The following is a 56,228-nucleotide window of genomic DNA, read 5'->3' on the forward strand; positions in this document are numbered from 1 at the left end:
ACACCAGAACAGCGCCTCGGCGGGGTTGCAGGCGCCCGCGAACAGGTCGGTGAGCGACTTGTCCAGCGTGGCGCGGCGGCGCGCGTCGAGCGACATGTTGAAGCCATTGATCTCCGCCAGGCCACCGACGCGGATGCGGTCCCCCAGCCGGGTGATCGCGACCTTGTAGGTCTCGTCCATCACCGTGGAGACCGGGGCGCGGTCGTAATCGGTGATCGGCACAGTCAGCGAATAGCCCTTCAGCGGGTAGATCGGCAGTTTCAGTCCGAGCGGGCGCACCAGCATCGGGGAGTAGCTGCCGAAGCAGACGACGAAGGCATCGGCGGTGATGCGTTCGGCGCCGCTGCGCGCTGCGGTGATCCGGCCACCCTCGGTTTCGAGCGCGTCGATCGAGGTGTTCCAGCGGAAGGTCACCCTTTTCGCCGCGGCCATTTCGCTCAGCCGGTTGGTGAATTTGAAGCAATCGCCGGTTTCGTCGCCGGGCAGGCGCAGGCCCCCCGCGATCTGGTCACGGAAATTCTTCAGCCCGGGCTCATGGGCGAGGCAGCCATCGGCGTCCAGCACCTCGAAGGGCACGCCGTCGGCCTTCAGCACGGCAATGTCCTTCGCCGCCGATTCCACCTGTTTCGAGTCGCGGAACACCTGCAGTGTGCCCAGCGTGCGCTCGTCATAGGTGATGCCGGTCTCGGCGCGCAGCGCCTTCAGGCAGTCACGCGAATATTCGGCGACGCGCACCATGCGGCTCTTGTTCACCGCATAGGCGGCCGAGGTGCAGTTCATCAGCATCTGGCCGAGCCAGCCCAGCTTGTGGGCATCGGGGCGCAGGTTGATCACCAGCGGCGCATGGCGCATAAACATCCATTTCATCGCCTTCATCGGGATGCCGGGCGCAGCCCAGGGCGCGGAATAGCCGGGGCTGATCTCGCCCGCATTCCCGAACGAGGTCTCCAGCGCAGGGCCGGCCTCCCGGTCGATCACGTTGACTTCATGCCCGGCCTCAGCCAGATACCAGGCCGAGGTCACGCCCACGACGCCTGCGCCCAGAATGACGACTTTCATGCCCGGCCTCCTTGCCCGAATGAACATTCCGGCAAGATACAGGATTCGATTGGTGACTTTTGGCGAAGTCGTAGCGCGGAGCCGGGTTTGGGCGAATAAACGCGCGGATATGGCGTCAATGCCGGTGAAATATTGCCTGTGGGCAGAAATTAATCGAATGTTGTCCCGCAGCGCTGCCCGCACGGATCCCACTCGGCCGTGCCGGATGCCCCCAAGCCTGCGCCCCGCGGGCCGATGCGTCAACGCCGCCATAAGATAAGCGCCGCATCGGGCCTCTCGGTGCCTATTGGGTGCGCGGGATCATGTCGGCGCAGCCCTGTATCCCGCCTTGGGCGCTATGTCCGGTGAGATGGCGCTGCAGCCGTTGCGGTATCGAGCAGCGGTTCGCGGGCGTTTCGGGCGGCAGGGAGGCATTCCCGCCCGTAGTCAGCCACAGGCGCGTATCAGGGCTGCACCGTCCTGCGCCAGCGGGCGGGGCCTTCGCGGTGCACGGACTGCCCGCGGCCGTCCACGGCCACCGTCACCGGCATGTCGACCACGTCGAATTCGCGCACGGCCTCCATGCCGAGATCCTCGAAGGCCACCGGCCGCGCGCCGCGGATCGCCTGCGCGACCAGCACCGCGGCCCCGCCGACCGCGATCAGGTAGCAGGCCCCGGCGGCCGCAATCCGCGCGACCGTATCGGCGCCGCGCTCGGCCTTGCCGATCATCGCGAGCAGGCCCTGATCCAGCACCATCTGCGTATAGCCGTCCATGCGGGTTGCGGTGGTGGGCCCGGCAGGCCCCACCACTTCAGCGCCCACCGGATCGACCGGCCCGACGTAATACACCACCCGGTCCCGGAGCGAAAACGGCAGCGCCTCGCCCCGGGCGAGGATCTCCGCCATGCGCCGATGCGCGGCATCGCGCGCCGTCAGCATCCGGCCAGAGAGGAGCAGCCGCTCGCCCGCGCGCCAGCCGGCCATCTCCGCCCGGCTCAGCGTGTCGAGGTTCACCCGGCGCAGCCCTTCGGCGGCAATGCCGCGCGGGGTCAGCAGGCTCAGATCCGGCGGCGCCAGATAGGCCGGACCGTCGCCGCGCAGCGTGATTTTGGCATGGCGGTTGGCCGCGCATTGCGGCATCAGCGCGACGGGCAGCGAGGCCGCATGCGTCGGGTAAGTCGCGAGCTTCACATCGACCACGGTGGTGAGCCCGCCCAGCCCCTGCGCCCCGATGCCGAGCGCATTGATGCGAGTATAAAGGTCGATGCGGAATTCCTCCGCGCGGCTGGCGGGGCCACGGGCCAGAAGGTCGGTCATGTCGATCTCCTCCATCAGCGCGCGCTTCGCGAGCAGCATCGCCTTTTCGGCGCTGCCGCCCACCCCGATGGCGATGACCCCGGGCGGGCACCAGCCGGCGCCGAGCCCCTCCACCGTCTGCAGCACCCAATCGGCGACGGAGGCCGCGGGGTTCAGCATCGTGTAGCGCGCCTTGTTCTCAGATCCGCCGCCCTTCGCCGCGATCAGGAGCTCGAGCCTATGGCCCGGCGTCGTCTCGATATGGGTGATGGCGGGGGTATTGTCGCGCGTGTTGCGCCGCGCGAACAGCGGATCGGCGACTATGGAGGCGCGCAGCGGATTGCCCGCATCGAGATAGGCGCGCCGCACGCCCTCATCCACCAGCGCGGCGAGGCTCAGGTCGCTGTCGATCAGCACCGACTGGCCGAGCCGCGCGAAAACCGTGATCATGCCTGTGTCCTGACAGATCGGCCGGGTGCCGAGGGCCGCCAGCCGCGCGCTTTCGAGGATCTGCCCGATCGCATCGCGCGCGGCCGGGCTTTCCTCGCGCGCATGCGCCGCGATCAGGTGCCGCAGGTAATCGGGCGCATGATACACCGCGATATATTGCAGCGCGGCGCGGACGGTCTCGATGATATCCGCGCCGGAAATGACCGTTGGGGTCACAGCAACCTCCTCAGCCGTTATCGAAGATCACCACCTGCCGGATCGCCTCGCCGCGGTCGAGCAGGTCGAAGCCCTCGTTGATGTCTTCGAGCTTCAGGGTCCGGCTCAGCAGCTTGTCCACCGGCAGCTTGCCCGCGCGGTACATGGCGATGAAGCGCGGAATATCGCGCTGCGGCACGCATGATCCCATATAGCTGCCCTTCACGCTGCGCTCTTCGGCGACGATGTTCACCGCCGGCACGCGGAATTCGGAGGTGGGGGAGGCGAGGCCCGCCGTCACCGTCTGCCCGCCGCGTTTCGTCACCTGATAGGCCAGCTGGAAGGCCGGGATCGCGCCCGCAAGCTCCACCGCATGATCGACGCCGCCGCGGGTATCGGCCTTGATCTTCGCCACCACGTCCGGATCGGCCGCGTTGTAGGTATGCGTGGCGCCCAGCTCGCGCGCGATGGCGAGCTTCTCGTCGGAGAGATCGACCGCGACGATTTCCGTAGCCCCCGCAGCCACGGCACCGAGGAGTGCCGCGAGGCCCACCCCGCCCAGGCCCACCACGGCCACGCTCTGGCCGGGCTGCACCTTGCAGGTGTTCAGCACCGCGCCCACGCCCGTCTGCACCGCGCAGCCAAACAGCGCAAGCTCCGCGAAGGGGATGTCGTCGGCCTCGACCTTCACCACAGAATGGCGCGAGATCACCGCATATTCGGCATAGCCCGAAACCCCGCAATGGTGGTGGATCGCGTGATGGTCGTGGCAGTCGTGCAGCCGGATCTCCCCCGACATCAGCACGCCCTTCCCATTCGCCTCCGCGCCCGGGATGCAGAGCGCCGGGCGGCCCTCGGCGCAGGGCAGGCAGGAGCCGCAGGTCGGCTGGAAGGTCATCACCACCCGGTCGCCGGGCTTCAGATCGCGGATCGCGGAGCCCGCCTCCACCACCGTGCCCGCCGCCTCATGGCCCAGAACCATCGGCACGGGGCGTGGACGGTTGCCATTGATCACCGAGAGATCCGAATGGCACAGGCCCGCAGCGCCGATCCGGATCAGGAGCTCTTCCGGCCCCGGCGGGTCCAGCTCGACCTCCTCGATCACCAGGGGGCGGCTGTCGGCATAGGGCGCGGTGGCGGGCGACAATTTCAGGATTGCGGCGCGGGTCTTCATGGTTCCTCCCAGGGGTCAGGCCCGCCCGGGCGGGCGGGCCGATGCATCAGATCGTGCGTCCGCCATCGACCGGGAGCAAGACCCCGGTGATGAATTCCGCATCGTCGGAGGCAAGATAAAGCGTCGCGCGCGCAATATCCGCCGGGCGCGACATCCGCCCGAGCGGAATGGTCGCGACGAACCGGGCCCGGTTCTCCGGCGTGTCGGGCACGCCCATGAAGGATTCGAGCAGGCCGGTTTCGCCCATCACCGGGCAGATCGCGTTGACGCGGATATTGTCGGGGGCGAGCTCCACCGCCATGGACTGCGACAGGATGTTCACCGCGCCCTTGGTCGAATTGTACCAGGTGAGGCCCGGCCGCGGCCGGATCCCGGCAACGGAGCCGATATTGACGATGGCGCCGCCGCCCTGCTGCCGCATCAGCGGCACGATGATATTGCTGATATGGTAGATCGACTTCACGTTGATCGCATAGACGCGGTCGAACTCCTCCTCCGTCACCTCCAGCATCGGCTTGTTGCGGTGGGTCCAGCCGGCGTTGTTGACGAAGATGCCGGGCGCGCCGAAGTGCTCCACCAGCTTTTGCACCGCCGCCTCCATCTGCGCGCGCGAGGTCACGTCGGCCGCGAGCGCGAGCGCCCCCTCGCCGATTTCGGCGGCCACCCGTTCGGCCGCATCCGCGCGCAGATCGAGCACACCCACCTTCGCGCCCTCTTCGGCGAAAAGCTTCGCGATGCCCTCGCCGAAGCCGCCCCCCGCGCCGGTGATGATGGCGACCTTGCCGTCCAGGCGGCCCTTGCCCTGAGACATGTTTCCCTCCTCAGTCATGCTTGATCACGAGCGTCTTCAGCGCCGAAAATTCATACAGCGCCTCGAAGCCCTTCTCCCGGCCGTGGCCGGATTTCTTCACCCCGCCAAAGGGCAGCTCGATGCCGCCGCCCGCGCCATAGGCGTTGACGTAAACCTGCCCCGCCCGCACCCGCCGCGCCACGCGCAGCGCGCGCGAGGTGTCCCGCGTCCAGACCCCGGCCACCAGCCCGTATTCGGTGGCATTGGCCAGTGCGACGGCATCCTCCTCGTCCTCGAAGACCATGGCGGCGAGCACCGGCCCGAAGACCTCCTGCTGCGCCAGGCCATTCTCGCGCGGTACCGGACCGAAGATCACCGGGGGCACATAGAACCCGGCCTCCGGGGCGCTCTCGGCGCGAGCGCCCCGCGCGATGACGGGCACGCCCTCGGCCTCGGCGCGTGTGATGAAGGCCTCCACGGAGGCTTTCTGCTTCGCGCTGATGATCGGGCCGAGATCGGGGTTTTCCGTGGGCAGCCCCGCGCGCAGCGCCGCAAACCGCTCCGCGAGCCGGGGCATCAGCCGGTCCCAGAGGCTGCGCTGCACCAGGAGCCGCGCGCCCGCCGAGCAGGTCTGCCCCGCATTCTGCACGATGGCGCCAACGATCACCGGCAGCGCAGCCTCCAGATCCGCATCCTCGAACAGGATCTGCGGGGATTTGCCGCCGAGCTCCAGCACACAGCCGATATGGTTCTGCGCCGCTGCGGTCTGGATCATCACGCCCACCCGCGGCGAGCCGGTGAAGGCGATGAAATCGATGCCCGGATGCTCCGAAAGCGCCGCGCCCGCCTCATGGCCATAACCCGGCACCACATTGATCGCCCCGGGCGGGAAGCCCGCCTCGACCGAGAGCTCCACGATCCGCAGCGGTGTCAGGCAGGCGTCCTCGGCGGGCTTCAGCACCGTGGCATTGCCCATCGCCAGAGCGGGCGCCAGCGCGCGGCCGATCATCTGCGCGGGATAGTTCCAGGGGATGATATGGCCGGTCACGCCCAGGGCCTCGCGCTCGCCGGTGACGTAATAGCCGCGCTGGAACGGGATCTGCTCGCCATGGACCTTGTCGGCCGCGCCGCCGTAGAATTCGAAATAGCGCGCGGCGGCCTCGATATCGGCGCGGGCGGTCCTCATCGGCTTGCCGCAGTCGCGGGCCTCGAGCGCGGCCAGCTCCTCGGCATTCTCGAGGATCAGCTGCCCGAGCCGCGACAGCAGGCGCCCGCGTTCGGTGGCCGAAAGCCGCGACCAGGCCCCGCCCTCATAGGCCGCACGGGCCGCGGCCACCGCGGCGGCCACTTCGGCCGCGCCACCCGCGGCGATTTCCGCAAAGACCACGCCTTCCGCCGGGGCGACGACCGGGATCGTGCGGCCCGAGGCCAGCGGCTGCCATGCGTTATCGATGAACACGCCCTTCGCGGGGGCGACGGTCTCTGCGCGGGGGAAATCGAGGGTCATGCGGGGAGCCTTTCGGAGGGGATGTCGCTGTCGATCTGCCCGCGCTCCACCGTGATGGTGCGGGAGGCGAAGCTGCGCAGCAGCTCGGGGTTGGATTCGGTGATGATGATGGCCAGCGCCGGGTCGATCTCGCGCAGCTTGCCCAGGGCCTCGGCGTAGCGGTTGGCCAGAACCGGGGCGAGGCCCTGGAACGGCTCGTCGAGCATCAGGAGCCGGGTCGAGAGCATCAGCGCCCGGCCGAGCGCGACCATCTTGCCCTGCCCGCCGGAGACCGACCCGGCCGGGCGCGGCCCGAGCGTCTCCAGCTCCGGCATGACCAGATAGATCCGCGCGAGCCGCCGTTTCGTCTCGTCATGGTCCAGCCCCGCGACGCGGGCGGGCAGCAGGATGTTCTCGGTGATGGTGAAGCGCGAGAACAGGCGCCGGTCCTCTGGCGCATAGCCGATGCCGAGGCCGGGGCGCAGATGCGGCGCCACCGCGCGCAGATCGGCGCCGCCGAACTGCATCGCGCCGCGGCTCTGGGTGAAGCCCATGATCGTGCGCAGCAGCGTCGTCTTGCCCGCGCTGTTGCGCCCGACGAGCGCCACGGTTTCCGCAGGCGCCACCGCGAAGGTGATGCCGCGCAGGATCGGGATCGTACCGATCGCGGCATCCACGGATTTCAGCTCCAGCATCTCAGCCTCCGATCACGTTGCGGATCACCTCGGGGTGGCTCAGCACCTCCTCCGGCTCTCCGGTCATCTGGATCACGCCCTGCGCCCAGACCGCGACGCGGGTGGCATAGAGGCGGACCATCTCCATATCGTGCTCGACGAAGACGGAGCTCACGCGGGCGGCGCGCAGCGCGTTCATCAGCACTTCCATCACCCCGAACTTGTCCGCCGAGGCCACGCCCGAGGTGGGCTCGTCCATCAGCAGCACCTTCGGCCGCAGCGCGAGCGCGAGCGCGATATCCACCAGCTTGCGCTTGCCCTCGGGAAGCTCCGACGCCATCCGGTCGCGCACATCGGCGCAGCCCACGAGATCGAGCATTTCCTCCATCGCGCGCCGTTCGGGAATGGCATGCAGGTCGCGCAAAGGGTTCCAGCGCCGGGCATGGACGGCGCCTGCAAGCAGCATGTTCTCCATCACCGTCTGTTCGGTGAACAGCTGCGGGATCTGGAAGGCCCGGGCGACGCCCAATCGGGTGATCCGGCGCGGCGGCTGGCCAGTGATCTCGCGCCCGCCAAGCGTCACCCGCCCGCCCTGCGGCGTCAGATAGCCGGTGCAGATGTTCAGGAAGGTGGTCTTGCCGGCGCCGTTCGGGCCGATGATGGCCAGATGCTCGCCCTCGTGCAGCGACAGGTCGATCCCGTCCGCCGCGATGATCCCGCCGAAGCGGAGCTTCAGCCCCTCGGCCTTCAGAAGCAGATCGCCCTTGCTCATTTCCGTGCCTCCGCGGTCTGGCTGCGCGTCGCGGGGGCGGCGGGGGGGCTGCGCCGCGCGCTCCGTGCGCGGTGCCACAGCTCCACCAGCCCGCCGGGCGCCCAGAGGATGATGCCGATGAGCACGACGCCCAGGATCAGCTGCCAGCTGTCGTGGAGGATCGCGGCGGCGAAGGTGCGCACCGTCTCGAAGATCACCGTGCCCGCAAAGGCGCCCGCCACATGACCCTGCCCACCCAGCACCGCGATGAACACGAGCTCGGCCGAGCGCGACCAGAAAGCATGCTCCGGCGTGGCCAGGCCCTGCACCGTACCCATGAACACGCCGCCGAGGCCACACAGCACCGCCGAGACCAGGTAGCCCACCAGCAGCACCCGGCGCGCCGAAAGGCCCAGATATTCGAGCCGGGTCTCGTTGGTCTTGACCGCGCGCAGGGCCTGGCCCAGCGGCGAGCGCAGGTAGCGCCACACCAGCACGAAGCACAGCGCTGCAACGGCGAGGACGACATAGAACATCAGCAGATCGAATTCGCCGCGCTTGAACTCCATGCCCATGAAGGTGGGGCGGCGGATGCGCATGCCATCCGAGCCGCCGGTGAGATGGAAGGCCTTCTCCAGCACCGAATAGAGCACCATCGAGAAGGCCAGGTTGATCATGCCGAAGAAGATGCCGCGATAGCGGGTGACGAAGAGCCCCACGACGAGCCCGGCGAGCAGCGAGGCCGCCACCGCCGCCAGCACCAGGAAGGTGAGGTCGATGTCGCGGTAGGCGGTGGAGAGGAACGCCGCCGCATAGGCGCCGATGGCGAAATACATGGCATGCCCGAAGGAGACCTGATCCGCGCGCACCAGCACGAGGATGCCAAGCACGGCGAGGCTCTTGGCGATGCACATGGTGGCGAAGACGGTGATGTTGCCCGCGTAGAACGGCACGCCCGCCAGCAGGAGCAGCGCCAGCAGAAAGGCGATCAGACCCGTGCGCATCAGATTTTCCTCACGGTTTCATGGCCGAACAGGCCGCTCGGGCGGACGAGGAGCACCAGCACCATGATCAGGTAGGGGGTGATCACCTCGAGCTCCGGGCTGAGATAGACGGCAAAGGCGCGCGCGATACCGATCATCAGCGCCGAGATCGCGGCGCCTTCGATCTGCCCGAGGCCCGCGGTGGCGGCGACGGCGAAGGACAGCACGATCATGTTCGCGCCCATGCCCGTCACGAGCGAGGTGGTGGGCGTGGCCAGCGCCCCGCCGAGGGCCGCAAAGCAGGCGCCGAGCACGAAGGTGAGCAGATAGACCCGCGTTGCGTTGATGCCGATGGCGGTGGCGGCTTCGCGGTCCTCGGTCACGGCGAGGATCTGCGCGCCCATGCTGGTGTGGCGCAGGAACCAGCGCAGCGCCACCAGCACCGCCACCGCCGCCAGCGGCAAAAACAGCACCTGATAGGCGGTATAATTGATGCCGAGCAGCGAGACATTGCCCAGAAGCGTGAGCGGCGTGGACATGTAATAGGGCTGCACGCCCCAGATCATCCGCTGCAGGTTCTCGAGGATCATGAACACCGCGAAGGTCACCAGCAGCTGCAGGATCGGCTCCTTGGCATAGATGCGCTGCAGCAGCAGCCGCTCGATCGCGCCGCCGAGCAGCACACCCACCAGCACCGCCGCGGCGATCAGCGCCGGGAAGGTGAGCCAAGGGTTGTAGCCCTGCGCGACCAGCCACTGGCCGAGCGTCGCGGTGACATAGGCGCCGATCGCATAGAGGCTGCCATGCGCGATGTTCAGGATGCCCAGCACCCCGAAGATCAGCGTCAGCCCCACCGCCACTAGGAACAGCAGCGCCGCATAGGCCACCCCGTCCATCAGCGCCAGCACAACAAAATTCATGGTCATGGCATGATCCATCTGGTCGGCGGGCGGGCACGCGCGACGGTCGGAAAGGGGCCGCCCGGATGGGCCGGGCGGCGCGCGGGTCAGTTGGTGCCGAAGCGGTCGCCGGGGATGTCCAGCTGGCCGGGCTTGAAGCCCGCGATCCAGTCGAGCGACTTGGTGCCGGCGGGCGGCATCAGCTGCGCACCGTCATAGATCGCGATGTCGGAGATCACCCGGAACGGGTAGTCGGTGCTTTTCGCCGTGGTGCCGATCAGCTGAGCCTCGACCGACTGGCCATCCTCGCGCACGGTCAGCGGGCGGCCGAAGCCCTGGAAGGTCAGCCCCTTCATCGCCTCGGCGACCTGCTCGGTATCGGGCCAGTCGCCGCCGTTCTCGGCCGCGGCCTTGGCATAGACCGCCTCCAGCGCCGAGAAGGCCTGCACCATGTGATAGACCGAATAGATCGGCCAGCTGCCGGTCCTGGCGCGGAAATCGTCGTTGAATGTCTTGAAGGCGGCGTTGTTCGCCATTTCCGGATGCAGGAAGTAATGGTCGCCCCGGGCGCCGACGATCACGCCTTCGGGGAGGGTATCGCCCAGCCGCTCCAGCGAGGATTCCGCCAGCGGCAGCACGAAGGTGGATTGCTCGAACAGCCCGCGCTGCGCCGCCTGCCGCACGAAAGTATCCAGATCGCCGCCCCAGGAGGTCGACAGGATCACATCCGGCTTCAGCGCCTGCAGCCGCGACACTTCGGCCGAAAAATCCGCCGCGCCGAAGGCCGGGAACAGCTCCGCCACGATCTGTACATCGGGGCGCTCCTTCTTCAGCGCCTCGGAGAACAGCTGCCAGCTGTCGCGGCCCCAGGCATAGTCCTGGTTCACCACGGCGATGGTCTTGAAATCCGGCTTGGCCTTCAGCAGATAGGCCAGCGGCGCCAGAACCTCGGGCGTGGCATTGGCCTGGGTGCGGAAGACATAGTCGTAATCGTCATCCTCCAGGATCCGTTGGGTGCCGCAATCCCACATGAAGTTCAGCACTTCCAGGTCTTCGGCCAGCGGCGCGATCTTGTTGCAGATGCCCGAGGAGATCGAGGCGAACATCACATCCGCGCCCACATCCTCCACCACCCGCCGGTATTCCGTCATCAGCGTTTCGAGCCCGGCGCCCTCGTCGATGAAGGTCAGGTGCACCGGCACGCCATTGATGCCGCCGCGCGCATTCAGCTGCTCTGCGAGCAGCTCGGCCGCGTTGCGCGCCGGCACCCCGAAGACCGAGGCCGATCCGGAGCTGAAGGTGGTGATCCCGATCTCGATCTGGGCCGGCTTGTCGGCCGCGAATGCGGCGCCGCCGGTCAGGCAGGATGTGAAAAGCAGTGCGGCGGCGGCCTGACGAAGGCCGCGCCCGCGGCGCGAGTTGACTGGCATTGGCTCCTCCCTTGGCTCCCCGGACGGGTCCTCTTCCCTGGGGAGCAGCTGGAGAATGGCAGCCGCGGCGGTGTCGTTTCAAATTCAGATTTATGCTGGCCCCTATAACTTTGCTGTCTGGATAGCGGCCGAGCCCCAAGCATCACTTATGGCGCGCATGGCGCCGAAATCCCCGGCAACTGCAGGATAATATTGACAATACAGAAGGTTACAGCTAAGCCTTGGCCGGCGGCGTTGCGCCTGCCCAGGCGCCCGCCGTCAGCAGATCGCGCAGCACGTCCTGGATCAGGGCATGAATTGCGGAGACGGCATTGGTCATCGGGCGCTCTTCGGAATGGGCCAGATAGACGGCGCGCTGCACGCTCGGCGCCTCGATCGACCAGCTCCGCATCTCGCCCGCCTCGACCTCGCGCTTGATCGCATTCAGCGGCAGGATCGAGCAGCCGAAGCCCGCCTTCACCAGCTCCTTGATGTTGGAGTAGGAATCGACCTCGATCGCCACGCTCAGGCGGCTCTGCCGCGCCTGGGCCGCCTCCTCCAGCAGCATGCGCAGCCCATGCGCCTGCCCGGGCACGATCAGCGGTATTTCGGCCAGCCGCGCGAAGGGTATCGGAGCGCCCTCCCCGGGCAGGGCGCCGCTGGCGGCATCGCCGCTGCGGCAGAAGAACACCAGCTCCTCGCTCAGCATCTCCAGCAGGGCCATGTCGTGCCCCTCGGCCTGACGGTAGAGCAGCGCCAGATCGATGCGCGCATCCTGCAACCATTCGGCGACGAAGCCGCTCATCGCCTCGGCGAGGCGCAGCTGGATATTGGGAAACCGGCGGTGCGCCGCCACGATCAGCGGCACGGCGAGGATCTCGCTGATCGTGCCCGGAAGGCCCACGCGCACCACGCCCATCGGGTCGCTCTCATGGCCGCGGATTTCCTCCTCGGCGATGGTCACCTGGTTCAGGATGATGCGGGCGTTGCGCAGCAGGATCTCGCCCGCTTCGGTGGGCGCCACGCCCTTCGGGCTGCGATAGAGCAGCGCGGTGCCGAGATCGGCCTCCATGTTGCGCACATGCAGCGACAGCGCGGGCTGCGCGATATTGAGGAACGCGGCCGCCTGTGAGAACGAGCCCTGCTCGACGATGGCGATGAAGTAGCGCAGCTGTCTCAGATCCATGGCGCGACCCTAATCGGCGCTCCCGGGGCGCACAAGGCTGGGGTGCTCAGGCAGCAGGGCGCAGGACCCAGCAGATGATCGGCTGTACCAGCACCGCGCGGCCATCGCGCAGCTCGATATTCTCGCGCCAGGCGCGACGCAGGGCAGCCCGGTTGCGCTCGGCGCGCGCGGCGCGTGCCGGGTCCACCTTCACCAGATAGGCGACGAAGCCCTCCAGCCCGTCGAAGCTGCTCTCCCTGTCCCAGCGTTTGAGCTCCATCAGCTCCGCCATCCGGTCCGCAAGCAGCGCGTTGACGGCGCTGATCGCTGCCTGACGGACGTCGGTCTCGTCCTCCACCGGCTGCATGACGCGAAAGAAGCTGCCCGCCGCGGCAGGCTCGCACAGGATCAGCCGCCCGCCGGGCTCCAGCACCGAAAGCGCGTTCTGCAGGGCCGCGCGCATATGCTCGGCAGGTATGTGGTGCAGCGCGTTCACCAGGATCGCCGCATCGAAGCGGCCGATGCCGGGCGGCAGTGCCTCGGCGCCGGTCTGGTGAATGGTGGCGCCGGGCAGCAGCGCGCGGGCACGGGCCACCTGATCGGCGCTCGGGTCCAGCCCGGTGACGGCAAAGCCGCGTGCCGCGAGCCGCGCGGCGATGGCCCCGCCGCCGCAGCCGATATCCAGAACGCTCCGCGCGCCGATCTGCGCCAGCTCCTCCGCCAGCGCATCGGCCACATCGGATTTCAGCGTGCGCCCGCGCCGCAGGGGCTCGGAATTCAGGATACCCATCTTTGCCTCCTAGCCGCCGAATTCGCGCAGCACTGCCGCCGTATGCGCGCCGCAGGCGGGCACCGGGCCGAACTCCGGGCTGGCGCCATCGACCAGCGCCCCCGGCGCCAGCATCCGCACCGGCCCCGTCGGCGTCTCCACCTCCACATAGCGGTTCTGCGGATGCTGCGAGAGATCCTCCAGATCGGAGACCCGGCCATAGGCGATGGCCGCCTGTTCGAGCCGCGCCACCAAGGCATCGCGCGGCTCCCGGGCGAAGATTTCGGCCACCAGCCCGTCCAGCTCCGCCCGATGCGCGACGCGGGCCGAATTGTCCGCGAAACGCGGGTCTGAGGCGATCTCGGGCTGGCCGAGGACGCGGGCGCAGAAGGCCGCCCATTCGCGCTCGTTCTGGACCGAGAGCAGCACGAGCTTGCCATCGCTGCCCGCGAAGGTGCCATAGGGGGCGATGGTCGGATGGCTGAGGCCGCTGCGCAGCGGAGCCTTGCCGCCATAGACATATTGCAGATAGGGCACGTTCATCCAGTCGGTCAGCGCGTGGAACAGCGAGACCGCGATATGGCGCCCCTCGCCGCTGCGCGCGCGCGCATAGAGCGCCTGCAGCACCGCCTGATGCGCCGTCATCCCCGCCGCGATATCGCACACCGAGACCCCCACGCGGGCCATACCTTCCTCCGTGCCGGTAATGGAGGAGAGCCCGCTCTCGGCCTGTACTAGCAGGTCGTAGGCCTTCAGCCTGCGGTAAGGGCCCGCGTCGCCATAGCCCGAGATCGACACGGTGATCAGCCGCGGGTGGCGCGCGCGCAGCTCCTCCGGGGCGAAGCCCAGCCGGGCGATGGCCCCGGGCGCGAGGTTCTGGATGAACACATCCGCTTCGGCGATCATCCGGCCGAGCGTGGCGCGCGCCGCCTCCGTGCGCAGATCCAGGCAGACGGATTCCTTGCCCCGGTTCAGCCAGACGAAATAGGCGCTCTCGCCATGGACGAGACGGTCGTATCCGCGCGCGAAATCGCCTTCCGGCCGTTCGATCTTCAGCACCCGCGCGCCGGCTTCGGCCAGGCGCGAGGAGCAATAGGGCGCCGCAACCGCCTGTTCGACGGAAACGACGAGGATACCGGAGAGATCGCGCGAGTGCATGGGCGGCAGGCCTCGTTGATGGCTTGGCCGCCCGATGACGGCCCTGCCCGCAGCTTCCCCGATTGGCGCGATCACTTCAAATAACAGCTTTCTACGCCCTCCATAACGCGAATGTATGGCCCAGCGGCGCCGGGGGCAGAACGAAACGCTATGGCGGCTAGAGCAATCCGCTCTTTGGCGGCGGGTGGGGGCGGGGCTTACGCTGATGCGCGGCCCCGTGGAGGCGGGGCCTGAGGGAGGACGACATGACACATCTGAAAACGCCGGCGCTCAGCCGCCGGCATCTGCTGGTCGCTGCGGGTGCGGCGGCCGGTCTTGCGGCCAGCGGTTTCACCGCGCCGGCACAGGCGCGCGCGCCACAGCTCGGCACGGCGGTGCCCGGCTGGTACCGGTTCCGCATCGGCGATATCGAAGCCACGATCATCTCCGACGGGCTGCTGAACCTCGGCGCAGCCGATGCCCAGTTCCCGGCCGCGCCCAAGGACGACATCGCCCGGATCATGGCGGAGGAGTTCCTGCCGCTCAGCCCGATGATGCTGGAGCAGAATGCGCTCGTGCTGAACATCGGCGAGCGGCTGGTGCTGTTCGACAGCGGCATGGGCTCGGATCAGATGTTCGGCGATAAATCCGGCCGGCTGCTGCGCAACCTGGCGGCGGCCGGGATCCAGCCCGATCAGATCGACGACATCGTGCTCACCCATGCGCATTGCGACCATTGCTGGGGCATGGTGGGCGATGGCGGCGCGCTGAACTTCCCGAATGCGCAGGTCCATATGTCGCAGGCGGATTTCGATTTCTGGACCGATGAGGCGAAGCTTTCCGGCGCGGGCTTCCTGCCGGCCTTCGTGAAGGGGGCGCGCAAGAACCTGCTGCCCTACCGCGACCGGATGCATTTCGTTGCCGATCAGAAGGAGGTGCTGCCCGGGATCACCGCGCTCAGCACGCCGGGCCATACCGTGGGCCATACCTCGTTCCTGATCAGCTCAGGCAACGAGAGCTTCCTGAACGTGGGCGATGTGGTGCACCATTATGCGCTGCTGTTCGAGAACCCGACCTGGGAATTCGCCTTCGATTCGAGCCCGTCGCAGGCCGCCCAAACGCGGGTGAAGCTGTTCGACATGGCGGCGGCGGATCAGATGCGGATGATCGGCTATCACTTCCCGTTCCCGGGGCTTGGCCATATCCGGCGCGAGGGGAGTGCCTTCGAATATGTGGCGATCCCGATGATGCACGGCTGACATCCGCCCGGCGCCGCAATCCGGCGCCGGGTATATATTTCCGCGATACTGCATAAGCAAAAACTGTATTCGTAATTATGGCTCGCGGCGGGGAAAGTGGCCAAAAGCCAGCCTGGGTGCCCCGTATGACAGACCTTTCCCGCATCGTTTTGCCGCTGTTCGTTCCGGCCGACAGGCCCGAACGCTTCGCCCGCGCGGCCGCCTCCGGCGCCGATGCGGTGGTCATCGACCTGGAGGATGCGGTGGCGCCCGCGGCGAAGGCTGCGGCGCGCGCGGGGCTCGGCGCGCTGCCCGGGCAGGCGCTGCTGCGGATCAATGCAGTGGGCACGCCCTGGCATGCGGAGGATCTGCGCGCCGCGGTGCGGCTGCGGCTCGCGGGCGTGGTGCTGCCGAAGGCGGAGAGTGCCGCGCAGGTGGCGCTGGTGCGCGCGGCAACAGGCCATCCGGTGATCGCGCTGATCGAGACCGCGCGGGGCCTCGCACAGGCGCGCGAGATCGCGGCCGAGGCGTCGCGGCTGGCCTTTGGCTCCATTGATTATGCGGCGGATCTGGGCATCGGGCATACGCGGGTGGCTTTGGCGCAGGCGCGGGCGGAGCTGGTGCTGGCGTCGCGGCTGACCGGGATCGCGGCGCCGATAGATGGTGTGACCACGGCCTTTCAGGACGCGGCCCTGATCGAGGACGACTGCCGCCATGCGGTGGAAATGGGCTTCGGCGGCAAGCTGCTGATCCATCCGGCGCAGGTCTCTCCGGCGCGGCGCGGCTTTGCGCCCCCGGCGGCGGAGATCGACTGGGCGCAGCGGGTGCTGGCGCTGCCCGAAGGCGCGGCGGTGGCGTTGGACGGGGCGATGGTGGATGCGCCGGTGCTGGCGCGGGCGCGGGCAATCCTGGCGCGCGCGGAGGCTGGCGCATGACGGCCACGGTGACACTGGCGGCCTTCGCGGCCGATTTCCCGGCGCAGGCGATCCCGGAGCCGGTGACGGAGCGGGCTCTTGCGCTGATGGTGGATCTGATCGGCTCGGGCATCCGCGCGGCCCATGCGGCGGAATCGACGCCCGCGGTCCTTGCGATGATCGCGCGGCTGGGCCTTGCGGGCGGGGCGGAGTGCACCGTCTTCGGGCTCAATCGGCGCTATGGCGCGGGGGCGGCAGCGCTGCTCAACGGGATGTTCGGCCATTCGCTGGATTTCGACGATACCCATGCCGACAGCTCGCTGCATCCGAGCGCCCCGGTGGTGCCGGCGGCGCTGGCGGCGGCGGAGCTGACGGGGGCGTCCGGGGCGGAGCTGCTCGCGGCGATCGTGGTGGGTTTCGAGACCTGCTGCCGCCTTGGCATGGCGCTGGACCCGACGGCGCATTACGCCCGCGGCTTTCACCCGACGGCCACCGCGGGCACCTTCGGCGCGGCTGCGGCGGCGGGGCGGCTCTTTGGCCTCGATGCCGCGCGCATGGCGGATGCGTTCGGGGTCGCCGCAAGCCAGGCTTCGGGCTCGCTGCAATTCCTGGTGAACGGCGCCTGGAATAAGCGCTACCAGGTCGGCGAGGCGGCGATGAAGGGGCTGATGGCGGCAAGCCTCGCGGCCGAGGGTTTCATCGGCGCGGCCGATGCGCTGGAGGGCATCCACGGCTTCCTCAAAGGATATTCCGACAGCGCAGACCCGGCCCGGGCCACGGCGGAGCTGGGCCGCAGATGGGAAACGCTGCGGATCGGGGTGAAGCCCTATCCGGCCTGCCGCTACACCCATGCCGCGGTGGATGGCATCCTCGCCCTGCGCGCACGCAACGGCTGGCAGGCGGCGGATATCGCTCGGATCACCGTCGGGCTGCACCGCAACGGCATCACCCTGGTGGGCGCGCCGCTGGCGGCGAAACGGCGCGCGCGCAGCATCGTGGAGGGCCAATTCTCCATGCCTTTTGCGGCGGCGGTGGCCCTGCTGCGCGGTGGCTTCGGCTGGGACGATTACGACCTGCTCGGCGCGCCCGCGGCGGAGGCGCTGGCCGAGCGTGTCGAGGTCGTCCGCGACGAGAGCCTCGAGGGCCTGCGCCACCCGTTCGGGGCGACGCTGGAGATCCGTGCGTGCGGCGAGACCCACCGGTTGCGAATCCCCGATCCTTCCGGCGAGCCCGAGACCTTCCCGGACGCGGCCGCGGCGGGCGCGAAATTCGCGGCGCTGGCCGGGCCGGTGCTGAACCGCGGCGCAGAGGATGTGCTGCGCCGCCTGCGCGGGCTTGCCTCCGCGCCCGATATCCGTGTTGCATTGCAGGAACTGGCCCCATGAAAGACATCAACAGCCACGGCGCGCGATATGCCGAGATCCGCGAAGGGATCCGCGCGCTTTGCGCCGGATTCCCGGCCGAATACCACCGGAAGATCGATGAGGACCGCGCCTATCCGGAGGCCTTCGTCGATGCGCTCACCCGCGAGGGCTGGATGGCGGCGCTGATCCCCGAAGCCTATGGCGGCGCCGGGCTCGGCCTCGCGGAGGCCAGCGTGATCATGGAGGAGATCAACCGTGCCGGGGGCAATTCCGGCGCCTGCCATGGCCAGATGTACAACATGACCACCCTGATCCGGCATGGCTCCGAAGAGCAGCGCCGGACCTACCTGCCGCAGATCGCCAGCGGCGCGCTGCGCCTGCAGAGCATGGGCGTGACCGAGCCCACCACCGGCACCGACACCACCCGGCTGAAGACCACCGCCGTGCGCCGGGGCGACCGCTATGTGATCAATGGCCAGAAGGTCTGGATCAGCCGGGTGCAGCATTCGGACCTGATGATCCTGCTCGCGCGCACGACCCCGCGCGACCAGGTGGCGAAGAAATCGGATGGGCTGTCGATCTTCCTCGTCGATGTGAAGGCGGCGATGGCGAAGGGAATGCAGGTGCGCCCGATCCTCAACATGGTCAATCACGAGACCAACGAGCTGTTCTTCGACGACCTCGAGATCCCGGCGGAGAACCTGATCGGCACCGAGGGGGAGGGGTTTCGCTATATCCTGACCGGGCTCAACGCCGAGCGCACGCTGATTGCGGCGGAATGCATCGGCGATGGCTACTGGTTCACCGACAAGGTGACCGGCTATGTGCGCGAGCGGCAGGTGTTCGGCCGCCCGATCGGGCAGAACCAGGGCGTGCAGTTCCCGATCGCGGAGGCCTATATCGAGGTCGAGGCGGCGAACCTGATGCGCTATGAGGCCTGCCGCAAGTTCGATGCCGGCCTGCCCTGCGGGGCGGAGGCCAACATGGCGAAATACCTCGCGGCGAAGGCCAGCTGGGAGGCGGCGAATGCCTGCCTGCAGTTCCATGGCGGCTTCGGCTTCGCCTGCGAATACGATGTGGAGCGCAAGTTCCGCGAAACCCGGCTGTATCAGGTGGCGCCGATCTCCACCAACCTGATCCTCAGCTATGTGGCCGAGCATGTCCTTGGCCTGCCAAGGAGCTTCTGATGGATATCGCGCATCTGCAGCAATGGATCGGCGCGCAGCATACCGCGACCGACCTGATCACACCGCGGCTCGCGAACGGGCTGGCGGCGGTGCTGGACGAAGGGTGCGAGCTTGCGCAGGGCGCGCCCGCGCCCGCGGGCATCCACTGGTGCCTCGCGCCCGATATTGCGCCGATGTCGGGGCTCGGGCCCGACGGGCATCCGGCGCGGGGAGGTTTTCTGCCGCCGGTGCCGCTGCCGCGGCGGATGTGGGCGGGCGGAGAGCTGGCTTTCACCGGCGAATTCCGCGTGGGCGACCGGGTGACGCGCAGCTCCCGGATCCAGGATGTGCGGGTGAAGACAGGCCGGACCGGCACGCTGTGCTTCGTGGCGGTGCGCCATGAGTATGCGACCCCGCGCGGCCCGGCGCTGAGCGAGCGCCACGATATCGTCTATCGGGCGCTGGAGGCCCCGGCGGGCGGAACGCCGCCGGAGCCCGCGCTGCCCGCCGAGACCGAGAGCCACAGCGTGGAGGCCAGCGCCACGCTCCTCGTGCGCTATTCGGAGGCGACGCTGAACGGCCACCGCATCCATTACGACCGCGACTATTGCCGCGATGTGGAGCTTTATCCGGGGCTGGTGGTGCACGGGCCGCTGCAGGCCACCTTCCTGCTGCGGCTCGCGCTGCGGATGGGTGGGCGGCTGCCTGCGCGCTTCACCTATCGCGGCACGGCGCCGCTCTTCGATGGCGGCGCCTTCCGGGTGTGCGGGGCCGCCGAAGCCGGGGGCCACGCGCTCTGGATTCGCAATGCCGCGGGCGCGGTGACGATGCTCGCGCGCGCGGATCAGCGGTAGATCGCGGCCAGCACGGCCTCGGTCTCCGTCAGCAGCCGGTCGGTATCGGCGGCGGAGAATACCAGCGGCGGGCGGATCTTCAGCACGTTCGCCGCAGGCCCGGTGGCCGAGATCAGCACCCGGCGCGCGCGCAGGTCGTTGACGATGCGCGCGGCCGCTGCGGCATCCGGGCTGCCGTCCGGGAGGATCATCTCCACCCCGAGATAGAGCCCCGCGCCGCGCACATCGCCGATGGCCGGGAACCGGGCGGCAAGCGCGCGCAGGCCTTCCGTCATCAGCGCGCCGATGCGCACAACATTCTCCTGCAGGCCCTCGTCGCGGATCGTGTCCAGCGTCGCCTGGGCCGCGGCCATGGCCACGCCATTGCCGCCGAAGGTGTTGAAGTAGCGCGTGTCGCGGCCGAATTCGGCGATCACTTCGGGGCGGATCGCGATGCCTGCGACCGGGTAGCCATTGCCCATCGGCTTGCCCATGCTGACGATATCCGGGTCCACCCCATGCCGCTGGAAGCCCCAGAAGCGCGCGCCGGTGCGGGCAAAGCCCGATTGCACCTCATCGGCCACGAACAGCCCGCCCGCCGCGCGCACCGCCTCGGCCACCGGGCCGAGGACCTCGGGCGTGCCGAAGATCCCGTCGGAGGAGAACAGGCTGTCGGCGATGAAGGCCGCAAGCCCGTCGCCGTGGCGCTTCAGCTCCCAGGCGTGCTCGGCCACGGCTTCGGCCATGCGCTGGCCGAGCGTGGCCGGATCGCCGCGGTAGCTGTCGGGCGCGGGCACGCGCCGCACCCAGGCCCCGAGCGGGGACTGATCGCCGAGCGAGGGCGAGAAGCTCGCCGTCAGGTCCGAATTGCCATGATAGGCTTCGGCGGTACAGATGATGCCGCGCCGCCCGGTGACATGGCGCGCGATCCGCATCGCGAGGTCGTTGGCCTCGGAGCCGGTGCAGGTGAACATCATGTGCCCGCTCGCGCCGATCTGGCCGCCGAAGCCCGGCAGCAGGCTTTCGGCATAATAGAGGATCCCGTCCTGGATGTAGCGGGTGTGGGTGCACAGGGTCTGCATCTGCCGCGTGACGGCCTCGACCACGCGCGGGTGGCAATGGCCGAGCGGCACCACATTGTTGTAGGCATCGAGGTATTCGTGCCCCGCGCGGTCATAGAGCTTCGTGCCCTGGCCGCGGCTGACCTGAACCGGATCCTTGTAGAACAGCCGGTAGGCCGGCCCGAGCAGCCGCTGCCGGCGGCGGATGGCCTCGGCGGTCTCGGCGGACAGCCCGCTCAGGCTGGCCGGGTCGAATGCATTCACCATCTTGCCGCGCGGCGTCGACATCGGGATCCCTTTCAAGGCAACAGGGTGGAAATCTGCTCGGGTGTGCGCGCCAGGAACCATGCGAGCTGCGCCCAGCCCTGGTCCGTGTTGCGCAGGATATAACGACTGTTATCGGGAAATTCGCGGGCCCGCCACAGCGACAGCAGCGCCCGCGTGATGATCCGCCCCATCACCAGATGCGGCAGCAGGGCGCGCTCCTCCGTGCTCAGCGCGGCCACCTCCAGATAGCCCGCAAGCAGCTGTTTCGCCTCCGCGAGCAGGTCCTCGACCGGGGTCTCGGCGGCGTCGCGCGGCAGCTGATTGAGGAGCGCGGTGGAGACGTCGATGGCGATGGCAGTCTCCACCACATCGCCGAAATCGATGATGCCGCACACCCCACCCGGCCGGGCAACGAGCAGGTTCGAGCGGCTGAAATCATTGTGCACCACCTGCCGGGGCAGAGCATGGATCCGCGGCAGCAGGGCGCGGTAGCGGATCAGCCCGGCTTCCAGCATCGCCCTGTGCCCGGCGTCATCGACCTGCGCCAGCAGCGGCGAGAGCGCATCGAGGTGACGCACATCCCAGGCCAGCATTCGCCGCGCGCCGGGATGGCGGAAATCCGCCAGCGCGAGGCGCAGCCGCCCGAGAAGCCGCCCGATCTCGTGCCGCTCGGCCGGGGTGGGCGTGACGGTATCGAGCACGGTGCCGGGCAGATAGCTCATCAGCCGCACCCGGCGCAGGCCGCTGGCATCGGTCAGCTCCGGCACCAATGCACCATTGCGCGCAGGCAGGATCCGCGGCACCGGCAGATCCGGCGCGCGCCGCTCCAGATGCCGTAGTACTTCGGCCTGAAGATCCAGCTCTGCGGCGCTCTCGCCGGGGTTGGCGATCTTCAGGATGTAGCTTTGCGCGCCCGCATCGAGGCGGAACGTATCGTCCTTCTCCGTATCCAGCCGGCGCAGATCGCCGCTGAGCCCATAGAGCGCCTGCGCCGCGTCACGCGCGGCCTCGGGCGTGATCCGCACGAACCGCGTGGACAGCGCGCCGAGGTCGATCTGGCCGGCTGCGCTCATGCTGCCTCAGCTTCCCAGCGTACAGAACAGCCCCGCCAGCAGGCGCGTCCGCGGCACCAGGCTGGAGGCGAGGATATGTTCATTGAGCGTATGCAGCCCGGCGCCCGTCACCCCGAGCGAGCACAGCGAGGGTACGCGCAATGCGCCCGAGAAATTCGCGTCCGAGCCGCCGCCCGAAGAGGCATAGGGCAGCTCCATCCCGATTTCCGCGGCAAGGCCCTTCGCCACCTCATAGAGCGCCATCGTCTCGGGCTGGCCATTCTCCCAGACCGGACGGGTGACCGTCTGGCGCACGGAGAAAGTCACGCCGTTGCGCAAACCCGCCATGGCCAGGATTCGGGCGACGCCGGCATCGAGATCGGCCTGCTCCTTGGCCATGGAGAGCACCTGCGCGCGGGCAAAGCTCGGCACGCAGTTCACCCATTGCCCGGAGGTGACGTCATTGACCGAGAAGGTGCAGTCGGCTGTGGTCATCTCCTCGATCTCGAGGATCCGCCGCGCCAGCTCGCGCACCGCAGAGGTGCCCGCCTCCAGATGTGCGCCGGCGTGGCTCGGCACGCCCTCGCAGCTGATCTCGAACCGCGCGATGGCATAGCGCCCTGTGGTGACGCCGTTCTGGGGCAGCGCGGGCTCCGGGCAGAGGAAATAGCGGTTCGCCAGCGCCTCCGCCTCGATCAGCCCGCGGGTCGCGGGGCTGCCGATCTCCTCATCCGGGGTGAACAGGAAGGTCACCGGCAAGGGCGTGACGATGCCTGCCCGCAGGATCCGCCGCATCGCCTCCAGCGCAATGTAATTGCCGGATTTCATGTCCTGGATGCCGGGGCCATAGACCTTGTCGCCCTCGATCCGGAACGGGTTCTTCGCCAGCGTGCCCACAGGGTGCACCGTATCGAAATGCCCCGAGACCAAGATCCCCGGCGTGCCCTGATCCGGATGCGGCAGCCGCGCGCGCACCGAAGGCCCGCAGCCCATCCGGCCCGGAATGATCTCCACCGTGGCGCCGATCGCGGCGCAGTCGAAGGCGACGATATCCATCATCCGCGCCAGCGCCGCCGGGTCGTAGGTCGGGCTTTCGCATTCGATCCAGGGGCGCAGGCCCTCGATCATGTCGTCCGTGTCAAACGGGAGGTCCGGCAGGGTCATTGCGCGGCCCCCCGGCGTTCCACGAGCCGCGCATAGAGGCTCGCGCCCAGCGGCAGGATCTCGTCATCGAGGACGAACCCCGGGTTGTGCAGCGGCACGGTGCCGCGATGGCCTATCGTGCAATAGGCGCCGGGTACGATCCTGAGCATATCGGCAAAATCCTCTGATCCCATCTGAACTTCGGTCTTTTCCACGCTGAGCGTCTCGCCCGCGATCTCGGTGGCGCAGGCGAGCATGTCGGCCGCGCGCGCAGGGTCGTTCACCAGCACGTCGAACACGTTCCAGATCTTCACCCCGATCTCCACCCCATGCGCCAGCGCATGGCCCGCGCAGATCTCGCGCAGCCGCTCGGCCATCAGCGCGCCGGTGGCGGCATCGAACCAGCGCAGCGTGCCCGAGAGCAGGGCGCCATCGGGAATGACGTTATAGGCCGAGCCCGCGTTGAATTTCGTCACCGACAGCACGGCCGGTTCGGTCGGCGGCACATTGCGCGCGACGATCGCCTGCAGCGCCTGCACCAGCGCCGCGCCGATCAGAACCGGGTCCCGGCTCGCTTGCGGCATCGCGCCATGGCTGCCGCGGCCCTTGATCTCGATGTCGAAGAAATCCGCGCCCGCCATGGCCGCGCCGGGCTTCACCCCGATCTGGCCCGGGGTCTGGCCGGGCCAGTTGTGCATGCCGTAGATTTCGTCGCAGGGGAAGCGCGCGAACAGCCCGTCGCGGATCATGGCGCGGGCGCCGCCGAGGCCCTCTTCGGCAGGCTGGAAGATGAACACCGCGCGCCCGGCGAAATCGCGCGTTTCGGCCAGGTAGCGCGCCGCGCCCAGCAACATGGTGGTATGTCCGTCATGGCCGCAGCCGTGGAACACGCCCGGCGTGCGCGAGGCGAAGGGGAGGTTCGTGGCCTCCTCCATCGGCAGCGCGTCCATATCGGCGCGCAGGCCGATGCTGCGGCCCGGGCGGCTGCCGTCCAGCAGGCCTACGACGCCGGTCCCGCCGAGGCCGCGGTGGACGCTGATGCCCCAGCCCGCGAGCAGGGCCGCAACTTTGTCCGCGGTGCGGTGCTCCTGAAAGCCGATTTCGGGATGGGCGTGCAGATCGTGGCGGATCGCCGTCAGATCGGGGGCGAAGGCGGCGATGCGGTCGAGGATGGGCATGGGGGCCTCCGGGCGGTGCGATTCCTGTCGCGGGTTCAGTCAATGATGATTGCCGATTGTCGTCAATATGAAATCTGTTCGTGGCGCTGGCTAATTTATTTCATGAATACAATATGTTGATGCGCATCCGCCTCCCGCAGGCGGGGCAGGTGTTTTGGCTTTCGCCCCGCATTTGCCGCGGAAGGCGGCTCAGCCTGCGGCGGCTTCCTGTTGCCGGAGCCAGGCCGTCAGCCGCTGGCCTTCGGTTTCGTCATGGTGCCAGGCAGCCTGTGCGGCGGCATCCGCATCGCCCGCGGTCAGCGCAGCAATCAGGGGTTCGTGCTGCGCGATGATATCGGCCGGGCCGGTGGCGACATGGGTGTTCGAGGTGGCGATGAACAGGCGCACCTGCTGCTCCACCAGCCGGTACTGCGCCGCGAGGCGCCGGTGGCCGCTGGCGTCGATGATGGCGCGGTGCAGCGCGAAATCGGCGTCGATCATCGCCCTCAGGTCGCCCTCAGCGCAGGCCAGAAGCAGCGCCTGCCCCGCGCCTGCCAGCCCGGCGCGGATCTCGGGCTCCTGCCGCGCCGCCGCGAGCCGCGAGGCGAGGCTTTCCAGGCTGCCGCGCAGGGTCCAGATCTCCCACACATCCTGCGCGCTCAGCGAGGCCACCTGCCAGCCGGTATAGGGGATCTGCACCACGATCCCCTCGGAATGCAGCCGCTGCAACGCCGCGCGCAGCGTCGCACGCGCGACGCCCAGCCGCTCCGACAGCGCGATCTCCGTCAGCCGACCGCCCGGGGCGATCTCTCCGGAGAGGATGAAATCGCGCAGGGCATCGGTGACGAGGGCTTCGGTCGTCTGTCGGGTCACGGGGCGCAGCTTGTCGATCGACATGGGGTCTCCGGCTCAGGCGGCTCAGGGGGTGGCGATGGTCACGGGCGGCTGGCGTGCCTCGATCGCCTCGGCCGCGGCCAGCGCGACGTCCTCGCGGTATTTCCCGGCGACGATCTGGATGCCGAGCGGCGTGCCATCCGCCATCAGCCCGGTGTTGAGCGTGAGGCTGGGAAGGCCCGTGACCGGCAGGCCGATCATCGTCATCTGGGCGCGCCAGACGCGGGTATAATCCTCCGGGCTGCGCAGGTCCAGATCGTCGGCGAAGGGCAGCTCGGCGCAGGGCGGCAGCAGCACCACCGGATAGCGCTCCATGAACAGCGACCATTCCCGCGCGATCCCGAGACGGCGCGACAGCGCGGCGGAGAATTCGGCCATGCCGAGGCTGCGCGCGAATGCGCGCTGCCCGGCGAGCGCCGCCAGGGCGCCCGGGTCTCCCTCCCGTTCCGCCGCGGCGACGAGGCCCGGATAATCATCCCCGAACCACAGCGTGAGCTGGATCCCCACCGCTTCCTCGATCGGCGGCAGCGCGTCGATCTCGTCGACCTGCCAGCCCGCATCGCGCAGCCGCTCGGCCGCGGCGATCAGCGCCTGTTCCAGCTCCGGCGCGGTCTGCATCCCGTCCGGGCGCAGGCACAGCGCCGCGCGCCGCGCGACGGGCGCGCCGGTGAGCGGCACCGGCATCCACCACGGGTCGCGCGGATCGGGCCGGGCCATGGCCGCGAGGCCGAGGCGCAGGTCGTCCACCGTCCGCGCGAGCGGGCCCGAGACGGCCATGATCTGCCCGCCAATGGTGCGGTCCTTGCCGGTGGCATTATAGGCCGCGACCCGCCCGAGCGAGGGGCGCAGGCCATGGATGCCGCAGGCATAGGCCGGATAGCGGATCGAGCCGGCGATATCGGTGCCATGGCCGATCGCGCCGATCCCGGCCGCCGTGGCGGAGCCCGCCCCGCCGGAGGAGCCGCCGGGTGTCAGGTCGCGGCGCCGCGGGTTGTAGGTGTGGCCATGCAGCAGGTTGTTGCAAAACCAGCGGTAGCTGAAAGCGGGCGTGTTGGTGCGCCCGACACAGACCGCCCCGGCAGACAGCAGGCTTTCCACCACCGGGTTGTGCGCCTGCGCGATCAGATCCTTCTGCGCAGTGATGCCGTTGGTGGTGGCATAGCCCGCCTGATCGACATTGACCTTGATCGTCACCGGCACGCCCGCAAGCGGCCCCGGATCGCGCCCGGCGGCCAGCGCCGCATCCACCGCCGCCGCGGCGGCCAGCGTTTCTTCGGGGCGCGCCTCCACCACCGCGTTGATCGCGGGGTTCACCGCCTCCATCCGCGCGAGCGACGCCTGCGCGACCTCCACGGCGGAGACCTGGCGCGCGCGCACCATGGCGGCGATCGCGGTTGCAGGCAGGGACCAGAGCTCGGTCATCTCATTCTCCTTCGCCGGGCATCAGCGCCGCGCCCTCCTGGACCGCATCGGCCCAGGCGTGCCAAGGCTCGGCCATGCCCTCATTGATACCGTCGCGCCGGCGCACGGCGCCCAGCGTGGTGAAATTGTTCGGATGCTCCAGCCGCTCCGTCAGCACCACCGGAAACACTGTCGCCAGCAGATCGACCGCCTCCTGCCCGAGCCGCGCATCGGCCACCAGCACGGGCGGCGCCGAGAGGTCGTAGCGCGGCGCCGCAATCGCCTGCTCCAGCTCCATCCCCTCATCGGCCAGGTGGATCAGCGCCTGATAGACCGCGGGCAGGATCTTGCGCCCGCCGGAGCCGCCGATGGTGATCACGTCCTCATCCGGGCCGGTCATCATCATCGGCGCATAATTCGCCAGCGCCTTTTTCGCCGGACCGATGGCATTCACCCGCCCGGGGCGCGGGTCGAACCAGTTCACCCCGTTGTTGAGCAAGATGCCCGTCTGCGGCGAGACCACACCCGAGCCGAACAACGACAGCAGCGTCTGCGTCAGCGACACCGCCATGCCGTTGCGGTCGATCACCGACAGATGCGTGGTGCAGCTGGGCAGGGTGCGTTCGGCGCCATCGCCCAGATGGGCGAAGCGGTGCTCCCAGGCGCGGGCCATGGCTTCGGCGCTGCGCAGCGTGCCCTGCGCGCCGGGGGCGGGGGCCTCCGCGTTCAGGTGGCGCAGCGCGAGCGCGACGGTCACGCCGCCGTTCAGCGCGGGCACCAGATGCACGGTGCGGTCGCGGAAGGGCTCGGAGGCGGCTTCGCTCGCCACGGCGCGGAAGCCCGCGAGGTCCGCCACATCCAGATAGCCGCCCTGCGCCTGTATATCGGCGCAGAGCGCGGCCGCGATCTCGCCGGTATACAGCGCCGCGGCGCCTTCGGCCGAAATCCGGGCCAGCGTGGCGGAGAGGGCCGCATTCGGCAGCCGCAGCACCTTGCCCGAGACCGCCGCAGGCGCTGAAGGCGGCAGCCCGCCCGGCAGGAACCAGGCGGCGCAGGCCGCGTTGCGGCGCAGCCGGCCCATGTCCTGCGCGATCCAGAGCGTCATCTGCGCATCGACCAGCGGCCCTTCGGCGGCCAGCGCCACGGCGGGCGCCACCAGCTCCGCCCAGGGCATCCGCCCGAAGCGCGCATGCGCCGCCTCGAGCCCGCGCAGAAGGCCCGGAATACAGATCGACTTCGCCCCGATGACATTGCGGTCCTCGAGGACATTGGGCCAGCCGAACAGGTCGCCGTCCTTGCCCTCCACCAGCGGGAAGTCGGCCGGGTCCAGCCGCGCGGGGGCGCGGGCGCCGGCGTCTATTGCGGTGACGGCGCCGCCCTCCGGGCGCACCAGCATGGCGCCGACGCCGCCGATGCCGCTCATCCAGGGCTCCAGCACCCCGAGCGCGAAGGAGGTGGCGATGGCCGCATCCACCGCCGTGCCGCCCGCGCGCAGCACTTCGGCGCCGATATGCGCGGCCTGCCGGTTCTGCGCGGTGACGATGCCGCCGGGGCCGCGGGTGGCGGGCTTCGTGATGCGCAGCCCGCGCGAGAGATTGGGGGAACGGATATCGGTGATGGTCATGTCAGGCTCGGGGGTCGATCGGGGAAGGGGGGGTGCCGCGGGCTTCGATCGCTTCGCCCGCGGCAAAGCAGAACTCCTCCCGGCCGCGCCCGGCCAGGATCTGTACGCCCACCGGCGCTGTGCCCACCATGCCGGTGGAGACGGTGAGCGCGGGCATCCCGATCGCGGGCGGCCCGGCCATGAAATACTGCCGCTCCGTCAGCCAGCGGAAGCCATTCCGGAGGTCTGCATCCACAGGGAAGGGCAGCTCCGAGGAGACCGGCATCAGCAAAACGGGGTAGCGCTCGAAGAGCTCCGCCCAGGCGCGTACCAGCGCCGCGCGCCGGGTCAGCGTATCGCCGAATTCGGTGATGCTGACGGGGCCGACCCAGTCCATCGCGCCGCGCATGGCGAAAAGCGCGCCCGGGTCGCCCTCGGCCTCGGCCGCGGCAAGGATCCGCTCCGGCGCATCGGCGATCCAGAGCTTGTGCATGATCAGGCTGGCTTCCTTCAGGGGCGGCAGGCCGTCGAGCTCGATCACCGTCCAGCCCGCATCCTGCAGCCGCCGGGCGGCGTCGCGCAGCGCGGCCTCCACTTCGGGCGCGGTCTCGATGCCTTCGGGATGGGCGCAGAAGGCCGCCAGCCGCGGGGGCTGCGGGCAGGGCGGAGCCTCGAAGCACCAGGGGTCGCGGATGTCGCGCCCGGCCATCGCCTGAAAGCCCAGCCGCACATCATGCACCGTGCGCGCGAGCGGCCCCTGCACCGACATCAGCTGAAAGCCGATGCTGCGGTCCGGGCCGGTGGCGTTATACGTGGGCACCCGGCCGAGCCCGGGGCGCAGCCCATGGATGCCGCAGGCATAGGCCGGATAGCGCACGGAGCCGCCGATGTCGTTGCCATGGCCGATGCAGCCGATGCCCGCGGCCGTGGCCGCCGCCGCGCCGCCCGAGGAGCCGCCGGGCGTGAGGGCCGGGTCGCGCGGGTTTTTCGTGGCTCCATGGAGCAGGTTGTCGGTGAAATAGCGCGCGCTGAAGGCGGGTGTGTTGGTGCGCCCCAGCAGCACCGCGCCCGCGCGCAGGAAGCCATCCACCACCGGGTTGTTTTCCGTGGCGATCAGGTCGGCCTTGCCGCGCAGCCCGTTCGACGTGGCATAGCCCTTCTGGTCGATGTTGATCTTGATCGTTACCGGCACACCGGCGAGCGGCCCCAGGGCTGCGCCACGCGCTATCTGCGCATCCACCGCGGAGGCCTGTGCGCGCACGTCTTCGGGATTGTGGTCCACCACAGCATTCAGCGCCGGGTTCACCGCATCGAGCCGCGCGAGCGCCGCCTCGGCGACCTCTGTCGCCGAGACCTGCTTCAGCCGGATGAGGTTGGCCGTCTGCGCGGCCGAAAGGCGCCAGAGCTCCATCACGCCGTCTCCTTCGCGGGGCTGTAGGCCGGGCCGCCGGGCATCAGGCGCAGCCCCTCGGGCAGGTGGTGCCACGCCCAGTCGGTGGCGCGCATCATCATCGCGCCCGGGGCGGTGGCGGTGAGGATCTCGGCCGCGATCGGGCGGAAATCGGCGCGGAAGTGGATTGCGCTTTTGACCACGAGGATATCGGTATCGGTGGGCTCCACGCCCAGATAGCGGAACATCTCGCGGTCGGCGAGCTGCGCCTTCTGGCTCGCGACGAGGAGCCGCACCCCCCCGAGCCGCAGGCACGCGGACGCGCCGAGATCCATGTCGCGCTCACCGTAATAGGGGCCATAGGTGCGCAGCTTGCCATCCGACAGCGCCTCGACGGTGAAGGCCGCCTGCAGCGGGCCATCTCCGGTCTTGCCGCCGAGCGCGAGCGTCACCGTGCCGCCCAGCCCCGCCGCCTGCGCCGCGCGCACCGCGGCCGGGTCGTGAATGACGCCCACGGCCGCATCGGGCGCCCCGGCCGCAACGAGCGCGCGCGCGAGCCCCATCGTATCGGAGCTGCCGCCCGCGCCGGGATTGTCCTGCGCATCGGCGATGACCACCGGCCGCTGGCCGCGCGCATTCAGCGAGAGCGCCGCCGCTACCGCCGCATCGGGCGCATAGAGCGGGCCTTCGAACTGCGCCTCAGCCGCGCGGATTTCGGCCGCAAGTGCTGCCACCGCGGCCTCCGCCTCCGCGCCATAGCCCCAGACCACCGGGCCGCATTCGGGGAAATCCGCCGCCGGAAAGCCCATCGCCCAGGACAGGCTCGGCAGTCCATGCGCGGCCTCGATCCGGGCGAGACTTTGATAAAGGCCGCGGGCGGGGTCCTCTTCCGTGGCCTGCCAGCAGATCGGGATCATGTAGGGGATGCGGCTCATCGCCTTCACGAAGGGCCCGTCGGCCAGCCGTCGGCGCAGGAGCGCGAAGGCGCGGCGCCCGGTCTCGGCCATATCCACATGCGGATAGGTGCGGAACGCGACCAGCGCATCGGCGAGCTCCACCATCCGCGCCGTCACATTGGCATGCAGATCGAGGCTCACGATCACTGGCACATCGGTGATCGCGCGGATCCGGGACAGAAGCTCGCCCTCGCCATCCTCGACATGCTCGGCCACCATCGCCCCGTGCAGATCCAGATAGATCGCATCCGCGGGCAGCCGCGCGCGAATCCCGTTCACGATCTCGCCCGCGATCCGCTCGTAGGTCTCGCGCGCGACATGGCCCGAAGGGCAGGCCGCGCACCACAGGATCGGCACCACCTCCGCGCCCGCCTCCCGTGCGGCGGCGAGGAAGCCTGCGCCCGGTATGTTGGCGGTGGGCACCAGAGCGCGCACCACCTCCTCCCCGCGGCACAGGCCCGGAAAGCCGCCGCCATGGGCGAAGGCCGCATCATCGGCCAGATCGGGGGCGAAGGTATTGGTTTCATGCTGGAAACCCGCGAAGAGGATACGCATCTCAGAGAGCCTTCTGGGCTGGACGGAAGTTCTGGAAATCCCAGTCCGGCGCGGGGGCCGCGTCGATCAGGGCCTTGGTATAGGCATGCGCGGGCCAGGCCAGCACGTCGCGCGCGGGGCCCTGCTCCACGATCCGGCCGCGGCTCATCACCACGATCGTGTTGCAGATCTGCGCCGCGACCCGCAGATCGTGGGTGATGAACAGGATCGAGACCCCGGTATTGGTGCGGATGTCTTCGAGGAGTTTCAGCACTTGCGCCTGCACCGTCACATCCAGCGCCGAGACCGCCTCGTCCGCGATCAGCAGGTCCGGCTCCATCACCACCGCGCGGGCGATGGCGATGCGCTGGCGCTGCCCGCCCGAGAACTGGTGCGGGAAGCGGTTCATCACCGCGGCGGGCATGTTCACCATCTCCAGCGTTTCGGCCGCCTTGCGCCGCGCCTCCGCCTCCGGCACGCCATAGTTCACCAGCCCCTCCATCAGCGACTGGCCGATGGTGCGGCGCGGGTTCAGCGAGCGGTACGGGTCCTGGAAGATGTACTGCACCTGCTTGCGCACCCCGCGCAGGTTGGCCAGCGGCACGATGTCCTGGCCATTGAGCACCACCGCGCCTTCGGAGGGCTCGGTGAGCCGCATCACGCAGCGCGCCACGGTGGATTTGCCCGATCCGGATTCGCCGATGATCCCGGTGATCTCGCCCTTGCGCACCGTGAAGGAGATCCCCTGGGCTGCGACGAAGGAGCTGTCGCGCATCAGCCCCTTGTTGCCATAGCGCTTCAGCAGGCCGATCACCTCCAGCACCTTCGGGCTTTTTGGCTCCGGCGGATCGCAGCGCGGGATCAGGCTCGGCACCGAGGACACCAGCATCCGGGTATAGTCCTGCTGCGGCGCAGACAGGATCTGATCCCGCGTGCCGGTCTCCACCAGATCGCCGCGGTTCATCACCACGATCCGGTCGGCGATTTCCGACACCACCCCGAAATCATGGGTGACAAAGACGACGGCGGTCTTCTCCTGCTCCTGCAGCTCCTTGATCAGATGCAGGATCTGCTTTTGCGTGGTCACGTCGAGGGCGGTGGTGGGCTCGTCGGCCAGCAGCAGGCGCGGGCGCAGGATCAGCGCCATGGCGATGACGATCCGCTGGCGCTGCCCGCCCGAAAGCTGGTGCGGATAGCGGGCGTAGAGCTTTTCCACATCGGGCAGATGCACGCGCTCCATCATGTCGAGCACGCGCTTGCGCCGCTCCGCGGCCGGGAGCCTGGTGTGCAGGCGCAGGACTTCGTCGATCTGGGCGCCCACGGTTTTCACCGGGTTGAGCGCGGTCATCGGCTCCTGGAACACCATCGCCACCTTGGAGGCGCGCAGCGCGCGCATCCGCGCCGGGCTCGCCTGCAGCACGTCCTCGCCATCGAGCAGGATCCGCCCGCCGGTGACCTGCAGCGCGTCCTTCGGCAAGAGCCCCATCACCGCCATCGAGGTGACGGATTTGCCGGAGCCGGATTCGCCGACGATGCAGACGGTCTCGCCCTCGCGCACGGTGAAGCCGATGTTGCGCACGATCGGTTTGGCGCCGGCCGGGCGGGTGTCGATGGTCACGTCCTCGACGGCGAGGACAACGGGGGTATCGGTCATCACAGCGCCCTCACAGCCGTTTCGCCATGCGCGGATCCAGCCGGTCGCGCAGCACATCGCCCAGCATGTTCACGCTGAGCACCGTCAGCGAGACCATCAGCCCGGGGTAGAGGATCAGTTCCGGCTTCAGCAGGAAGAAGGTCCGGCCATCGGCCATCATGTTGCCCCAGGAGGGGGTCTCGGGCGGCACGCCCGCGCCGAGGAAGCTCAGGATCGCCTCGGTCATGATCGCGGAGGCGAAGATATAGGTGCCTTGCACCAGAAGCGGCGCGACCGTATTTGGCAGCATGTGCCGCCAGACCATATGCCACACGCCGGTGCCGAGGACGGAGGCCGCCTCCACATAGGGTTCGTTCTTCACGCCGAGGATGACGGAGCGCACCATCCGCGCCACCCGCGGGATCTCCGGCACCGCGATCGCGATCAGAACGGTCGTGAGCGTGGCGCCCGAAATCGCCACCAGCGCGATGGCGAGCAGGATGCCCGGAATCGCCATCAGCCCGTCCATGAAGCGCATGACGATCAGATCCGCCCAGCGGAAATAGCCGGTGATCACCCCGAAGAACGTGCCCAGCAGCACCGAGACCAGAACCGTGCCCGCGCCGACCGCGAGTGAGATCCGCGCGCCATAGACGATGCGGGAATAGACATCGCGGCCGAAGCTGTCGGTGCCGAGCCAATGCGCGGCGCTCATGCCCTTGAGCCGCAGCGCCGGGTCGAGCTTCACCGGGTCCACCGTGCCGAGCCAGGGCGCGAAGACCGCGCCCAGCACGATCAGCGCCAGCACGACGGCCGAGATCCGGGCGGGCCAGCTCGACAATACGTCGCGCAGGATCCGGCCGAGGCCGCGGCCTTCGGCGCCGGCCATGTCGGGGAGGTCGAGCGTCTTGGTCATGGGTGCCCCCTCAATACCGGATGCGCGGATCGAACAGCCCGTAGAGCAGATCGACGCCGAGGTTGATGAACACATAGATCGTGGAGAACAGCAGGATCACCGCCTGGATCACGGTATAATCGCGCGCCAGAACCGCCTCCAGCACCAGCCGCCCGAGGCCGGGAATGTTGAATACGGATTCGGTCACCACCACCCCCCCGATCAGCATGGCGATGGAAACGCCGATGATCGTCACGATCGGGACGGCGGCATTGCCGAGCGCATGATCGGTGAGCACGGCGCGCTCGGTCATGCCCTTGGCGCGCGCGGTGCGGATATAGTCCTCGTTCATCACCTCGATCACATTGGTGCGCACGATCCGGGCAATCAGCGCGATATAGGGAAAGCTCAGCGCGACCGAGGGCAGCACCAGCCGCGAGGCGAATTCCCACAGCCCGGCCGACATGGGCTTGTAGCCCTGCACCGGGAACCAGCCGAGCCCGCGCGCGAAGACCAGGATCAGGATATAGCCGATGATGAACACCGGCACCGAGAAGCCCATCACCGAGCCCGCCATCACCAGCCGGTCGATCCATTTGCCCTGCTGCCAGGCGGCCACGACCCCAAGCGGGATCGCGACCAGCACGGCGAGGGTCACCGTCGTCAGGCTGAGCGCCAGCGTCGGGCCGAACCGGTCGAGGATCAGCGCGGTCACCGGCTTGCCCGAGACCAGCGAGAGCCCGAAATCGCCCTGCGCGATGGCGCCCATCCAGAGGACCAGCTGCTCCAGCAGGGGCCGGTTCAGGCCCATGCTCTCGCGCAGCGCATCAAGCTGCTCCGGCGTGGCATTCGGCCCGCCGATCATCACCGCCGGATCCCCCGGCGACAGCCGCAGCACCAGGAAGACGATGACCGCGACCATCAGCAGCACCGGGATGGCCGACAGGACGCGCTTGACGACGAAACCGAGCATCAGTCGGCCTTTTCCATGTTCCAGAACACCGGCGCCTCGGCATCGAGCTGGCCGGTGAGCTTCGCGGATTTCACGGTGACGTTGTAGAATTCGCCCATCGGCAGCATGACCTGATTGTCGATCACCAGCTTGTCGATCTCCTGGCCGATCTTGGCCTGTTCGGCCGGGTCGGCGGTGCGGGCGAGCGCGCCGCGCAGCTCCTCGATCGCGGGGACGTCGGGCCAGCCGAACCAGGCCGAAGCCCCGCCCGCAGCGACGCCGATGAAGCCGATCGGGTCGCCCACGTCGGGCAGCACGTTGGTGGTCGAGAACATGTTCCAGCCGCCTTCGGCCACCGGCGCCTTGGAGGCGCGCCGCGCCACCACGCTGGCCCAGTCCATCGAGACCATATCCACCGTGAAGCCGCCATCGCGCAGCTGCTGCGCCACGACCGGGCCCTGCGGCGCGAGGCTCGCGAGGTCCGTCGCATGCATCAGCAGGATCGGCTTGCCGTCATAGCCCGCCTCCTTCAGCAGCGCCTTGGCCTCCTCGGGATGCGGGGCCACGATCTTGTCCGCCGCATAATCCGCGGCAAAGCGGCTGTCGCAGCCGAAGACGGCCGGGCAGGTCTGCCCATATTGCGACCCGGCGCCGACCTGGGCATCCAGCATCGCCTGCTGCCCGAGCGCGAGCAGTGCCGCCTCACGGATCTTCGGGTTGTCGAAGGGCGGCTGCAGCTGGTTCATCCGCACCAAGTTCTGGCTGCCCTGCTTCTTGTACACGGCGGTGGTGAAATCCGGGTTGCCCTCCACCAGCGGCAGCAGGTCATGCGGGATCTGCTCGTAGAAATCCACCTCGCCCGACAGCAGCGCATTCACCGCCGTCATCGAATCCGGCATCGTCGTCCAGACGACCTTGTCCACCTTCACCACCTTGCCGCCGGCCAGCCCGTCGGCCGGTTCGCTGCGGGGCAGGTAGTCGGGGTTCTTCGCGAACGTGGCGCTCACGCCGGGCTTGTAGTCCGCCTCGACGAATTTGAACGGGCCCGAGCCAATAGTGGAGGTGATCGGCTGGCTGGTGGGCGTCTCTGCCACGGCCTTCGGCATCATGAACGGGGCGAGGCCCGAGGGCTTGCTCAGCGCAATCAGCGCGATGCCGGTCGGCTCCTTGAAGGTCATGGTGAAGGTCTTGTCGTCCTTGACCTCATAGCCTTCCAGCAGCGAGGCCATCACCTGGCCTGTCTTGTCGATCTGGCTCCAGCGTTTCAGCGAGGCGACGCAATCCTCGGCGGTCACCGGCGTGCCATCGTGCCATTTCAGCCCGTCGCGCAGTGTCAGCGTGTAGCTCTTGCCATCCTCCGAGGCGGTCCAGCTGGCCATCTGCGGCTGCGGCTTGCCGGCGCTGTCGCGTGCCAGCAGCGTGTCATAGACCATGTAGCCGTAGTTGCGCAGGATATAGGCGGTGGAGATCACCGGATCGACCGCGCGCAGCGGTGCATGCATCACGGCGGTGACGGTCGTCTCCGCCTGCGCCGCGATGCCGGCGGTGCCGAGGCACAGCGACATCAGCGTGGTGGTGAGAAAGCCGGAACGGAACGGGCGGTCGAACATTCGGGGTCTCCTGAAGCTGGCGAAAGGAAGCAATGACGATTGTCGTCAATCATGACTCGGAGCGTAGACGACGATTTTCCAGGCGGGCAACCCAGAATTGTCGCCGCTCCGGGAATTTTCCATGGTGCGGCCCGGTGCCTGCGGCGTGAGCAGGATTCCGGAAGGAAATACAGGAGGTTATGAACATATATCCGGGCTGCTTCATATCTGGGCGGTTCGTGTAAGATGTTGAATTTACGGGGTTATGGAGGGTATGCGCAGCCTGCCGGCACCGATAGGTGCCGGGGCGCGAACCCGGGAGGAGGGCGCGGCTCAGATTGGCTCTGTGCCGCACCATTCGGCGATGAACAGCGCCATCGCCTGTGTCACGCGCTTGACCGAACTCAGGCTCACGGCCTCATCAAACCCATGGATGCCCTTCGAGACCGGCCCGTAGCAGAGCGTCGGGATCCGGTTGTAGAGCGCATAGACCCGGGCATCGAGATAGGCCGCGGTCATGAAGGTCTCGAGCGGGGCGCCGAACGCGGCCTCATGCGCGGCGCCAAGGATCGTCTCGGCCTCCGAGCCGGGCTCGAGGATATAGCCCTCGGCATTGAAGCCGTTCTGGGTCAGCACCGGCGGGTTTTGCGCCAGGAACCGGTCGCCGCGGGAAAAGGCCGCCACATGTTCGGCGATCTCGCGGAACTTCTCGCGCGCCTTCTGGCCCGGATAGATCGCCACGCGCACCTGAAACCGGCACCAGGCCGGGACCGAGGAGCCCCAGTCGCCGCCCTCGATGATGCCGACGTTGAGGTTGATCGGATGCGGCTCACCGGCGCATTCGGGATGCTGGTCGCGCTCGGCGTTCCACTTCGCCTCGATCTCGCGCAGCGATCCGATCAGCCGGTAGGCGGCGTCGATCGCATTCGCACCCTCGCCCATCTCGCGCACATGCACCGGAATCCCGCGCACCTCGACGCTGAACCACAGCACCCCCAGCCCGGCGCGCACCAGCTTTTCATGCTCTGGCTCCGGGATCAGCGCGGCATCGGCGGTATAGCCGCGCAGAAAGGTCTGCATCGCGCCATTGCCGGTGGATTCCTCCTCCACCACGGATTGCAGATAGACCGTCGCCGCCGGTTGCAGCCCGATCCGCTTCAGCGCCTCCAGCGCGAAGACATTGGCCGCCGCGCCCGCTTTCATGTCTCCCGCGCCGCGGCCATACATCCAGTCCCCGATGATGGCGCCGCCATAGGGATCGTGCTCCCACATGTCGCGCGGGCCGACGGGCACCACATCCAGATGGTGCTGCAAAATCAGCGAACGCCCCGCCTCCGCCTTCGGGTGATGGATCCCCACCACGATCGGCGCCCGCGAATGGGTGGCGGAGAACGGCGCGCCACCTTCATGCGCGGCCAGCGCCGCCTCGTCCATGTCGAACCGGTCCATCTTCATCCCGCGCGCCTTGAGGTCGTCGTGGATGAAGTCCTGGATGGTGAATTCCTCGCCCCGCTGCGACGCGAAGGAGACGAGCTTTTGCGTATAGGCGACCTGCCGGTCGAAGTTGTCTTCGACCGATTGCAGGATCGCCGCCCGCAGGCCGGCGTCGAGTGCCATCAGATTCCCCGTTGGTCTGTATTTTCCTCAGAACAACGGTTCGAAACGATTGTGTCAACAAATGATTTGCTAGTATCATCAGATGATACGTTTTGAGGTGTCCCATGCCAGAACCCGGCCAACAGATGCGCGCAGCGGAGCGGATTGCCGCAATTCTGGGAAGTTTCTCGGCGGCGCGGACGCAGCTGACGCTGAGCGAGATCGCCCGCGAGAGCGGGCTCGACAAGAACACGGCGCGCAGGCTGCTGCTGGCGCTGGCTGAAACCGGGCTGATCGCGCGCGCGGAGGATCTATACAGCCTCGGCAGCCGGGTGCTGCAGCTGCAGCCCGCGGTGCATGCGCCGCGCGCCTTGCGCGAGGCGGCTTCGCCCTGGCTGCACGACCTCACCCGCGCGGTGGAGATGACCTCCTTCGCCTGGATGCCCGATCCCGATGGCGCCATCTGTGTGGAGCGCGCGAGCACGCATCGCACGATCTTCACCGCGCTGAACTGGTCCTCTCCGGGCACGCTGCTGCCGCTGAACGTGGCCGCGGGGCCGCGGGCGATCCTCGGGCATCTGGATCCGGTGGCGCGCGCGGCCTGGCTTGCGCGGCCGCAGCCCGCCTTCACCCAGCACAGCCAGACGGACCCGGCGGCCCTGGCGGCGGAGGCCGATGTTATCCGCGCCCAAGGCCATGCCTGGGTGCCCAATGATTACGTCGTCGGGCTTGCGGGGCTGGGCGTGCCGGTGCTGGACAGGCAGGGGCGGCTGGCCGGGTCGATCTCGGTGACGGCAGCCACCCATGTGCTGGAAGATCCGGGAACGCTCGCCCGCACGCTCGCCGCACTCCGGGCGGTGGCGGCGGAGGTGGGGCTGCGGCTCCAGGGGGCGCCCGGCTGAGCGGCAGCCCTCCGTATTACCACCCTCTGTCCCAGTCCGCGCCATCGTGGAAGCACGAGACGAGGTAATCCACCAGCGCGCGCACCTTCACCGCCAGATGCCGTGCGGGAGGATAGACCGCGTGGATCGTATAGCTGATGGCTTCCTCGTCGCGCAGGAGCGCCACCAGCCGGCCGGCGCGCAGGCTTTCGCCCGCGATGAACGTGGGTACCCGGACGATGCCGAGCCCCGCCTCCGCCGCCATCAGCGCCGCCTCGCCGTTCGAGAAGCGGAACCGGCCGTCCACGGTGATGGCGGCATCGCGGAAGCGCCAGATCTGCGGCTCGCGGAAATTCGCATCGAGGATGCAGGCATGGCCCGGAAGGTCCGCGGGCCGAGTGGGGGTGCCTGCGCGGGCGAGGTAATCCGGCGCGGCCACGGTGATCACCCGCGCCTCGCCCAGCTTGCGCGCGATCAGGCTGCTGTCCGCGGGGGTGCCGATGCGCACCGCCATATCATAGCCCTCGTCGATCAGGCTCACGGTGCGATCGGTGAAATCGGTGTCGAGCTGGATATCCGGGAAGGCGCGGGCGAAGTCGATCAGGCGCGGCATCAGCTGCATCCGCCCGAACGACAGCGGCGCCGAAAGCCGCAGCCGCCCCGCGGGCGCGCCCGATGCATTGCGCACCGAGGCCTCCAGCGCATCGAATTCCTCGAGGATCGCGCGCATGCGCTCGAAATAGGCCTGGCCGACTTCGGTGGCATGCAGGGCCCGGGTGGTGCGCTTCAGCAGCTGCACGCCCAGCTCCGCCTCCAGCCGCGCAACCAGCTTCGAGGCTTGGCCGCTGGACGTGCCGAGCCTGCGCGCCGCCGCAGCGAAGCTGCCGCTGTCGAGCACGGCCACGAACATCCTGTCGCAGTCGAGCCGGTCCATGGGCGCTCAGCTGTGCAGCAGGCCGAAGGCGCCGGCGAGGAAGCGCGCACCCTCCTGCGCCCCTTGCGGCGAGATGCCGTGATACTGCCCGGGCTCGATGATCAGCCGGGTGGGCACACCCGCCGCCGTCAGCCGGGCGGCAGCCTCCTGCGATTGCGTGAACGGGATCGCCATGTCGGCATCGCCATGGATCAGCAGCGCGGGGGTGCCGCGCGCGGGGTTGTCCACCGGCGTCGCGAGCCGCCCGGAATAGGCCAGCACCGCCGCCACCGGCCATCGCCCCGAGGCCAGCGCATCGAGCGCCATGATCGCGCCCTGCGAGAAGCCCACCAGCGCCACCCGGTCCAGCCGGGCCGCGAAACCGTGCTCCGCCACCAGCGCACCGATCACCGCATCGAAATCCGCGCGTGCCGCGATCACCCGCGCGCCGCGGTTCTCAGGCGTGACCCCGGCGATGGAGAACCATTGCCGCCCGGGGCCGCCCTGATCGAAGGGGAAGGGCGCATCCGGCGCCGCGAAGGCGGTATCGGGCAGCGCGCGCGCCCAGATCGGGCCGAGCCCGGCGAGGTTCTCGCCGCGCGCGCCGACGCCATGCAGCAGGATGACAAGCTGTTCGCTCATGATGTCCCCTTACAGCCGCACCGGGTCCAGCCCGGGCAGGTCCGGCCCCAGCGGCACGATCTGCGTCGGGTTCAGGGCCTTGATCGAATAATAGCCGCGCTTGATATGGTCGATGCTGACGGTCTCACGCACGCCCGGCTGATCCAGCACCCGCAGCATGTAGCTCTGCAGGGCCGGGTAATCCGCCACCCGGCGCAGGTTGCATTTGAACAGGCCATGGTAGGCCGCATCGAAGCGCACCAGCGTCACGAACAGGCGGATGTCGGTCTCGGTCAGCGCAGGGCCGAACAGGAACGGGCTGGTCTCCGACAGCTGCGCCTCCAGCATATCCAGCTCCGCGAACACATCGCGGAACGCCTCTTCATAGGCCAGCTGCGTGGTGGCGAAGCCCGCGCGATAGACGCCATTGTTCAGCCGCGGATAGATCCGGTCGTTCAGCGTGTCGATCTGCTTGCGCAGTGCTTCGGGATAGAGATCCGGGCCGCTGCCCATCGCGCCGAAGCCTGGGTTGAACATCCGCACGATATCGGCGGATTCGTTGTTTACGATCGTGCGCTTCGCCTTGTCCCACAGCACCGGCACCGTGGCGCGGCCGGTGTAATGGGCGTCCGCGCGGGTATAGATCTCATGCATCCAGGTGGCGCCGTTGATCGGGTCGGGGCTGGCGAAGCGCCAGCCCTGCTCGGCCAGAGCCGGCTCCACCACCGTGACGTCGATCGCCCCGGTCAGGCCCTTCAGGCGCCGCGCGATCAGCGTGCGCGACGCCCAGGGGCAGATCAGCGCCACATAGAGGTGATAGCGCCCCGCCTCGGCCTTGAAGCCGCCGGTGCCGGTCGGGCCCGGGGCGCCATCGGGCGTGACCCAGTTGCGGAAGCCCGAGACCTGCCGCACGAAGCCGCCCTTGGCATCCACCGCCTGCACCGGCTGCCAGTTCTCGGTCCATTTTCCATCGACCAGCATCTCATTCCCTCACTGCGCGAGTTTCAGCGAAACCGGCGTGCCCCACGGGTCCGCCAGCATGACCGTATTGCCTTCGCCGCCCAGGGCCACGCCCTGGGCATCGGCTGCCGCCCGGATCGCCGCGACCCGAGCGGGTGCTACCAGCATCTCAACCTCGCTCAGCCCGGTCGAGGGGAAATTGCGTACCCCGGCGCCACGGCTGTTCCACTGGTTGGTGGCGATGTGGTGGTGGTAACCGTTGGCGGAATAGAAGGTCGCTCCCGGGTAATGCGTGGTGACATCAAGCCCGATCAGCCCCTGATAGAAGGCCTCGGCCGGGGGCAGGGCGCCCACCTGCAGGTGGACGTGGCCCATAGTCATGCCCTCGGCATGGCCCGTCCAATGCGTATCGCCCGCGGAGGCGACCAGATCGGGCAAGTCCAGCGCCTCGGTCACCATATGGACCGAGCCGTTGTTCCAGATCCAGCTGTTCGCGGGGCGGTCGGCATAGACTTCGATGCCGTTGCCTTCCGGATCGGTCAGGTAGATCGCCTCGCTCACCGCGTGATCGGAGGCGCCCACGACGGGGATCCGGTTGTCTGCGATATAGCGGGTCCAGCGCCCGAGATCGGCGCGGGTGGGCATCAGGAAGGCTGCGTGAAACAGCCCGGCCTCGCGCTGGCTGCGCTGCCGCGCGGCGGTATCGCGGCGCAGCTCCAGCAGCACGCGCCCGCCTGCGCCATAGGTGGCGACCTCCCCCTCGCGCGAGATCCGCGCGAGGCCCACGACACGCTCGTAGTAATCGCCGACGCGGTCGAGATCATGCACCGTCAGGGCGACGCGGCCCATGTGAAATTCGGTTTCGGTGATCATGCTATCCTCCAATATCCGTGCGTGTGGCTCAGAACAGGGCCGGGGTGGCCACGATTGCAGCGGCGCCATCGCCCAGCAGCGCAAACACCAGCAGCGTCACGATCCAGAACACCGGGTATTCCCAGCCGCCATTCGGATTGGTGAACCAGAACCCGGCGGGCCCATGCACCTTCACCACCGTTCCGGCCATCACCGGGATCATCGCCAGCGCGGCGAGACGCGGCATGAAGCCGAACAGCAGCGCCGTGGCGCCGAGGATTTCCCACACGATCGTCACATAGGCGAACCAGCCCGGCAGGCCGAGCGACTTGAAGAAACCCACGGTCCCGGCGGGCTTGAAGATGAACAGCTTCAGATAGACGTGGGCGAAGAACAGGAAGGCCAGCGCCAGCCGCAGGATCAGGGCGCCGAAGGGGGCAGTCGTCATATCGATCATTTTTGCTACTCCGTTTTCCGGCATCCCGCCGGAGGATTGGGTGCATTCTGGCGATGAATATCGGCCCTTCCTGTGCCGGAGACTAGCTGCACATTTCTCATGATACTCAATCCATAATGGAAGTAATAGCGCCGGATCCAAGACCAAAGAGCCGCTTGGCAAGCGCCGGATTCATGGCATTCTGGGCGCCTTGCATCGGCTGAAGGGAGGAGCGGCCATGCTGGAACAGGCATTGCTGTGTGATGGCGCGGGGAGGCCCATCACGCAGGACGGCCCCGGCGCCTCGCGCGACTGGGACGAGGTGCAGGATTTCTGCCGGAGGGTCTACATGCCCTACCGGGTGCGCCCGCTTGGCCTCGGCCTGCGCCCCGATGCGACCCTGCGCAGCGCCAGCGTGGGCCGCGTCACCCTGACCCGGTTCTCCTATGGCGTGCCGATCCACCTCGACGCCTTCGATCCGGCGGCAGGCAATGTGCTGGTGCTCAATACGCTCCAGGGCAGCCTGCGCCATCAGGGCCACGGCGGCGCCGATCCCGTCACCCGCGCGGGCGACAGCTTCGTGGTGGATTGCAGCCGCACGGATTATTGGCTGGAGGGGGACGGCGCGCATATGCAGCTGAACCTCACGATCCCGCATGCAGTCCTGGCCGAAACGGCGCTGCGCTGGTTCGGCGCGGAGCCGGGAGACCGGCTCTGGACCCGGCGGCAGGCCTTTGGCGGGCCGCGCTGGCAGGCGCTTCTGGGCTATGTGGCGCAGACGATCGGGCCGGACGGGCGGGTGGTCGGCGGCACGCCGATGGAGACCCATCTGGAGGAGCTTTTGTGCGTGGAGCTGCTGCGGCTCTGGGCTGCGGGGGCGGGGGTGTCTCTGGCGGATGCGGGCCGCGCCGCGGCGCCCCGGCATGTGCGCGAGGCGGAGGAAATCATGCAGGCCGAAGCCCGCAGCGCGCCCGCCATCGGCGAGATCGCCCGCCGGGTCGGGGTCTCGGCGCGCACGCTTTCCGAAGGGTTCCAGCGGTTCCGCGGCTGTGCGCCGCGTGACGCCCTGCGCGAGCGGAGGCTCGACGGCGTGCGGGCGGCGCTGCGCCGGGCGGCGCCGGGCGATACGGTCACATCGGTAGCGCTCGATTGGGGCTATGCCAATTTCGGCGCGATGGCGCAGGCCTATGCCGCCCGTTTCGGCGAGAAACCCTCGCAGACGCTCGCCCAGGCGCGGCAGGCCGGCGATGGCTTCCGATTCCGGACAGGCGGTTCCGAAAACGAATAGCGGCGCGGGCGCCCGCGCCGCACCCTCTGACGACAGTCAGACAAGGGAGGATGGCATGACTGATCTGAAACAGAGCCTCGATGCGGTACTGCAGGGCACGGTCAGCGGTGCGCCGCGGGTGCCGGGCGTGGTGGCCATGGTCACCGACCGCAATGGCGACATCTATTCCGGCGCGGCGGGCGAGCGGGTGATCGGCGGCGCGCCGATGACGGAGGACACCGTATTCGCGATCTTCTCCACCACCAAGGCGATCGCGGCCACGGCCGCGCTGCAATGCGTGGAGGAAGGGCTGCTGGACCTTGATGCCCCCGCGCGCGACTATGCCCCCGCGATCGGCAAGCTTCAGGTGATCGACGGCTTCGATGGCGCCGGGCAGCCGATCCTGCGCGCGCCCGCAAGCGCGATCACCACGCGGCAGCTCCTGACCCATACCGCGGGCTTCGGCTACGATTTCTTCAACGAGACCTATCTGCGCCTTGCCAACGATCATGGCCAGCCGAGCGTGGTGACCTGTTCGCGCGCGGCGCTGGAAACGCCGCTGCTGTTCGACCCGGGCACGAAATGGGAATATGGCACCAATATCGACTGGGTGGGCCAGGTGGTGGAGGGCATCCGCGGCAAGCGCCTCGGCGCGGTGCTGCGCGAGCGCGTGTTCGACCCGCTGGGGATGAAGGACATCGGCTTCACCCGCACCGATGCGATGAAGGCGCGCACCGCCGCGATCCATGCCCGCGGCGCGGATGGCAGCCTGAGCGATATGGGCTTTGCCTTCCCGGATGCGCCGGAGGTGGATTGCGGCGGCCATGGGCTTTATGCGACGGTGCCCGAATACATGAAGTTCATCCGCATGTGGCTCAACGACGGGCAGGGCGTGCTGCGCCCCGAGACCGTGGAATGGGCTGCGCGCAACCAGCTGGAGCCGCATCAGAAGGTGGGCATGCTGCCCGGTGTGATCGGGGCGCTGTCGAATGATGCCGAATTCTTCCCGGGCTACCGCAAGGGCTGGTCCTTCAGCTTCATGACCATGGAGGAGGAGGCGCCCACCGGACGCCCGGCCGGCGCCATCGGCTGGGCGGGCCTTGCAAACCTGTTCTACTGGATCGACCGGAAAAACGGCGTGGGCGGCTATTGGGCCACGCAGATCCTGCCCTTCGGCGACCCTGTTTCTTTCACCGGCTATGTCGATTTCGAGACCGCCGTCTACCGCGCGCTTGCGCTGCGGCAGGCGGCCTGAGAGGGGCCGGGCGGGGACAACTCCGCCCGGATCGCACCATGGGGCTGTGCCCGCCCGAAGATCTGCCGAACTGGGTGCCGGGGCGCGTGCTTCTGGCCAGCGACGGTCTGGGCTGGAAAGACGTGGCGCTGCGCTCCTATCACTACCACGGCCAGGATGTGATCGTGCCCGCGATGCGGGATTTCATGCTGGTGGGCTACCAGATGGGCGAGACGCCGATGCGCCGCCGCTTCGAGGGCCGCTGGAGCCGCGACCGGCTCGGGCCCGGCGCGGCATCGCTCCTCACCCGCGCGCAGCAGGCTCACTGGACCTGGGAAGAGCCCATAGACGTCACCCATGTCTATCTCTCGGCGGCGCTGGTGGCCGATGTGGCGGGCGAGGCGCTGGATTGTCATGTCTCGGATGTGCGCCTCGCCGATGTGCTGCGCGCGGAGGATCCGGTGATGTCGCAGGCGATGCGGGCCATCGTTGAGGAGGCGCAGCACCAGGCCCTGGGCGGGCCGCTCTATGTGGACTGGCTCTCGCGCGGGCTGATCGTGCATCTGCTGCGCCGCTATGCGCAGATAGATTTCGCGCCGGTTCAGGCGGCGGGCCTCGGCCCCGCGAAGAAGCGCCAGATCGCGGATTTCGTGGAAGCGCATCTGGCCGATCCACTGACCCTCGCCGAGATGGCGCAGGCCGTGGGGATGACGCCCTGCGTCTTCTCGCGGCTGTTTCGGCTCAGTTTCGGTCAGCCGCCCTATGCCTATGTCATCGCCCGGCGGATCGAGGCGGCGCGGCGGCTGCTCACGGGCTCTGCGCTGCCGATCAAGGAAATCGCCGCCACATGCGGCTTCACCGATCAGGCGCATCTGACCCGGCTGTTCGTGCGGGTCCATGGCAAGGCCCCGGCCGCCTATCGCAAGGCGGCCGGGTAGCGGTTACTGCATCTCCACCCCGGCGTAGCCGCCCGCGGCGACCTCGTCGCATTTCTGCCGGTAGGTGCCGACGCCCCCGGTATAGGAGAGCACCCGGCGCGGCTTGCCCGGCACGTTGGAGCCCACATACCAGGAGTTCGTCCGCGAGATCAGGTTCGCATTCGCGGTCTCGTCATGGTGCTGCACCCACCAATCCTCGAATTCCGCGCTCGGTTCGGCCACGGAGCGGTTGTGCGCGCGCATGTGGCGGATGCAGCCGGTGATCCATTCGGTCTGCTGCTGCAGGCAGGTGGTCATGTTGCACAGCGCGGCCGAAGGCGCGAGCGGTGCGGCGGTGATGAACATGTTCGGATAGCCATGCACCATCATCCCGAGCGCGGTGCGGATATCGCGGCCCCAGTCCTCCTTCAGGCTGTGCCCGTCCTTGCCGCGGATGTCGATGCGGGTGAGCGCCCCCGATCCGGCGTCGAAGCCGGTGGCGAGGATGATCACATCGAGCGGATAGACCGTGCCATCGGCCAGCCGGATCCCCTCGGGCACCACCTCGGCGATCGGATTGTCGCGCACGCTCACGGCATGCACATTCGGGCGCAGATAGACTTCCAGGTAGTTCGTCTCCAGCGGCACCCGGTGCGTGCCGAAGCCGTAATCGCCGGGCTTCGGCACCAGCACGTCGATCAGCGCCGGGTCCTTCAGCCGCGCGCGCATCTTCTCGCGCACGAATTCGGAGATCTGCTCGCTCACCGCCTCGTCGAAGAACATCTCGGCGAAGGAGGCGAGCCAGAGCTTCAGCGAGCCATCGCCATGGATCTCCTCCAGCACCGCGCGGCGCTCCTCGGGGCTCAGATCGGCCCAGGTATGCACGAAGTCATACTCGAACCCGGTGAAGGTGCGCGGCAGGTTCTGCTTCAGCTCGTCGAACCGCGCCTTGTAGGCCTTCTCCTCCTCCGGCCCGTATTTCGGGTTCTTCATCGGCAGCACATATTGCGGCGTGCGGATGAAGACGGTCAGGTCCTTCACCTTGTCGGCGATGGTCTGGATCACCTGGATGCCGGTGGCGCCGATGCCCACCACCCCCACGCGCTTGTCGCTCAGCTCCAGCGCCTCGCGCGGCCAGCGCGCGGTGTGGAAGATGCGGCCCTTGAAGCTTTCCTGCCCGGGAAAGCGGTTCTCCAGCGGCGCCGAGAGCATGCCGCAGCAGCCGATCAGGAACTGGGTGTCGAACGTGTCGCCGCGGTCGGTGCGCACGCTCCAGCGGCCGCGCGCGGCGTCATATTCGGCCGAGGTGACCTTGGTGGCGAGCAGGATGTCGCGGCGCAGGTCCAGCCGGTCGGTGATGTAGTGCATCCAGCGCTCGATCTCGGGCTGTGCCGGGAAGCGCTCGCTCCAGGTCCAGCCTTTGTAGAGTTCCTCGTCGAACAGATACTGGTAGATGTAGCTCTCGGAATCGAATTTCGCGCCGGGGTAGCGGTTCCAGTACCAGGTCCCGCCGACGTCGGTCGCGGCATCGACCGCAAGCACCTTCATCCCCTCCTTGCGCAGCTGATGCAGCTGATAGAGGCCCGCGACCCCGGCCCCGATGATCAATGCGTCCAGAACGACCGGGCCAGCCTGCGGCGCCGGGCGTTCGCTCGTGGCGAATGCCGTATCCATGTGTTTCCTCCCTTTGGCGCGGGGCTCCTCTCCCCACGGTCCGGTTTCGGACAGGATCAGGGTAGGGCGGCGGGGCCGGGGAGGTCTTGCACGATCCGGGGGAATTCTTTGAACATCCTGCGCGGGCTTTCGCAGTGGCGCGGCAATGTTCGATAAGTGCAGGACAGGGGCATTGCTTCTGGCTCTCCGCACAGAGCAATGTTGTGAATATGCGCCCCCGGTCAGGCCATGTAGCCCCGGCGGATCTTGCGCTCGGCCCAGATCCGGCCTTCCGCCTCTGCCGCGCTGCGCAAGGCGAACCACTGCCGCCGTTCCTGACCGGCGCTGCCGATGCGGCCCCAGCGGCGCACCAGCGTGCTGCCTCCGAACAGGTCCGCTTCCACGCTCAGCGCATAATAGCGCGCCATGTTGCACCCGCTGTCATGGCGGGTCAGCAGGAGGCTGTGGGGCGGCGCATCGGTCATGCGGTGAGTCTGCCACGAAACGGGGGCTGCGTCACGGTTTCGCTTTAACGGCGGCCGGGTAGGGTGGCGCAGTGGGACAGGCCCGAAGCCCCTTTAGCGCGTTCTGCCGCAACAGTGCGGCGCGCCTTGCCGAGGCACTGGGCGCGGCAGAGCGGCCTCCGGCGGCGCGGAGCCGGGGCTGAGATGGCGGTGAAGCGGCGTGAGGCTGAGCCTGCCCCTGCGCCCTGTTCAATATGTTCCAGAAGGCCCGAAGCACGACCGGCCTGCGCAGGGTGGCATCGGGCGCAAGACCACGACCATCCGGAGAAGCGGTCTGCTCCCAAGCGACAGCCGTTTTACGCATTCTCTGCGATAGTCGGGAGGATCGGGAGAAGGCGTTCAGCTTCAGCGCCCTGGTGCGCAAGCGCGATGTCTATCGCCGCCGGGGCACTGGGATGCTGCCGGGTGGGCGGTTGCGCAGACGGGAGGACGCGGCGATCTGTACAATTTCTGAACCGCGGCAATGCCTGCCTTCCGGTCAAGCGCGGGCTGATGCAGGCCGATAACAGCGCGCGGCACCAAGGCGTGGCCCCGGGCCATGCCTGCGGCGGCGGCCAGAAAGGCGTGGAGCGGAACCAGACATGGGAGCTCAGCGGCTTCCGCATCGAGAACGGCCGGGTGACCGGGGGAAACCGCGCGGAGAACGCGGGCACCGGTATGGCGAAGACGCGCCTGCCGATCGGGAGCCATGTGCCGCGGATCTACGCCACCGCGGCGCCGCTGCCGGTCATTCAGAGAGTAATCACTTTCGGTGCCGGGCAAGTCTAGGTCAGCCCGTCTGGCAGGGGGGATCGTTTTCGGTGGGGAAGCAGCCATGCCCAACGCGACCGTGTCCCGGCGAGCGGGCATGTGGCCGAGGGCGGAGCAGCGCCGAGGCCACTGATCGGGCGGCATCATGCGCATGTCGATCGAGGCGGGCCGGCTGGATGCTAGCGGGTATTCGGGCGGGTTCAAGAGCACGCCGGAACGGTGCCAAGCCTTCTCGGCGTTGTCGGCCGCAGGCACTCGTCCGGCACCGCGTGCTTCATGAGGGTGGGCCGGTGCGAGGCCGGGCATGTGATTGGAGGAAAGGCCATCGGCGCCTTCCACGACGCTGCACCTTAGCCCCGATCCGCTTCCGGGCCCGCGTAACGAGCGGGAATTCACCTGTCGGGGCGGTGCCGCGCTGATCGGAGGGTGCATGGCGATGTGCAGGCGTTCCGTGCATATGCCTATCTGCACGGCAGTCCGGGCGGACGTGACCTTATGGCGCCATAAGAGGCTGGCCAATCCTGGCTGATTGAGGCCCGCGACACCGCCGCGAAAGGGATCTCTGGCATGATGAATGTTCATTCGAGGACCCGGCTTTCGGGAGCGGACCGGCCGCAGCGAAACCTTATCTTTCGGCTTCGATGGCGAGGACTGTATCGGGCATTTGGAATACGCTGGCCTCCACAAAGCTCGGCACCGAAGCGCGGCCGGTGGGATGCTTACTCAAGCATCTCCGCCCGGGCGGCCTATTGGCGACCGGCTCCGAGGAACCGAATGCGTTGATTGAACTGCGCGCGGGGAACCGGCAGCAAACGAGCTGCCTTCATATTGGCAACGTTCTGTGACGGGCTGATCGCACCCGTCAGAACCACTAGGGCCCGCCCTGTCTTAAATATGGCGGCGGCAAACGGCCTGACCTCGCCTTCCTTCGCCGGAGGCTTCCGACGCAAGGTCCTCACATGGCCGCGTGGCATCTCTCGGAAGTTCTTCGAGCCCGCGATCCACGTGGCAGCCGTGGTTGATCCGCGCACCTGTGAAAAGGCTCCCACAGTAGGATTGGGTCGCGCAGTCGGAGCTTTTGGCCCGAGGCGCGGATCCTCGGCCGCACCACCGTGGGGGGGGCGCGTTCGACACGTGAGGTTATGGTCGGACCCGCGAAGGGCATCTCCTGATACCGAGGACCGTGCGCCAGACCCCGTGGCGCAACACCGCGAAGCGGATCGTCCGCGCCGCCGGTAACCACCGGCCGGGGAGTACGCCGGCGGGCGCGGTCGGCGCATCGATGAACCACTGGGCGGTGACGCTGTTCACCAACAACGGCGATGGCCACCGAAGGGCGCTCGGCCTGATCAGGGGGAGCGTGGATGTGGCCGGAAAGTGCCGGCACTCGGCCTGAAGCGCGACGGCTGGCGCGGGGAAAATACGTTCAGCCCGTGGGCAGGGACCTTAGCGCCACGTCCTTAAGGACCAGGGCGCTTCGCGTGATCCGGATCGATAAGGGCTATCCGGTGAGCCGCCAGATGAACGGCGCGGTCACGGTGCACATACGCGGCTTGAGCGAATGTATCGGCATGAAGAAGGGTTCGATCGGCGCGCAGATGAGCTGCAGCTTGACGCGCTTGGATGAAAAGCGGGGGCGTGTGGCGCAGCCGCCTGTTGACGCCTATGATCCTACCATGGCGGGCTTGCGCAGGGTGCGCAGAAGCGAACATGGAGCGATCAGGGCTGGTTCGCTCCGGCCTGCCAGTCGCCGTATCCTGGCCTCGCCATCGGCCTCGGCGTCCGGATGGACGGCGTGGTCTCCGTGACCTGCCCGCCGCAAGGCCGGCAGGCCGCGCGGCGCCTGGCTTTGCCCGATTTTTCATCCCCCGAAGGAGAACGCGTCCGCGAGGGCTCTTCCTCCCCTGCGCAGCCCGCGCCGCGTGTGGCCTGCCATGGCGCGCGGGCGATCACGGAAATGCAGGGCTGGCGCATTGCGGAGGCTGCCCTTCAGGTCCCGCCTGCCAGGGCTGGGGCTATCAGCCTCGGGTCAGGGCATGTCCGCGTTCCGGACAGGGCCCGGACAGTGGATGGCGGGAATCGCATGCTGTGCCCGCGGATTTCGGAGCAGATTTTGCTCTGCATCCGCTGGGCGGTTCGGTGACCGGGCAGGGGGATCGCGGGGTCTGCCACGAGAACGTCGGGCTGGGGATTGCGGCCCTGCCGGTTGGGTTCAGGAGCATTGACGCGGGGGCCACGCGCATATGCCCATCTTCGTGACTTTATGGGGCCCGGAGCATCTCGCGTTGCAGCCCAAGCGCTTGGCACGGCGGTGAAACGGCTGGCACAGCGCGCTGGACTTCGCCTCCCGGCCCACGCAGGATACGGGCCGATGAGCGACCCGCTGCGCCTCTACTGGTGGAAGAAGGCCCCGAACTTCGGGGATGCGCTTTCGCGCGAGATTACCGCCCATGTCTCGGGCCGCTCCGTCCTCTGGGCGCCGGAGGCAGAGGCGGATCTGTTCGCGATCGGCTCGATCATGTGGCATGTGCGCAAGGGGGTGGAGCGCCGTGCGCCCCCCGCCGGGGCGCCCTGGATCTGGGGCACCGGCTGCATGGAGCCCCTGCGCGCGGACTGGCTCCCGCGCGCGCGGGTCGCGGCTTTGCGCGGGCCGCTGAGCGCCGGCGTGCTGGGGCTGGCGCCCGTGCCCTTCGGCGACCCGGGGCTGCTGGCGCCGCGGCTGACCGGGCCGGTGCCGCAGGAGGATATCGTCGGGCTGATCGTGCATCATGGCACGCCGCTTCCGGAGCGGCCCGGGTTCCGCGTGATCGATATGCGCAGTACCGATACCCGCGCGGTGCTGCGCCAGATTGCGGGATGCCGCCATATCGTCTCGCAAAGCCTGCATGGCATAATCGCGGCCGATGCCTATGGCATCGCGAATACGCTCCTGCGCCCGGAGGGGATCCACCGCAGCGCATGGTTCAAATTCCTGGACTATTACGCCAGCGTCGGCCGCCCGCCCGATCCGGGCATCGGCCTTGCAGATCTCGGCCGGCTGCCCGGAGCCCGGCCCGCGGCAGCGGACCGGGTGGCGGAGATGTGCGATGCGCTGATCGCGGCCTTTCCGGCAGAACTCAGAGCGCGACCATGACGTGGCGCACCACGGTATAATCCTCCAGCGCATACATCGACATGTCCTTGCCGTAGCCGGAGTGCTTCAGCCCGCCATGCGGCATTTCATTGGTCAGCATGAAATGCGTGTTCACCCAGGTGCAGCCGTATTGCAGGCGCGAGGCGACCTGCATCCCGCGGCCGATGTCCTTCGTCCAGACCGAGGAGGCGAGGCCGTAATCGGAATCGTTCGCCCAGGCGACGGCCTGATCCACATCATCGAATCGGCTGACCGAGACCACCGGCCCGAACACCTCGCGGCGCACGATCTCGTCTGTCTGCAGCGCGCCGGCGACCACGGTCGGCTGATAGAAGAAGCCGGGGCCATCGGGGATCGCGCCGCCGGTCGCGACCTCGATATGGTTCTGCTCGCGGGCGCGGGCGACGAAGGAGGCGACCCGGTCGCGCTGACGCGGCGAGATCAGCGGGCCCATTTCGTTCAGGCTGTCATCGGCCTGACCGAAGCCGATAGTGGAGACGGCGGCGGCAAGATCGGCGACGAAATTGTCGTAGACCTTGGCATGGGCATAGATGCGGCAGGCGGCGGTGCAGTCCTGCCCCGCGTTATAGTAGCCGAAGGCGCGCAGCCCCGAGACGGCGGCCTCCACATCGGCATCGTCCATGATGATCACCGGGGCCTTGCCGCCAAGCTCCAGATGGGTGCGCTTGATGGTGCGGGTCGCGGCTTCCATGATCTTGCGGCCAGTGGCGATATCGCCGGTGAGCGAGATCATCGCCACCTTCGGGTGGTTAATCAGGGCCGAGCCCACGGTCTCGCCGCGCCCGAGGATGATGTTCACCACGCCTTCGGGCAGGACATCGGCGAAAATTCCGGCCATGTGCAGCGCGGTCAGCGGCGTCTGTTCGGAGGGTTTGAACACGACCGTGTTGCCGCCCGCGATCGCCGGGGCGATCTTCCAGGCCATCATCATCAGCGGGTAGTTCCAGGGCGCGATCGAGGCCACGACGCCGATCGGGTCGCGCCGGATCATCGAGGTATGCCCGGCCAGATATTCGCCCGCGACCGGCCCGTGCATGGTGCGCACCGCGCCCGCGAAGAAGCGGAAGCAATCGACGATGGCGGGAAGCTCGTCGTTCAGCGCCATATGGCCGGGCTTGCCGCAGTTCAGCGCCTCCAGCGCGGCGAGGTCGGTGGCCGCGGCCTCGATCCGGTCCGCGATGCGCAGCAGGTAGCCCGAACGTTCGGCGGGAGTGGTGCGCGACCAGCTGGCGAAGGCGCGCTCGGCCGCCTGCACCGCGGCTTCCACCTGCGCGAGCGAGGCTTCGGGCAGCGTGACGATCACCTCGCCGGTGCGTGGGTTGAGGATCTGCTCCTCGGTCTCGGTGCCGGCGGCCAGATCGGCGCCGATCAGCATCTGGGTTTGCATTCGGGTCTCCCTCATTTCTCGGAGCCGGCGGTGTGTTCACCGTCGCGGGTCAGGTAATAGGCGGCAAGGATCGGGATCACCGTCACCAGCACCACGGCCATGGCGACGACATTCGTCACCGGGCGCTGACGCGGGCGGACGAGCTCCTCCAGCATCCAGATCGGCAAGGTAGACTGGTTCCCGGCGGTGAAGGTGGTGACGATCACCTCATCGAAGCTGAGCGCGAAGGCGAGCATGCCGCCCGCCAGCAGCGCAGTGCCGATATTGGGCAGGATCACCATGCGGAAGGTTTGCAGCCCGTCGGCGCCGAGGTCCATCGCCGCGTCGATCAGCGCGCCCGAGGTGCGGCGGAACCGCGCCACGGCATTGTTGTAGACGACGACGATACAGAAAGTGGCGTGGCCCAGAACGATGGTCCAGGTGCTGAAGGGGATGTCCATCAGCGCGAAGGCGGAGCGCAGCGAGATCCCGGTGATGATCCCCGGCAGCGCGATCGGCAGGATCACCAGGAGCGAGATCGCCTCCCGCCCGAAGAAGCGCGAGCGCGATACGGCGGCGGCGGTCAGCGTGCCCAGCACCAGGGCGAGGGCGGTGGAAATCGCCGCGACCTTCAGCGAGAGCCCGAGCGCCGCCCAGACATCCGCGCGCCCCATGGTGACGCCGATCCACTGCAGCGTGAGCCCGGGCGGCGGGAACTGGTAGCTCTTTTCCTCCGTGGTGAAGGCATAGAGGAAGATCAGCGCGATCGGCGCGAGCAGGAACACGAGCCCGCCGATGGCCGCGAGGCGGAGCGGAAGCGGAGCCTTAGAGTGCATCGAAAGCCCCCATCTTGCGCGCGCCCCAGAGGTAGAAGCCCATGATCACGATTGGCACCACGGTGAAGGCGGCGGCGAGCGGGATGTTCCCGGCCGTGCCCTGTTGCGTATAGACCGCCTGGCCGATGAACAGCCGCGACGAGCCGATGATCTGCGGGATGATGTAATCGCCCAGCGTCAGCGAGAAGGTGAAGATCGACCCCGCCACCACGCCGGGCAGCGCCAGCGGCAGCAGCACCATCCGGAAAGATTGCGCGGGATGGGCGCCGAGATCGGCCGCGGCTTCGATCAGCGCGCCCGGCACCCGCTCCAGCGATGCCTGCACCGGGATGATCATGTAGGGCAGCCAGATATAGACGAAGACGATGAAGGTGCCGAGGTAGCTCACCGAGAGCGAATTGCCCCCCACCACCGGCATCGCCAGCACGGCATCCAGCAGCCAGGTGAGGTGCAGCTGCGCGAAGAGCCAGTTCAGGATGCCCTCCTTCGCCAGCACCAGCTTCCAGGCATAGACCTTCACCAGATAGCTCGACCACAGCGGCAGCATGACCCCGATATAGAACAGCGCCTTCCACTTGCCGGTGGCATAGCGCGCGGCGAAATAGGCGATCGGGAAGGCCAGAACCGCCGAAGCGAGGGTCACCGCCGCGGCCATCACCACCGTGCGCAGGATGATATCGAAATTCGACGGGCGCAGCAGTTCGGCATAGGTGGCCAGCGTGAATTCGTGCCGGATCACGCCGGAGAATTCGTCGATGGAGAAGAAGCTCTGCATCAGCAGCGCGATGAGCGAGCCGATGTAAATGATGCCGAGCCAGAGCACGATCGGCGCGATCATCAGGAAGGTGAACATCCGCGGATGGCGGATCACCCAATCGGCGGCCTGCGCCAGAGGGCCGCCGCGGGGCGGGAAGATCGCGGCGCTCATGCCTCCGGCCCCATCACATGGACCTTGGCCGGGTCCCAGCTGATATGGGTGCTCTGGCCCGGTTCGGGCAGGTCTCCGGGCGGCAGGAGCGCGGTCAGCTCCTGCCCGCCGAGCGACAGGCCGAGCTTCACCACCCGGCCGTGATAGGCGCGCGAGGTGACGGTGGCCGCGCGGCCCGCGGGATCGAGGCGGATGTCTTCGGGGCGCAGGCTGGCCCAGCGGCCGGAAGGGCCAGTGCCGGTGAAATCCGAGGGCAGGACATTGGAGGAGCCCACGAAATCCGCCACGAACCGGCTTGCCGGGCGGCGGTAGATCTCTTCGGGCGTGCCCACCTGCTGGATCCGGCCCTCGGCGAAGACGGCGACGCGGTCGGCCATCGACAGCGCCTCCTCCTGATCATGGGTCACGAAAACGAAGGTGAGGCCAAGCGCGCGCTGCAGGCGGCGCAGCTCTCCCTGCATCTGCTCGCGCAGCTTCAGGTCCAGCGCGCCGAGCGGCTCGTCGAGCAGGAGCACCTTCGGCTTGTTCACCAGCGCGCGTGCCAGCGCCACCCGCTGCCGCTGCCCGCCGGAAAGCTCGCCCGCGCGGCGCGCGCCGTAGCCCGAAAGCTCCACCAGCGCCAGCGCCTCATCCGCGGCCTGGGCCCGCTCGGCCCGGCCCACGCCCTTCACCCGGAGCCCGAAAGCCACGTTGTCGCGCACATTCATATGTGGGAACAGCGCGTAATTCTGGAACACCGTGTTCACATTGCGCCGGTAGGGCGGCACGCCTTCGGCCGGTTCGCCGTAAATGGCGAGCGTGCCGGCGGTGGGCTGCTCGAAGCCGGCGATCAGGCGCAGGCAGGTGGTCTTGCCGGAACCGGAGGGGCCGAGCATGGCGAAGAACTCACCGTCGGCGATATCGAGGTCCACGCCATCCACGGCACGGATCGTGCCGAAATGACGACAGACGCCGCGGAAACTCACAGCTTGGGTCATGGTCGAACTTTCAGGGGGGAGGGGGCCCGGACGCGCGGTCCGGGCCGGAAACGGGTCTCAGCCGCCCATCACGGCGATGTAATCGGAAACCCAGCGGTGATAG

Annotated in this window: 52 protein-coding genes (2 of these 52 cut by a window edge); 13 read left to right on the forward strand and 39 right to left on the reverse strand. The window is 68.4% G+C overall.

Going from position 1 to position 56,228, the window contains the following annotated elements:
* The 13 genes from ACOMG5_RS02730 to ACOMG5_RS02790 all read right to left on the reverse strand — a co-directional run.
* On the reverse strand, positions 1-1,059 hold the 5' portion of the coding sequence (locus ACOMG5_RS02730) for a D-amino acid dehydrogenase (RefSeq protein WP_420342244.1). It extends 240 nt beyond the left edge of the window; only the first 1,059 of its 1,299 coding nucleotides appear in the window; it begins with the start codon at positions 1,057-1,059; its stop codon lies beyond the left edge, outside the window.
* A gap of 443 nt (positions 1,060-1,502) precedes the next feature.
* A complete protein-coding gene (locus tag ACOMG5_RS02735; RefSeq protein ID WP_420342245.1) occupies positions 1,503-3,002 on the reverse strand; it encodes a fumarate hydratase in 1,500 nt (499 codons plus the stop codon).
* A gap of 10 nt (positions 3,003-3,012) precedes the next feature.
* Complete coding sequence (locus ACOMG5_RS02740) at positions 3,013-4,155, reverse strand: zinc-dependent alcohol dehydrogenase family protein (RefSeq protein WP_420342246.1); 1,143 nt, start codon at positions 4,153-4,155, stop codon at positions 3,013-3,015.
* Positions 4,156-4,201: 46 nt separating this feature from the next.
* Positions 4,202-4,966 (reverse strand): glucose 1-dehydrogenase, encoded by a 765-nt coding sequence (locus ACOMG5_RS02745; protein ID WP_420342247.1) that lies wholly within the window; start codon positions 4,964-4,966, stop codon positions 4,202-4,204.
* Positions 4,967-4,976: 10 nt separating this feature from the next.
* Positions 4,977-6,452 carry an aldehyde dehydrogenase family protein gene (locus ACOMG5_RS02750; protein ID WP_420342248.1) on the reverse strand — a complete coding sequence of 492 codons (1,476 nt, stop codon included), beginning with the start codon at positions 6,450-6,452 and terminating at the stop codon, positions 4,977-4,979.
* Positions 6,449-7,126 (reverse strand): ABC transporter ATP-binding protein, encoded by a 678-nt coding sequence (locus tag ACOMG5_RS02755; RefSeq protein ID WP_420342249.1) that lies wholly within the window; start codon positions 7,124-7,126, stop codon positions 6,449-6,451. Before ACOMG5_RS02755 ends, ACOMG5_RS02750 begins: the two co-directional genes overlap by 4 nt.
* Before the next feature lies 1 nt (position 7,127).
* Positions 7,128-7,877, reverse strand: a complete 750-nt coding sequence (locus ACOMG5_RS02760; protein ID WP_420342250.1) for an ABC transporter ATP-binding protein — start codon at positions 7,875-7,877, stop codon at positions 7,128-7,130.
* Positions 7,874-8,860 (reverse strand): branched-chain amino acid ABC transporter permease, encoded by a 987-nt coding sequence (locus ACOMG5_RS02765; protein ID WP_420342251.1) that lies wholly within the window; start codon positions 8,858-8,860, stop codon positions 7,874-7,876. Before ACOMG5_RS02765 ends, ACOMG5_RS02760 begins: the two co-directional genes overlap by 4 nt.
* Positions 8,860-9,765: a branched-chain amino acid ABC transporter permease gene (locus ACOMG5_RS02770; protein ID WP_420342252.1), complete on the reverse strand. Its 906-nt coding sequence runs from the start codon at positions 9,763-9,765 to the stop codon at positions 8,860-8,862. Before ACOMG5_RS02770 ends, ACOMG5_RS02765 begins: the two co-directional genes overlap by 1 nt.
* 80 nt (positions 9,766-9,845) lie before the next feature.
* Positions 9,846-11,168 carry an ABC transporter substrate-binding protein gene (locus ACOMG5_RS02775; protein WP_420342253.1) on the reverse strand — a complete coding sequence of 441 codons (1,323 nt, stop codon included), beginning with the start codon at positions 11,166-11,168 and terminating at the stop codon, positions 9,846-9,848.
* A 214-nt stretch (positions 11,169-11,382) separates the two neighbouring features.
* On the reverse strand, positions 11,383-12,333 hold the full coding sequence (locus ACOMG5_RS02780; protein WP_420342254.1) for a LysR substrate-binding domain-containing protein: 951 nt from the start codon (positions 12,331-12,333) through the stop codon (positions 11,383-11,385).
* Positions 12,334-12,379: 46 nt separating this feature from the next.
* Positions 12,380-13,102 (reverse strand): class I SAM-dependent methyltransferase, encoded by a 723-nt coding sequence (locus ACOMG5_RS02785; protein WP_420342255.1) that lies wholly within the window; start codon positions 13,100-13,102, stop codon positions 12,380-12,382.
* Positions 13,103-13,111: 9 nt separating this feature from the next.
* Entirely contained in the window at positions 13,112-14,239 is a 1,128-nt protein-coding gene (locus ACOMG5_RS02790) for a CaiB/BaiF CoA transferase family protein (protein WP_420342256.1), read from the reverse strand.
* A 245-nt stretch (positions 14,240-14,484) separates the two neighbouring features.
* On the opposite strand from ACOMG5_RS02790, the gene ACOMG5_RS02795 reads away from it, so the two are divergent.
* The 5 genes from ACOMG5_RS02795 (at position 14,485) to ACOMG5_RS02815 (ending at position 19,754) form a co-directional block, all read left to right on the forward strand.
* Entirely contained in the window at positions 14,485-15,477 is a 993-nt protein-coding gene (locus ACOMG5_RS02795; protein WP_420342257.1) for an MBL fold metallo-hydrolase, read from the forward strand.
* Between the two features lie 125 nt (positions 15,478-15,602).
* Positions 15,603-16,391 (forward strand): HpcH/HpaI aldolase/citrate lyase family protein, encoded by a 789-nt coding sequence (locus tag ACOMG5_RS02800; protein WP_420342258.1) that lies wholly within the window; start codon positions 15,603-15,605, stop codon positions 16,389-16,391.
* Positions 16,388-17,755: an MmgE/PrpD family protein gene (locus ACOMG5_RS02805; protein WP_420342259.1), complete on the forward strand. Its 1,368-nt coding sequence runs from the start codon at positions 16,388-16,390 to the stop codon at positions 17,753-17,755. Before ACOMG5_RS02800 ends, ACOMG5_RS02805 begins: the two co-directional genes overlap by 4 nt.
* On the forward strand, positions 17,752-18,921 hold the full coding sequence (locus ACOMG5_RS02810; protein ID WP_420342260.1) for an acyl-CoA dehydrogenase family protein: 1,170 nt from the start codon (positions 17,752-17,754) through the stop codon (positions 18,919-18,921). Before ACOMG5_RS02805 ends, ACOMG5_RS02810 begins: the two co-directional genes overlap by 4 nt.
* The gene (locus tag ACOMG5_RS02815; RefSeq protein WP_420342261.1) at positions 18,921-19,754 is read left to right on the forward strand and encodes an FAS1-like dehydratase domain-containing protein; all 834 of its coding nucleotides are present in this window, start codon (positions 18,921-18,923) and stop codon (positions 19,752-19,754) included. Before ACOMG5_RS02810 ends, ACOMG5_RS02815 begins: the two co-directional genes overlap by 1 nt.
* On the opposite strand, the gene ACOMG5_RS02820 is transcribed toward ACOMG5_RS02815, so the two are convergent.
* The 14 genes from ACOMG5_RS02820 to ACOMG5_RS02885 all read right to left on the reverse strand — a co-directional run bounded on the left by ACOMG5_RS02820 (position 19,745) and on the right by ACOMG5_RS02885 (position 37,877).
* Positions 19,745-21,082: an aspartate aminotransferase family protein gene (locus ACOMG5_RS02820; RefSeq protein ID WP_420342262.1), complete on the reverse strand. Its 1,338-nt coding sequence runs from the start codon at positions 21,080-21,082 to the stop codon at positions 19,745-19,747. The genes ACOMG5_RS02815 and ACOMG5_RS02820 overlap by 10 nt on opposite strands.
* Before the next feature lie 11 nt (positions 21,083-21,093).
* Positions 21,094-22,134, reverse strand: coding sequence for a phosphotransferase (locus ACOMG5_RS02825; RefSeq protein ID WP_420342263.1), 1,041 nt, complete (start codon positions 22,132-22,134; stop codon positions 21,094-21,096).
* 6 nt (positions 22,135-22,140) lie between these two features.
* A complete protein-coding gene (locus ACOMG5_RS02830) occupies positions 22,141-23,277 on the reverse strand; it encodes a M20/M25/M40 family metallo-hydrolase (RefSeq protein WP_420342264.1) in 1,137 nt (378 codons plus the stop codon).
* Entirely contained in the window at positions 23,274-24,434 is a 1,161-nt protein-coding gene (locus ACOMG5_RS02835) for a M20 aminoacylase family protein (RefSeq protein WP_420342265.1), read from the reverse strand. Before ACOMG5_RS02835 ends, ACOMG5_RS02830 begins: the two co-directional genes overlap by 4 nt.
* A gap of 189 nt (positions 24,435-24,623) precedes the next feature.
* A complete protein-coding gene (locus tag ACOMG5_RS02840; RefSeq protein ID WP_420342266.1) occupies positions 24,624-25,310 on the reverse strand; it encodes a GntR family transcriptional regulator in 687 nt (228 codons plus the stop codon).
* A gap of 21 nt (positions 25,311-25,331) precedes the next feature.
* Positions 25,332-26,729: an amidase family protein gene (locus ACOMG5_RS02845; protein ID WP_420342267.1), complete on the reverse strand. Its 1,398-nt coding sequence runs from the start codon at positions 26,727-26,729 to the stop codon at positions 25,332-25,334.
* 1 nt (position 26,730) lies between these two features.
* Complete coding sequence (locus ACOMG5_RS02850) at positions 26,731-28,332, reverse strand: gamma-glutamyltransferase (protein ID WP_420342268.1); 1,602 nt, start codon at positions 28,330-28,332, stop codon at positions 26,731-26,733.
* A 1-nt stretch (position 28,333) separates the two neighbouring features.
* Complete coding sequence (locus ACOMG5_RS02855) at positions 28,334-29,722, reverse strand: amidase family protein (protein WP_420342269.1); 1,389 nt, start codon at positions 29,720-29,722, stop codon at positions 28,334-28,336.
* Positions 29,722-31,212, reverse strand: a complete 1,491-nt coding sequence (locus ACOMG5_RS02860) for a M81 family metallopeptidase (protein ID WP_420342270.1) — start codon at positions 31,210-31,212, stop codon at positions 29,722-29,724. The genes ACOMG5_RS02855 and ACOMG5_RS02860 overlap by 1 nt, the downstream gene beginning before the upstream one ends.
* A gap of 1 nt (position 31,213) precedes the next feature.
* Positions 31,214-32,845, reverse strand: coding sequence for a dipeptide ABC transporter ATP-binding protein (locus ACOMG5_RS02865; protein ID WP_420342271.1), 1,632 nt, complete (start codon positions 32,843-32,845; stop codon positions 31,214-31,216).
* Positions 32,846-32,855: 10 nt separating this feature from the next.
* Positions 32,856-33,740, reverse strand: a complete 885-nt coding sequence (locus ACOMG5_RS02870) for an ABC transporter permease (RefSeq protein ID WP_420342272.1) — start codon at positions 33,738-33,740, stop codon at positions 32,856-32,858.
* A 10-nt stretch (positions 33,741-33,750) separates the two neighbouring features.
* Entirely contained in the window at positions 33,751-34,692 is a 942-nt protein-coding gene (locus ACOMG5_RS02875) for an ABC transporter permease (RefSeq protein WP_420342273.1), read from the reverse strand.
* A complete protein-coding gene (locus ACOMG5_RS02880) occupies positions 34,692-36,281 on the reverse strand; it encodes an ABC transporter substrate-binding protein (protein ID WP_420342274.1) in 1,590 nt (529 codons plus the stop codon). The genes ACOMG5_RS02875 and ACOMG5_RS02880 overlap by 1 nt, the downstream gene beginning before the upstream one ends.
* 312 nt (positions 36,282-36,593) lie before the next feature.
* Positions 36,594-37,877 (reverse strand): ArgE/DapE family deacylase, encoded by a 1,284-nt coding sequence (locus ACOMG5_RS02885; RefSeq protein WP_420342275.1) that lies wholly within the window; start codon positions 37,875-37,877, stop codon positions 36,594-36,596.
* Between the two features lie 104 nt (positions 37,878-37,981).
* Here ACOMG5_RS02885 and ACOMG5_RS02890 point away from each other — a divergent pair, with 104 nt between their 5' ends.
* Positions 37,982-38,758 carry an IclR family transcriptional regulator gene (locus ACOMG5_RS02890; RefSeq protein ID WP_420342276.1) on the forward strand — a complete coding sequence of 259 codons (777 nt, stop codon included), beginning with the start codon at positions 37,982-37,984 and terminating at the stop codon, positions 38,756-38,758.
* Between the two features lie 16 nt (positions 38,759-38,774).
* On the opposite strand, the gene ACOMG5_RS02895 is transcribed toward ACOMG5_RS02890, so the two are convergent.
* The 5 genes from ACOMG5_RS02895 to ACOMG5_RS02915 are packed head-to-tail and all read right to left on the reverse strand — an operon-like array spanning position 38,775 to position 42,540.
* Entirely contained in the window at positions 38,775-39,671 is an 897-nt protein-coding gene (locus tag ACOMG5_RS02895) for a LysR family transcriptional regulator (RefSeq protein WP_420342277.1), read from the reverse strand.
* 6 nt (positions 39,672-39,677) lie between these two features.
* Positions 39,678-40,292: an alpha/beta hydrolase gene (locus tag ACOMG5_RS02900; protein ID WP_420342278.1), complete on the reverse strand. Its 615-nt coding sequence runs from the start codon at positions 40,290-40,292 to the stop codon at positions 39,678-39,680.
* A 9-nt stretch (positions 40,293-40,301) separates the two neighbouring features.
* Positions 40,302-41,252 carry a glutathione S-transferase family protein gene (locus ACOMG5_RS02905; RefSeq protein ID WP_420342279.1) on the reverse strand — a complete coding sequence of 317 codons (951 nt, stop codon included), beginning with the start codon at positions 41,250-41,252 and terminating at the stop codon, positions 40,302-40,304.
* Positions 41,253-41,261: 9 nt separating this feature from the next.
* Positions 41,262-42,104 carry a VOC family protein gene (locus tag ACOMG5_RS02910; RefSeq protein ID WP_420342280.1) on the reverse strand — a complete coding sequence of 281 codons (843 nt, stop codon included), beginning with the start codon at positions 42,102-42,104 and terminating at the stop codon, positions 41,262-41,264.
* 28 nt (positions 42,105-42,132) lie between these two features.
* Positions 42,133-42,540 (reverse strand): DoxX family protein, encoded by a 408-nt coding sequence (locus ACOMG5_RS02915; protein WP_420342281.1) that lies wholly within the window; start codon positions 42,538-42,540, stop codon positions 42,133-42,135.
* 217 nt (positions 42,541-42,757) lie between these two features.
* On the opposite strand from ACOMG5_RS02915, the gene ACOMG5_RS02920 reads away from it, so the two are divergent.
* From ACOMG5_RS02920 to ACOMG5_RS02930, 3 genes are read left to right on the forward strand one after another with little or no spacing between them, the layout of a single operon-like run.
* Positions 42,758-43,807, forward strand: a complete 1,050-nt coding sequence (locus ACOMG5_RS02920; protein ID WP_420342282.1) for an AraC family transcriptional regulator — start codon at positions 42,758-42,760, stop codon at positions 43,805-43,807.
* A 55-nt stretch (positions 43,808-43,862) separates the two neighbouring features.
* The gene (locus tag ACOMG5_RS02925) at positions 43,863-45,041 is read left to right on the forward strand and encodes a serine hydrolase domain-containing protein (protein WP_420342283.1); all 1,179 of its coding nucleotides are present in this window, start codon (positions 43,863-43,865) and stop codon (positions 45,039-45,041) included.
* 38 nt (positions 45,042-45,079) lie between these two features.
* Entirely contained in the window at positions 45,080-45,958 is an 879-nt protein-coding gene (locus ACOMG5_RS02930) for a helix-turn-helix domain-containing protein (RefSeq protein WP_420342284.1), read from the forward strand.
* Positions 45,959-45,961: 3 nt separating this feature from the next.
* Here the strand turns inward: ACOMG5_RS02930 and ACOMG5_RS02935 are convergent, their stop codons facing one another.
* Together ACOMG5_RS02935 and ACOMG5_RS02940 are read right to left on the reverse strand one after the other, a co-directional pair.
* Positions 45,962-47,611, reverse strand: a complete 1,650-nt coding sequence (locus ACOMG5_RS02935; protein ID WP_420342285.1) for a flavin-containing monooxygenase — start codon at positions 47,609-47,611, stop codon at positions 45,962-45,964.
* Between the two features lie 221 nt (positions 47,612-47,832).
* A complete protein-coding gene (locus ACOMG5_RS02940) occupies positions 47,833-48,075 on the reverse strand; it encodes a WGR domain-containing protein (protein ID WP_420342286.1) in 243 nt (80 codons plus the stop codon).
* Between the two features lie 408 nt (positions 48,076-48,483).
* Here ACOMG5_RS02940 and ACOMG5_RS02945 point away from each other — a divergent pair, with 408 nt between their 5' ends.
* From ACOMG5_RS02945 to ACOMG5_RS02960, 4 genes are all read left to right on the forward strand, one after another.
* Positions 48,484-48,882 (forward strand): hypothetical protein, encoded by a 399-nt coding sequence (locus tag ACOMG5_RS02945; protein ID WP_420342287.1) that lies wholly within the window; start codon positions 48,484-48,486, stop codon positions 48,880-48,882.
* Between the two features lie 1,165 nt (positions 48,883-50,047).
* Positions 50,048-50,260, forward strand: coding sequence for a hypothetical protein (locus tag ACOMG5_RS02950; protein ID WP_420342288.1), 213 nt, complete (start codon positions 50,048-50,050; stop codon positions 50,258-50,260).
* An 85-nt stretch (positions 50,261-50,345) separates the two neighbouring features.
* The gene (locus ACOMG5_RS02955; protein WP_420342289.1) at positions 50,346-50,672 is read left to right on the forward strand and encodes a hypothetical protein; all 327 of its coding nucleotides are present in this window, start codon (positions 50,346-50,348) and stop codon (positions 50,670-50,672) included.
* Positions 50,673-51,235: 563 nt separating this feature from the next.
* Positions 51,236-51,997 (forward strand): polysaccharide pyruvyl transferase family protein, encoded by a 762-nt coding sequence (locus ACOMG5_RS02960; protein ID WP_420342290.1) that lies wholly within the window; start codon positions 51,236-51,238, stop codon positions 51,995-51,997.
* Here the strand turns inward: ACOMG5_RS02960 and ACOMG5_RS02965 are convergent.
* The 5 genes in view from ACOMG5_RS02965 to ACOMG5_RS02985 are tightly spaced (at most 57 nt apart) and all read right to left on the reverse strand, a layout consistent with a single transcriptional unit that may run on beyond the window.
* Positions 51,981-53,405, reverse strand: a complete 1,425-nt coding sequence (locus ACOMG5_RS02965; protein ID WP_420342291.1) for a gamma-aminobutyraldehyde dehydrogenase — start codon at positions 53,403-53,405, stop codon at positions 51,981-51,983. The genes ACOMG5_RS02960 and ACOMG5_RS02965 overlap by 17 nt on opposite strands.
* Before the next feature lie 11 nt (positions 53,406-53,416).
* Positions 53,417-54,220: an ABC transporter permease gene (locus tag ACOMG5_RS02970; protein WP_420342292.1), complete on the reverse strand. Its 804-nt coding sequence runs from the start codon at positions 54,218-54,220 to the stop codon at positions 53,417-53,419.
* A complete protein-coding gene (locus ACOMG5_RS02975; protein ID WP_420342293.1) occupies positions 54,210-55,148 on the reverse strand; it encodes an ABC transporter permease in 939 nt (312 codons plus the stop codon). The genes ACOMG5_RS02970 and ACOMG5_RS02975 overlap by 11 nt, the downstream gene beginning before the upstream one ends.
* Positions 55,145-56,125, reverse strand: coding sequence for an ABC transporter ATP-binding protein (locus tag ACOMG5_RS02980; protein ID WP_420342294.1), 981 nt, complete (start codon positions 56,123-56,125; stop codon positions 55,145-55,147). Before ACOMG5_RS02980 ends, ACOMG5_RS02975 begins: the two co-directional genes overlap by 4 nt.
* 57 nt (positions 56,126-56,182) lie before the next feature.
* Positions 56,183-56,228: the 3' portion of an ABC transporter substrate-binding protein gene (locus tag ACOMG5_RS02985; protein ID WP_420342295.1), read on the reverse strand. The gene runs 1,109 nt beyond the window's last position; the window shows 46 of its 1,155 coding nt (coding positions 1,110-1,155); the start codon falls outside the window, past its right edge; its stop codon occupies positions 56,183-56,185.

Origin of the sequence: Paenirhodobacter sp. (genome assembly GCF_041916475.1) — a bacterium.
Classification (GTDB): domain Bacteria; phylum Pseudomonadota; class Alphaproteobacteria; order Rhodobacterales; family Rhodobacteraceae; genus Rhodobacter.

Bases quoted from the DNA above. Each gene is read 5' to 3' on its own strand.
- ACOMG5_RS02740 (WP_420342246.1), bottom strand. From the start codon at position 4,155: ATGAAGACCCGCGCCGCAATCCTGAAATTGTCGCCCGCCACCGCGCCC.
- ACOMG5_RS02745 (WP_420342247.1), bottom strand. From the start codon at position 4,966: ATGTCTCAGGGCAAGGGCCGCCTGGACGGCAAGGTCGCCATCATCACC.
- ACOMG5_RS02750 (WP_420342248.1), bottom strand. From the start codon at position 6,452: ATGACCCTCGATTTCCCCCGCGCAGAGACCGTCGCCCCCGCGAAGGGC.
- ACOMG5_RS02755 (WP_420342249.1), bottom strand. From the start codon at position 7,126: ATGCTGGAGCTGAAATCCGTGGATGCCGCGATCGGTACGATCCCGATC.
- ACOMG5_RS02760 (WP_420342250.1), bottom strand. From the start codon at position 7,877: ATGAGCAAGGGCGATCTGCTTCTGAAGGCCGAGGGGCTGAAGCTCCGC.
- ACOMG5_RS02765 (WP_420342251.1), bottom strand. From the start codon at position 8,860: ATGCGCACGGGTCTGATCGCCTTTCTGCTGGCGCTGCTCCTGCTGGCG.
- ACOMG5_RS02770 (WP_420342252.1), bottom strand. From the start codon at position 9,765: ATGACCATGAATTTTGTTGTGCTGGCGCTGATGGACGGGGTGGCCTAT.
- ACOMG5_RS02775 (WP_420342253.1), bottom strand. From the start codon at position 11,168: ATGCCAGTCAACTCGCGCCGCGGGCGCGGCCTTCGTCAGGCCGCCGCC.
- ACOMG5_RS02780 (WP_420342254.1), bottom strand. From the start codon at position 12,333: ATGGATCTGAGACAGCTGCGCTACTTCATCGCCATCGTCGAGCAGGGC.
- ACOMG5_RS02785 (WP_420342255.1), bottom strand. From the start codon at position 13,102: ATGGGTATCCTGAATTCCGAGCCCCTGCGGCGCGGGCGCACGCTGAAA.
- ACOMG5_RS02790 (WP_420342256.1), bottom strand. From the start codon at position 14,239: ATGCACTCGCGCGATCTCTCCGGTATCCTCGTCGTTTCCGTCGAACAG.
- ACOMG5_RS02795 (WP_420342257.1), top strand. From the start codon at position 14,485: ATGACACATCTGAAAACGCCGGCGCTCAGCCGCCGGCATCTGCTGGTC.
- ACOMG5_RS02800 (WP_420342258.1), top strand. From the start codon at position 15,603: ATGACAGACCTTTCCCGCATCGTTTTGCCGCTGTTCGTTCCGGCCGAC.
- ACOMG5_RS02805 (WP_420342259.1), top strand. From the start codon at position 16,388: ATGACGGCCACGGTGACACTGGCGGCCTTCGCGGCCGATTTCCCGGCG.
- ACOMG5_RS02810 (WP_420342260.1), top strand. From the start codon at position 17,752: ATGAAAGACATCAACAGCCACGGCGCGCGATATGCCGAGATCCGCGAA.
- ACOMG5_RS02815 (WP_420342261.1), top strand. From the start codon at position 18,921: ATGGATATCGCGCATCTGCAGCAATGGATCGGCGCGCAGCATACCGCG.
- ACOMG5_RS02820 (WP_420342262.1), bottom strand. From the start codon at position 21,082: ATGTCGACGCCGCGCGGCAAGATGGTGAATGCATTCGACCCGGCCAGC.
- ACOMG5_RS02825 (WP_420342263.1), bottom strand. From the start codon at position 22,134: ATGAGCGCAGCCGGCCAGATCGACCTCGGCGCGCTGTCCACGCGGTTC.
- ACOMG5_RS02830 (WP_420342264.1), bottom strand. From the start codon at position 23,277: ATGACCCTGCCGGACCTCCCGTTTGACACGGACGACATGATCGAGGGC.
- ACOMG5_RS02835 (WP_420342265.1), bottom strand. From the start codon at position 24,434: ATGCCCATCCTCGACCGCATCGCCGCCTTCGCCCCCGATCTGACGGCG.
- ACOMG5_RS02840 (WP_420342266.1), bottom strand. From the start codon at position 25,310: ATGTCGATCGACAAGCTGCGCCCCGTGACCCGACAGACGACCGAAGCC.
- ACOMG5_RS02845 (WP_420342267.1), bottom strand. From the start codon at position 26,729: ATGACCGAGCTCTGGTCCCTGCCTGCAACCGCGATCGCCGCCATGGTG.
- ACOMG5_RS02850 (WP_420342268.1), bottom strand. From the start codon at position 28,332: ATGACCATCACCGATATCCGTTCCCCCAATCTCTCGCGCGGGCTGCGC.
- ACOMG5_RS02855 (WP_420342269.1), bottom strand. From the start codon at position 29,722: ATGGAGCTCTGGCGCCTTTCGGCCGCGCAGACGGCCAACCTCATCCGG.
- ACOMG5_RS02860 (WP_420342270.1), bottom strand. From the start codon at position 31,212: ATGCGTATCCTCTTCGCGGGTTTCCAGCATGAAACCAATACCTTCGCC.
- ACOMG5_RS02865 (WP_420342271.1), bottom strand. From the start codon at position 32,845: ATGACCGATACCCCCGTTGTCCTCGCCGTCGAGGACGTGACCATCGAC.
- ACOMG5_RS02870 (WP_420342272.1), bottom strand. From the start codon at position 33,740: ATGACCAAGACGCTCGACCTCCCCGACATGGCCGGCGCCGAAGGCCGC.
- ACOMG5_RS02875 (WP_420342273.1), bottom strand. From the start codon at position 34,692: ATGCTCGGTTTCGTCGTCAAGCGCGTCCTGTCGGCCATCCCGGTGCTG.
- ACOMG5_RS02880 (WP_420342274.1), bottom strand. From the start codon at position 36,281: ATGTTCGACCGCCCGTTCCGTTCCGGCTTTCTCACCACCACGCTGATG.
- ACOMG5_RS02885 (WP_420342275.1), bottom strand. From the start codon at position 37,877: ATGGCACTCGACGCCGGCCTGCGGGCGGCGATCCTGCAATCGGTCGAA.
- ACOMG5_RS02890 (WP_420342276.1), top strand. From the start codon at position 37,982: ATGCCAGAACCCGGCCAACAGATGCGCGCAGCGGAGCGGATTGCCGCA.
- ACOMG5_RS02895 (WP_420342277.1), bottom strand. From the start codon at position 39,671: ATGGACCGGCTCGACTGCGACAGGATGTTCGTGGCCGTGCTCGACAGC.
- ACOMG5_RS02900 (WP_420342278.1), bottom strand. From the start codon at position 40,292: ATGAGCGAACAGCTTGTCATCCTGCTGCATGGCGTCGGCGCGCGCGGC.
- ACOMG5_RS02905 (WP_420342279.1), bottom strand. From the start codon at position 41,252: ATGCTGGTCGATGGAAAATGGACCGAGAACTGGCAGCCGGTGCAGGCG.
- ACOMG5_RS02910 (WP_420342280.1), bottom strand. From the start codon at position 42,104: ATGATCACCGAAACCGAATTTCACATGGGCCGCGTCGCCCTGACGGTG.
- ACOMG5_RS02915 (WP_420342281.1), bottom strand. From the start codon at position 42,540: ATGATCGATATGACGACTGCCCCCTTCGGCGCCCTGATCCTGCGGCTG.
- ACOMG5_RS02920 (WP_420342282.1), top strand. From the start codon at position 42,758: ATGCTGGAACAGGCATTGCTGTGTGATGGCGCGGGGAGGCCCATCACG.
- ACOMG5_RS02925 (WP_420342283.1), top strand. From the start codon at position 43,863: ATGACTGATCTGAAACAGAGCCTCGATGCGGTACTGCAGGGCACGGTC.
- ACOMG5_RS02930 (WP_420342284.1), top strand. From the start codon at position 45,080: ATGGGGCTGTGCCCGCCCGAAGATCTGCCGAACTGGGTGCCGGGGCGC.
- ACOMG5_RS02935 (WP_420342285.1), bottom strand. From the start codon at position 47,611: ATGGATACGGCATTCGCCACGAGCGAACGCCCGGCGCCGCAGGCTGGC.
- ACOMG5_RS02940 (WP_420342286.1), bottom strand. From the start codon at position 48,075: ATGACCGATGCGCCGCCCCACAGCCTCCTGCTGACCCGCCATGACAGC.
- ACOMG5_RS02945 (WP_420342287.1), top strand. From the start codon at position 48,484: ATGTCTATCGCCGCCGGGGCACTGGGATGCTGCCGGGTGGGCGGTTGC.
- ACOMG5_RS02960 (WP_420342290.1), top strand. From the start codon at position 51,236: ATGAGCGACCCGCTGCGCCTCTACTGGTGGAAGAAGGCCCCGAACTTC.
- ACOMG5_RS02965 (WP_420342291.1), bottom strand. From the start codon at position 53,405: ATGCAAACCCAGATGCTGATCGGCGCCGATCTGGCCGCCGGCACCGAG.
- ACOMG5_RS02970 (WP_420342292.1), bottom strand. From the start codon at position 54,220: ATGCACTCTAAGGCTCCGCTTCCGCTCCGCCTCGCGGCCATCGGCGGG.
- ACOMG5_RS02975 (WP_420342293.1), bottom strand. From the start codon at position 55,148: ATGAGCGCCGCGATCTTCCCGCCCCGCGGCGGCCCTCTGGCGCAGGCC.
- ACOMG5_RS02980 (WP_420342294.1), bottom strand. From the start codon at position 56,125: ATGACCCAAGCTGTGAGTTTCCGCGGCGTCTGTCGTCATTTCGGCACG.